Source organism: Mycobacterium sp. 360MFTsu5.1 (assembly GCF_000383495.1).
In the GTDB taxonomy this organism is placed as follows: domain Bacteria; phylum Actinomycetota; class Actinomycetes; order Mycobacteriales; family Mycobacteriaceae; genus Mycobacterium; species Mycobacterium mucogenicum_B.
Map to the genome: position 1 here is coordinate 340064 of NZ_KB911466.1, position 55173 is coordinate 395236.

Annotated in this window: 63 protein-coding genes (2 of these 63 only partly in view); 44 read left to right on the forward strand and 19 right to left on the reverse strand. The window is 67.7% G+C overall.

Features of this window, described 5'->3' with window-relative positions:
- A protein-coding gene (locus H289_RS0113920) for an arylsulfatase (protein WP_020101412.1) crosses the window boundary here: on the forward strand, positions 1–1590 show its 3' portion. 762 nt of this gene lie to the left of the window's left edge; the window shows 1590 of its 2352 coding nt (coding positions 763–2352); its start codon lies off the left edge, out of view; it ends in the stop codon at positions 1588–1590.
- 9 nt (positions 1591–1599) lie between these two features.
- Positions 1600–2325, forward strand: coding sequence for a hypothetical protein (locus tag H289_RS33020; RefSeq protein ID WP_155944132.1), 726 nt, complete (start codon positions 1600–1602; stop codon positions 2323–2325).
- A 9-nt stretch (positions 2326–2334) separates the two neighbouring features.
- Here the strand turns inward: H289_RS33020 and H289_RS0113930 are convergent, their stop codons facing one another.
- Both H289_RS0113930 and H289_RS0113935 read right to left on the reverse strand, forming a co-directional pair.
- A complete protein-coding gene (locus H289_RS0113930; RefSeq protein ID WP_020101415.1) occupies positions 2335–2655 on the reverse strand; it encodes a DMT family transporter in 321 nt (106 codons plus the stop codon).
- Positions 2652–3305 (reverse strand): FMN-dependent NADH-azoreductase, encoded by a 654-nt coding sequence (locus tag H289_RS0113935; protein WP_029105209.1) that lies wholly within the window; start codon positions 3303–3305, stop codon positions 2652–2654. The genes H289_RS0113930 and H289_RS0113935 overlap by 4 nt, the downstream gene beginning before the upstream one ends.
- A 96-nt stretch (positions 3306–3401) precedes the next feature.
- Here H289_RS0113935 and H289_RS0113940 point away from each other — a divergent pair, with 96 nt between their 5' ends.
- The 14 genes from H289_RS0113940 (at position 3402) to rplO (ending at position 10892) form a co-directional block, all read left to right on the forward strand.
- A complete protein-coding gene (locus H289_RS0113940; RefSeq protein WP_051128496.1) occupies positions 3402–4004 on the forward strand; it encodes a TetR/AcrR family transcriptional regulator in 603 nt (200 codons plus the stop codon).
- A gap of 88 nt (positions 4005–4092) precedes the next feature.
- Entirely contained in the window at positions 4093–4218 is a 126-nt protein-coding gene (locus H289_RS33875) for a hypothetical protein (RefSeq protein WP_020101418.1), read from the forward strand.
- Between the two features lie 4 nt (positions 4219–4222).
- Entirely contained in the window at positions 4223–5362 is a 1140-nt protein-coding gene (locus tag H289_RS0113950; protein WP_020101419.1) for a YeiH family protein, read from the forward strand.
- Positions 5363–5599: 237 nt separating this feature from the next.
- Positions 5600–5968 (forward strand): 50S ribosomal protein L14, encoded by a 369-nt coding sequence (rplN, locus tag H289_RS0113955; RefSeq protein ID WP_020101420.1) that lies wholly within the window; start codon positions 5600–5602, stop codon positions 5966–5968.
- Positions 5968–6285, forward strand: coding sequence for a 50S ribosomal protein L24 (gene rplX / locus H289_RS0113960; RefSeq protein WP_020101421.1), 318 nt, complete (start codon positions 5968–5970; stop codon positions 6283–6285). The genes rplN and rplX overlap by 1 nt, the downstream gene beginning before the upstream one ends.
- 1 nt (position 6286) lies before the next feature.
- Entirely contained in the window at positions 6287–6850 is a 564-nt protein-coding gene (gene rplE / locus H289_RS0113965; RefSeq protein WP_020101422.1) for a 50S ribosomal protein L5, read from the forward strand.
- A gap of 2 nt (positions 6851–6852) precedes the next feature.
- Positions 6853–7038, forward strand: coding sequence for a type Z 30S ribosomal protein S14 (locus H289_RS0113970; protein ID WP_005197641.1), 186 nt, complete (start codon positions 6853–6855; stop codon positions 7036–7038).
- 75 nt (positions 7039–7113) lie between these two features.
- The gene (locus H289_RS0113975) at positions 7114–7872 is read left to right on the forward strand and encodes a methyltransferase domain-containing protein (protein WP_020101423.1); all 759 of its coding nucleotides are present in this window, start codon (positions 7114–7116) and stop codon (positions 7870–7872) included.
- Positions 7873–8208: 336 nt separating this feature from the next.
- Positions 8209–8607 (forward strand): 30S ribosomal protein S8, encoded by a 399-nt coding sequence (gene rpsH, locus H289_RS0113980; protein ID WP_020101424.1) that lies wholly within the window; start codon positions 8209–8211, stop codon positions 8605–8607.
- A gap of 12 nt (positions 8608–8619) precedes the next feature.
- Positions 8620–9159: a 50S ribosomal protein L6 gene (rplF, locus tag H289_RS0113985; protein WP_020101425.1), complete on the forward strand. Its 540-nt coding sequence runs from the start codon at positions 8620–8622 to the stop codon at positions 9157–9159.
- Between the two features lie 2 nt (positions 9160–9161).
- Positions 9162–9563 carry a 50S ribosomal protein L18 gene (gene rplR / locus H289_RS0113990; protein WP_020101426.1) on the forward strand — a complete coding sequence of 134 codons (402 nt, stop codon included), beginning with the start codon at positions 9162–9164 and terminating at the stop codon, positions 9561–9563.
- Between the two features lie 34 nt (positions 9564–9597).
- Positions 9598–10266 (forward strand): 30S ribosomal protein S5, encoded by a 669-nt coding sequence (gene rpsE, locus H289_RS0113995; RefSeq protein ID WP_029105211.1) that lies wholly within the window; start codon positions 9598–9600, stop codon positions 10264–10266.
- A 2-nt stretch (positions 10267–10268) separates the two neighbouring features.
- Positions 10269–10448: a 50S ribosomal protein L30 gene (rpmD, locus tag H289_RS0114000; RefSeq protein ID WP_020101428.1), complete on the forward strand. Its 180-nt coding sequence runs from the start codon at positions 10269–10271 to the stop codon at positions 10446–10448.
- The gene (rplO, locus tag H289_RS0114005) at positions 10449–10892 is read left to right on the forward strand and encodes a 50S ribosomal protein L15 (protein WP_020101429.1); all 444 of its coding nucleotides are present in this window, start codon (positions 10449–10451) and stop codon (positions 10890–10892) included.
- A 132-nt stretch (positions 10893–11024) separates the two neighbouring features.
- Here rplO and H289_RS0114010 read toward each other — a convergent pair whose 3' ends face one another.
- On the reverse strand, positions 11025–12251 hold the full coding sequence (locus H289_RS0114010; protein WP_020101430.1) for a serine hydrolase domain-containing protein: 1227 nt from the start codon (positions 12249–12251) through the stop codon (positions 11025–11027).
- A gap of 106 nt (positions 12252–12357) precedes the next feature.
- On the opposite strand from H289_RS0114010, the gene sppA reads away from it, so the two are divergent.
- The 4 genes from sppA (at position 12358) to H289_RS31855 (ending at position 17037) form a co-directional block, all read left to right on the forward strand.
- Positions 12358–14145: a signal peptide peptidase SppA gene (gene sppA / locus H289_RS0114015; protein ID WP_020101431.1), complete on the forward strand. Its 1788-nt coding sequence runs from the start codon at positions 12358–12360 to the stop codon at positions 14143–14145.
- 167 nt (positions 14146–14312) lie between these two features.
- Entirely contained in the window at positions 14313–15167 is an 855-nt protein-coding gene (locus tag H289_RS30505) for a hypothetical protein (RefSeq protein WP_152273456.1), read from the forward strand.
- The gene (locus H289_RS30510) at positions 15164–16036 is read left to right on the forward strand and encodes a hypothetical protein (RefSeq protein WP_138158517.1); all 873 of its coding nucleotides are present in this window, start codon (positions 15164–15166) and stop codon (positions 16034–16036) included. Before H289_RS30505 ends, H289_RS30510 begins: the two co-directional genes overlap by 4 nt.
- Before the next feature lie 35 nt (positions 16037–16071).
- Complete coding sequence (locus H289_RS31855) at positions 16072–17037, forward strand: hypothetical protein (protein ID WP_029105214.1); 966 nt, start codon at positions 16072–16074, stop codon at positions 17035–17037.
- 13 nt (positions 17038–17050) lie between these two features.
- Here the strand turns inward: H289_RS31855 and H289_RS0114035 are convergent, their stop codons facing one another.
- Genes H289_RS0114035 through H289_RS0114050 form a run of 4 tightly spaced genes read right to left on the reverse strand, consistent with a single transcriptional unit; the run spans position 17051 to position 20795 of the window.
- Positions 17051–17998, reverse strand: coding sequence for a class I SAM-dependent methyltransferase (locus tag H289_RS0114035; protein ID WP_020101432.1), 948 nt, complete (start codon positions 17996–17998; stop codon positions 17051–17053).
- Positions 17999–18003: 5 nt separating this feature from the next.
- Complete coding sequence (locus H289_RS0114040; RefSeq protein ID WP_020101433.1) at positions 18004–18915, reverse strand: class I SAM-dependent methyltransferase; 912 nt, start codon at positions 18913–18915, stop codon at positions 18004–18006.
- A gap of 13 nt (positions 18916–18928) precedes the next feature.
- Positions 18929–19831, reverse strand: a complete 903-nt coding sequence (locus H289_RS0114045) for a class I SAM-dependent methyltransferase (protein WP_020101434.1) — start codon at positions 19829–19831, stop codon at positions 18929–18931.
- Between the two features lie 37 nt (positions 19832–19868).
- Positions 19869–20795, reverse strand: a complete 927-nt coding sequence (locus H289_RS0114050; protein ID WP_029105215.1) for a class I SAM-dependent methyltransferase — start codon at positions 20793–20795, stop codon at positions 19869–19871.
- Positions 20796–21122: 327 nt separating this feature from the next.
- On the opposite strand from H289_RS0114050, the gene secY reads away from it, so the two are divergent.
- The 10 genes from secY (at position 21123) to H289_RS0114100 (ending at position 30133) form a co-directional block, all read left to right on the forward strand.
- The gene (gene secY / locus H289_RS0114055; protein ID WP_029105216.1) at positions 21123–22445 is read left to right on the forward strand and encodes a preprotein translocase subunit SecY; all 1323 of its coding nucleotides are present in this window, start codon (positions 21123–21125) and stop codon (positions 22443–22445) included.
- On the forward strand, positions 22442–22987 hold the full coding sequence (locus tag H289_RS0114060; RefSeq protein ID WP_029105217.1) for an adenylate kinase: 546 nt from the start codon (positions 22442–22444) through the stop codon (positions 22985–22987). Before secY ends, H289_RS0114060 begins: the two co-directional genes overlap by 4 nt.
- A gap of 28 nt (positions 22988–23015) precedes the next feature.
- On the forward strand, positions 23016–23819 hold the full coding sequence (map, locus tag H289_RS0114065; RefSeq protein ID WP_029105218.1) for a type I methionyl aminopeptidase: 804 nt from the start codon (positions 23016–23018) through the stop codon (positions 23817–23819).
- A 51-nt stretch (positions 23820–23870) separates the two neighbouring features.
- The gene (locus tag H289_RS0114070; protein WP_020101439.1) at positions 23871–24395 is read left to right on the forward strand and encodes a sigma-70 family RNA polymerase sigma factor; all 525 of its coding nucleotides are present in this window, start codon (positions 23871–23873) and stop codon (positions 24393–24395) included.
- 2 nt (positions 24396–24397) lie between these two features.
- A complete protein-coding gene (locus H289_RS0114075; protein ID WP_090562701.1) occupies positions 24398–25120 on the forward strand; it encodes a zf-HC2 domain-containing protein in 723 nt (240 codons plus the stop codon).
- A 74-nt stretch (positions 25121–25194) separates the two neighbouring features.
- Complete coding sequence (locus H289_RS0114080; RefSeq protein WP_029105220.1) at positions 25195–26910, forward strand: thiamine pyrophosphate-binding protein; 1716 nt, start codon at positions 25195–25197, stop codon at positions 26908–26910.
- On the forward strand, positions 26891–27538 hold the full coding sequence (locus tag H289_RS0114085) for a DUF8713 domain-containing protein (protein ID WP_020101442.1): 648 nt from the start codon (positions 26891–26893) through the stop codon (positions 27536–27538). The genes H289_RS0114080 and H289_RS0114085 overlap by 20 nt, the downstream gene beginning before the upstream one ends.
- Positions 27539–27545: 7 nt before the next feature.
- Positions 27546–28565: a 3-oxoacyl-ACP synthase III family protein gene (locus H289_RS0114090; RefSeq protein ID WP_036420500.1), complete on the forward strand. Its 1020-nt coding sequence runs from the start codon at positions 27546–27548 to the stop codon at positions 28563–28565.
- The gene (locus H289_RS0114095) at positions 28562–29605 is read left to right on the forward strand and encodes a pyridoxal phosphate-dependent aminotransferase (RefSeq protein ID WP_020101444.1); all 1044 of its coding nucleotides are present in this window, start codon (positions 28562–28564) and stop codon (positions 29603–29605) included. The genes H289_RS0114090 and H289_RS0114095 overlap by 4 nt, the downstream gene beginning before the upstream one ends.
- Positions 29606–29644: 39 nt before the next feature.
- Complete coding sequence (locus H289_RS0114100) at positions 29645–30133, forward strand: MarR family winged helix-turn-helix transcriptional regulator (RefSeq protein WP_020101445.1); 489 nt, start codon at positions 29645–29647, stop codon at positions 30131–30133.
- 5 nt (positions 30134–30138) lie between these two features.
- Here H289_RS0114100 and H289_RS0114105 read toward each other — a convergent pair whose 3' ends face one another.
- The 3 genes from H289_RS0114105 to H289_RS0114115 all read right to left on the reverse strand — a co-directional run bounded on the left by H289_RS0114105 (position 30139) and on the right by H289_RS0114115 (position 34452).
- Positions 30139–32463: a putative bifunctional diguanylate cyclase/phosphodiesterase gene (locus H289_RS0114105; RefSeq protein WP_020101446.1), complete on the reverse strand. Its 2325-nt coding sequence runs from the start codon at positions 32461–32463 to the stop codon at positions 30139–30141.
- Between the two features lie 115 nt (positions 32464–32578).
- Positions 32579–33775 carry a GAF domain-containing sensor histidine kinase gene (locus tag H289_RS0114110; protein WP_020101447.1) on the reverse strand — a complete coding sequence of 399 codons (1197 nt, stop codon included), beginning with the start codon at positions 33773–33775 and terminating at the stop codon, positions 32579–32581.
- Positions 33772–34452 (reverse strand): response regulator, encoded by a 681-nt coding sequence (locus tag H289_RS0114115; RefSeq protein ID WP_020101448.1) that lies wholly within the window; start codon positions 34450–34452, stop codon positions 33772–33774. The genes H289_RS0114110 and H289_RS0114115 overlap by 4 nt, the downstream gene beginning before the upstream one ends.
- 176 nt (positions 34453–34628) lie before the next feature.
- On the opposite strand from H289_RS0114115, the gene H289_RS0114120 reads away from it, so the two are divergent.
- Positions 34629–35399: an HAD family hydrolase gene (locus H289_RS0114120; RefSeq protein ID WP_029105222.1), complete on the forward strand. Its 771-nt coding sequence runs from the start codon at positions 34629–34631 to the stop codon at positions 35397–35399.
- Between the two features lie 65 nt (positions 35400–35464).
- On the opposite strand, the gene H289_RS0114125 is transcribed toward H289_RS0114120, so the two are convergent.
- The 4 genes from H289_RS0114125 to H289_RS0114140 form a co-directional block, all read right to left on the reverse strand.
- Complete coding sequence (locus tag H289_RS0114125; RefSeq protein ID WP_036420501.1) at positions 35465–36445, reverse strand: hypothetical protein; 981 nt, start codon at positions 36443–36445, stop codon at positions 35465–35467.
- Between the two features lie 108 nt (positions 36446–36553).
- Positions 36554–37426 carry a 3-hydroxyisobutyrate dehydrogenase gene (gene mmsB / locus H289_RS0114130; protein WP_020101450.1) on the reverse strand — a complete coding sequence of 291 codons (873 nt, stop codon included), beginning with the start codon at positions 37424–37426 and terminating at the stop codon, positions 36554–36556.
- A 76-nt stretch (positions 37427–37502) separates the two neighbouring features.
- Entirely contained in the window at positions 37503–38663 is a 1161-nt protein-coding gene (locus H289_RS0114135; protein WP_029105224.1) for an acyl-CoA dehydrogenase family protein, read from the reverse strand.
- Between the two features lie 15 nt (positions 38664–38678).
- Positions 38679–40199 carry a CoA-acylating methylmalonate-semialdehyde dehydrogenase gene (locus tag H289_RS0114140; protein ID WP_020101452.1) on the reverse strand — a complete coding sequence of 507 codons (1521 nt, stop codon included), beginning with the start codon at positions 40197–40199 and terminating at the stop codon, positions 38679–38681.
- Between the two features lie 272 nt (positions 40200–40471).
- On the opposite strand from H289_RS0114140, the gene H289_RS0114145 reads away from it, so the two are divergent.
- Entirely contained in the window at positions 40472–40798 is a 327-nt protein-coding gene (locus H289_RS0114145) for a hypothetical protein (RefSeq protein ID WP_138158513.1), read from the forward strand.
- 22 nt (positions 40799–40820) lie between these two features.
- Complete coding sequence (locus H289_RS33420) at positions 40821–42146, forward strand: RNA polymerase sigma factor (protein ID WP_020101454.1); 1326 nt, start codon at positions 40821–40823, stop codon at positions 42144–42146.
- Between the two features lie 301 nt (positions 42147–42447).
- Here the strand turns inward: H289_RS33420 and H289_RS33880 are convergent, their stop codons facing one another.
- Positions 42448–43170, reverse strand: coding sequence for a hypothetical protein (locus tag H289_RS33880; protein ID WP_029105225.1), 723 nt, complete (start codon positions 43168–43170; stop codon positions 42448–42450).
- A 153-nt stretch (positions 43171–43323) separates the two neighbouring features.
- Here H289_RS33880 and H289_RS0114165 point away from each other — a divergent pair, with 153 nt between their 5' ends.
- The 3 genes from H289_RS0114165 (at position 43324) to H289_RS0114175 (ending at position 45938) form a co-directional block, all read left to right on the forward strand.
- Positions 43324–43578 carry a hypothetical protein gene (locus H289_RS0114165; RefSeq protein WP_020101455.1) on the forward strand — a complete coding sequence of 85 codons (255 nt, stop codon included), beginning with the start codon at positions 43324–43326 and terminating at the stop codon, positions 43576–43578.
- Positions 43579–43769: 191 nt separating this feature from the next.
- On the forward strand, positions 43770–45236 hold the full coding sequence (locus H289_RS33425) for an RNA polymerase sigma factor (RefSeq protein ID WP_036420503.1): 1467 nt from the start codon (positions 43770–43772) through the stop codon (positions 45234–45236).
- Between the two features lie 117 nt (positions 45237–45353).
- Entirely contained in the window at positions 45354–45938 is a 585-nt protein-coding gene (locus H289_RS0114175; protein ID WP_155944133.1) for a hypothetical protein, read from the forward strand.
- Between the two features lie 8 nt (positions 45939–45946).
- Here the strand turns inward: H289_RS0114175 and H289_RS0114180 are convergent, their stop codons facing one another.
- The 4 genes from H289_RS0114180 to H289_RS0114195 are packed head-to-tail and all read right to left on the reverse strand — an operon-like array spanning position 45947 to position 50887.
- Positions 45947–46795 carry an LLM class F420-dependent oxidoreductase gene (locus tag H289_RS0114180; RefSeq protein ID WP_020101456.1) on the reverse strand — a complete coding sequence of 283 codons (849 nt, stop codon included), beginning with the start codon at positions 46793–46795 and terminating at the stop codon, positions 45947–45949.
- Positions 46796–46810: 15 nt separating this feature from the next.
- A complete protein-coding gene (locus H289_RS0114185; RefSeq protein ID WP_020101457.1) occupies positions 46811–47641 on the reverse strand; it encodes an LLM class F420-dependent oxidoreductase in 831 nt (276 codons plus the stop codon).
- A gap of 57 nt (positions 47642–47698) precedes the next feature.
- Complete coding sequence (locus tag H289_RS0114190) at positions 47699–49174, reverse strand: ATP-binding protein (RefSeq protein WP_020101458.1); 1476 nt, start codon at positions 49172–49174, stop codon at positions 47699–47701.
- Positions 49175–49186: 12 nt separating this feature from the next.
- Positions 49187–50887: an NAD(P)/FAD-dependent oxidoreductase gene (locus H289_RS0114195; RefSeq protein WP_029105227.1), complete on the reverse strand. Its 1701-nt coding sequence runs from the start codon at positions 50885–50887 to the stop codon at positions 49187–49189.
- A 265-nt stretch (positions 50888–51152) separates the two neighbouring features.
- On the opposite strand from H289_RS0114195, the gene infA reads away from it, so the two are divergent.
- From infA to truA, 8 genes are all read left to right on the forward strand, one after another.
- A complete protein-coding gene (gene infA / locus H289_RS0114200) occupies positions 51153–51374 on the forward strand; it encodes a translation initiation factor IF-1 (RefSeq protein WP_003886926.1) in 222 nt (73 codons plus the stop codon).
- 46 nt (positions 51375–51420) lie between these two features.
- Entirely contained in the window at positions 51421–51534 is a 114-nt protein-coding gene (gene rpmJ, locus H289_RS0114205; RefSeq protein ID WP_003879483.1) for a 50S ribosomal protein L36, read from the forward strand.
- Between the two features lie 155 nt (positions 51535–51689).
- Entirely contained in the window at positions 51690–52064 is a 375-nt protein-coding gene (rpsM, locus tag H289_RS0114210) for a 30S ribosomal protein S13 (protein ID WP_020101460.1), read from the forward strand.
- Between the two features lie 4 nt (positions 52065–52068).
- Positions 52069–52485 carry a 30S ribosomal protein S11 gene (gene rpsK / locus H289_RS0114215; protein WP_020101461.1) on the forward strand — a complete coding sequence of 139 codons (417 nt, stop codon included), beginning with the start codon at positions 52069–52071 and terminating at the stop codon, positions 52483–52485.
- A gap of 14 nt (positions 52486–52499) precedes the next feature.
- Positions 52500–53105 (forward strand): 30S ribosomal protein S4, encoded by a 606-nt coding sequence (rpsD, locus tag H289_RS0114220; RefSeq protein WP_020101462.1) that lies wholly within the window; start codon positions 52500–52502, stop codon positions 53103–53105.
- Positions 53106–53189: 84 nt separating this feature from the next.
- Positions 53190–54242: a DNA-directed RNA polymerase subunit alpha gene (locus H289_RS0114225; protein ID WP_020101463.1), complete on the forward strand. Its 1053-nt coding sequence runs from the start codon at positions 53190–53192 to the stop codon at positions 54240–54242.
- A gap of 61 nt (positions 54243–54303) precedes the next feature.
- Entirely contained in the window at positions 54304–54855 is a 552-nt protein-coding gene (gene rplQ, locus H289_RS0114230) for a 50S ribosomal protein L17 (RefSeq protein ID WP_020101464.1), read from the forward strand.
- Positions 54839–55173, forward strand: the beginning of a protein-coding gene (truA, locus tag H289_RS0114235; protein WP_036420507.1) for a tRNA pseudouridine(38-40) synthase TruA. It continues 562 nt past the right edge of the window; the window shows 335 of its 897 coding nt (coding positions 1–335); the start codon lies at positions 54839–54841; its stop codon lies beyond the right edge, outside the window. Before rplQ ends, truA begins: the two co-directional genes overlap by 17 nt.

Below are 55173 nucleotides of genomic sequence, written 5' to 3' on the forward strand. Positions count from 1 at the left end.
GCCTACCGCGACCTGGTGCTGGAGAACCAGAAGCGGCTCGGCATCGTGCCGCCGGACACCGAGCTCTCACCGATGAATCCGTATCTGGACGTCACGGGACCGAACGGGGAGCCATGGCCGCTGCAGGACACGGTGCGGCCCTGGGACGGGCTGAGCGACGAGGAGAAGCGGCTGTTCGCCCGCATGGCCGAGGTGTTCGCCGGATTCCTGTCGTACACCGACGCGCAGATCGGCCGGATTCTCGACTACCTGGAAGAGTCGGGCCAGCTGGACAACACGCTCATCGTGGTCATCTCCGACAACGGTGCCAGCGGCGAGGGCGGCCCGAACGGTTCGGTCAACGAGAACAAGTTCTTCAACGGCTACATCGACACCGTCGAAGAGAGCATGCGGTACTTCGACACGCTGGGTTCGCCGGACACCTACAACCATTACCCGATCGGCTGGGCGATGGCCTTCAACACGCCCTACAAGCTGTTCAAGCGCTACGCCTCGCATGAGGGCGGCATCGCCGACACCGCAATCATCAGCTGGCCCAATGGAATCGCCGCACACGGCGAGGTACGCGACAACTACGTCAACGTCGCCGACATCACCCCGACGGTCTACGAGCTGTTGGGCATCGAACCGCCCACCGAGGTGCGCGGCGTGCCGCAGCGGCCGCTGGAAGGTGTGAGTTTCAAAGCGGCCCTGGCAGACTCGGCGGCCGACACCGGCAAGACGACGCAGTTCTACGCGATGCTCGGCACGCGTGGCATCTGGCACGACGGCTGGTTCGCCAACACGGTGCACGCCGCGACGCCGTCGGGATGGTCGCACTTCGACAAGGACCGCTGGGAGCTGTTCCACATCGAATCCGACCGCAGCCAGTGCCATGACCTCGCCGCGGAGAATCCGGCGAAACTCGCTGAGATGCAGGAACTCTGGTTCTCCGAGGCGGCCAAGTACAACGGCCTGCCGCTGGCCGACCTCAACGTGTTCGAAACGCTGCTGCGTGACCGTCCCTACCTGGCGGGGGATCGGCAGACCTTCACCTATTACCCGGGCACCGCCGAGGTGGGCATCGGCGCCGGCGTCGAGCTTCGGGGCCAGTCGTTCTCCGTGCTGGCGGAGGTCGACGTCGAATCGGCCACTGCCGAGGGGGTGCTGTTCAAGCAGGGCGCCGGTCACGGCGGGCATGTGCTGTTCGTGCAGGATGGCCGGCTGCAGTACGTCTACAACTTCATGGGCGAGGACGAACAATGGGTGTCCGCGCTCGATCCATTGCCCTTGGGGCGGCACGTCTTCGGCGTCCGCTATGACCGCACCGGCACCGTGGAGGGCAGTCACACGCCGCTCGGCACCGTCGAACTGCGGATCGACGACGCGGTGGTGGCCGTCCGTCCAGATGTTCGCGCCCACCCGGGCACGTTCGGGCTGGCCGGTGGCGGCGTCGCGGTCGGGCGCAACGCGGGCCAGCCGGTGTCGAACCGCTACCGGGCCCCGTATCCCTTCGTCGGGGGCACCATCGCCAAAGTCGTCGTCGACATCTCCGGTACGCCGTATCTTGACGTCGAACAGGAGCTGGCCAAGGCGTTCTGCAAGGACTAGGGGACTGCGATGAGCGGAACGATCATGCGGTGCGCCGCCGTGCTGTCGGCGGTGGCGCTGCTGGCGGCCTGCGGCGGCAAGGACGACGAGAAGCCAACCAGTACAAGCAAATCCGGCAGCACCACGACCAGTGCCACCAGTTCGCCGGCGACGTCCGCGACGTCCTCGACTGCGGCGTCGGGGTCGAAGATGCCCGACCTGCCGGTGTACGGAGTGGTCGAAACCACCAAACGTTCGGTCTCGGCGGGCGAGCAGGTCTGCGACCCGCCGAGCCCGCCGACCCAGACCATGACCGCGACCACCGGCGCCCCCAGCGCGCCGACCGTCATCGTCGCGGTGCCCGACGGATTCAGTCAGGCGGCTCCGGCTTCCGGTGACGTCGCGCTCAACTTGACCGGGCCCGACGGCTTGACCGGCACCGTGAAAATCAGCCCGACACCCCTCGATGCCGGGGCCGCGTTCCGGCAGTACGCCGATGCGCGCACCGCGGGCCACGAGTTCAACAGCGTCAGCATCCTGCCCGACGAATTGTGCGGTTACAGCGGGCAGAAGCTGATGGGTGTTCTCGCCGACAAGCCCGGCGGTGGCAGCGACTACGTGGACCGCATCGTCCACGTGTGGACCAACAGCGGGGACTACCTCATCGCGCTGCAGTTGCAGGGACCCGCCGGTTCGAAGGGGCTTGACGCGGCGAAGCCGGTCCTGCTGGGGGACTTCGGTATTCGGCTGGGTTGAGCAGGGTCGTCATTCGGGATTTGTCAAGCGGGCCAACACGATTCCGCCGACGATCATCGACAACGCCACCGCGCGGCCGATATTGAGTGGGTCCTTGTGGACCAGCACCCCGATGGCGATGGCCCCGACGGCGCCGATGCCGGTGAATACCGCATAGGCGGTGCCGACCGGCAAGGTCCGCATCGCCAGCGACAACAAGTACACCGACAAGGCGCCGACCAGTACGCAGACGACCGTCGGCAGCAGGCGGGTGAACCCGTCGGTCGGTTTGATGCTCTGGGACCAGGCGATCTCCACACCGCCGGCCAAAGCGAGGATGAGCCAATTCATTTCGCATACTCCGCGGCCAACGCGCGCGCCGTGTTCAGGGCGGCCGTCAGGGACGCGTCGTGCCCGGTCCGGAACTGGGCGAGCGCGGGATCCACTCGGGAGTTGGCCAGTTCGGCGTTGATGAACACGGTGTCGGTGACGGCGAAATGCCCGGCGAAGAAGTCGCGCAGGAACCTCTCCTGATAGTCGAAGGCCGCCTTGGGTGAGCCCGGCGAGTAGGCGCCACCTCGTGCGGTGGCGACCACGAACCGTCTGGGTGCCAACGACATTCGTGGAAACGTCACCTGGTCCAGCCAGGCCTTCAGAGCGGCCGGAATCGAGTAGTTGTACATCGGCGTGCCGATCAACACGACGTCGGCCGAGCGCAATTCGGCAAGCAGTGGTTCGACGACGGCCCACGCCGCGGTTTGGGCGGGGGTGCGCGCCAGGCCCGCGAGCTCGTCGAGGTCGGTGACGCCGGCGGCAAGTGCCGCATCGCAGATCTCGGTCCAGCCGGCGTCGATGAACGGCACCGGATCGGCCGCCACGTCGCGGTAGCGGTAGGTGCCGGCGGGCGCTGCCGTACGCCAGGCCTGCGCGAACTCGGCGCTGAGCTGCCTGCTGATCGACGGGTTCCGGGCGCTGGCATCCAGGTGAAGCAACGTGGTCATGGCCATCCTCTCAAAAGTGGACACTGTGTCCGGATTGATGATGCAACTAACCGGACGTTGTGTCCACTTATTCCTGGAGTGGGCTATTGTGCGGTGGTGGACATCGGTCAGGACCTGCTCGGCGACGACGCAGGCACTGAGGGCGGCGGCACCGAGCGGGCCGACGCCGCGCGCAACCGCGCCCGGATCCTGGCCGCGGCCGCGGAGGTCTTCGCCGATCGTGATCCGCGCAGCGTCACCATGGAGCACATCGCCACGGCGGCCGGCGTCGGACGCGGCACGCTGTATCGGCGCTACCCCAATACCGCCGCCGTCGCCGTCGCGCTGCTCGACGAGCATGAGCGCGCTCTGCAGCGCCAATTGATCTCCGGAGCGCCCCCGCTCGGGCCGGGAGCCGCGCCGGCAGAACGGCTTTCGGCGTTCTATGCCGCCATGGTCGACCTTCTCGACCGGCATGTGGATCTCGCGCTCGGCGCCGAGATCGGCGGCGCCCGCTATCGCACCGGGGCCTACGGTTTCTGGGCCGCGCACGTCCGCGCCCTGCTGGTGCAGGCCGACGTGGCCGAGCCGGACCCGCTCGTGGACATTATGTTGGCGCCGTTGGCCGCCGAGAACTTCCTCCACCAACGCGAACGCGGCCTGTCCGTCGCGCAGATCAGCGGCGCGCTGACGCGGCTGGCGCACGCGATTCTCGGCTGACCTCCTTCTGGTCAGCGCGAGCAGATCCCTGTGCAGTCGGCGCGGCACCCGCAACGATGAGCCCACATCGGGTGACGGGAGAGGCGTGATGACTGAGACCGAGGTGACGCAGAGCTGGGTGAGCCGCGTCGGGACTGATTGGTGGGCAACAATTTTGGGCCTCGCGGTGACCGCGCTGGCGGTGGCCGGCGTGCTGCCGAAGATCGGCTGGTGACGCGATGACTGTCGATGCGGCTGATACCTCTGATACCTCCGATCACGTCGATTCGGGCGACTACACCGAATCCACGGGCGCCCGGCGGTTCCTCGACTACATCCCGGGCCTACTGCTCCTGGTGGTAGTGGGTCTGGCGGGCAAGTACGCCCAAATCGGTTGGCTGGCGCTGGCCAAGCACCAGCACTGGCACGTGCCCGACATCGAATACGTGCTGTGGGCCATCGTTTTCGGGTTGATCATCACCAATACCGTTGGTCTGCACCGGATTTTCCGTCCGGGCGTCGCCACCTACGAATTCTGGCTCAAGATCGGCATCGTCCTGTTGGGCGCGCGGTTCGTCCTCGGTGACGTCCTCAAGCTCGGCGCCACCAGTCTGGTGCAGATCCTGATCGACATGACCGTCGCCGGCGCCATCATCATCGCCGCGGCCCGGTGGTTCGGCCTGTCCGGCAAGCTCGGCTCGCTGCTGGCCATCGGCACATCGATCTGCGGGGTGTCGGCGATCATCGCGGCCAAGGGCGCCATCCGGGCCCGCAACTCCGATGTCAGCTACGCGATCGCGTCGATCCTGGCGCTCGGTGCCGTCGCGCTGTTCGTGCTGCCGCCCCTGGGGCACGCCATCGGGCTCACCGACCACGAGTTCGGGTTGTGGGCCGGCCTCGCCGTCGACAACACCGCAGAGACCACGGCCACCGGCTACCTCTTCTCCGACGAGGCCGGCAAGACCGCAGTCCTGGTGAAGTCGGTGCGCAACGCGCTGATCGGCTTCGTCGTCCTCGGCTTCGCCATCTACTGGGCTGCCAGGGGAGAGGCCGACGCCGTTGCCTCCGGCGTGCGCGCAAAGGCCGCGTTCGTGTGGCAGAAGTTCCCGAAATTCGTCCTCGGCTTCCTGGCGGTCTCGGCCGTCGTCACCGCCGGGCTGTTGAGCAAGGGACAGATCGCGAACCTGGCCGCGGTGTCCAAGTGGGCCTTCCTGCTGACCTTCGCGGGGGTCGGGCTGTCCACCGACTTCCGGCAGATCGCACGCACCGGCTGGCGCCCGCTCGTCGTCGCGGTGATCGGCCTGGTCGTGGTGGCGACGGTGTCACTTGCGCTGGTGCTGCTGACGTCGCGAGTTCTGGGCTGGGGCATCGGGGGCTGACCGCCGACTGTCCGAGACCGCCGAAATGGTCGCTGCCGACGAACGGCAGCGGCCATTTCGCCGTTTCCGGCCCTGGATGAGCAGCGATTTGGAGCGTTATGGCTGCTCGCCTAGTATGTAGGGGTTGCCCAGGGCAGACCCCGGTCACACGCCGACTCTGCGTGCCCTTGGACAACAAGACCGCGCACGTCCAGGTCGGTATCTGGCGTGCATACAAACCCCAGGTCAGGAGATCGAGTGATTCAGCAGGAATCGCGACTCAAGGTCGCCGACAACACGGGCGCAAAGGAAATCCTTTGCATCCGCGTGCTCGGTGGCTCGTCGCGGCGCTACGCCGGCATCGGCGACATCATCGTGGCGACCGTCAAGGACGCCATCCCGGGCGGCAACGTCAAGCGTGGTGACGTGGTCAAGGCCGTCGTCGTGCGCACCGTCAAGGAGCGCCGCCGGCCGGACGGCAGCTACATCAAGTTCGACGAGAACGCCGCCGTCATCATCAAGAACGACAATGACCCCCGCGGTACCCGCATCTTCGGGCCGGTCGGTCGCGAACTGCGCGAGAAGAAGTTCATGAAGATCGTCTCGCTGGCCCCGGAGGTTTTGTGATGAAGGTGCACAAGGGCGACACCGTGCTGGTCATCGCCGGCAAGGACAAGGGTGCCAAGGGCAAGGTCATCGAGGCCTACCCGACCCGCAACAAGGTGCTCGTTGAGGGCGTCAACCGGATCAAGAAGCACACCGCGCAGTCTCAGAACGAGCGTGGTGCATCGTCGGGTGGCATCGTCACCCAGGAGGCGCCGATCCACGTTTCGAACGTGATGGTGGTCGACTCCGACGGTAACGCGACCCGCATCGGCTACCGCGTCGATGAGGAGAGCGGCAAGAAGGTCCGTATCTCCAAGCGCAATGGCAAGGACATCTGAGATGACCACTGTGGAAAACACTCAGCCCCGGCTGAAGACGCGTTACCGCGAAGAGATCCGCGACGCGCTCAACAACGAATTCAACTACGCCAACGTCATGCAGATCCCTGGCGTGGTCAAGGTTGTCGTCAACATGGGTGTCGGTGACGCCGCCCGCGACGCCAAGCTGATCAACGGCGCGGTCAACGACCTGACGCTGATCACCGGCCAGAAGCCGGAAATCCGCAAGGCCCGCAAGTCCATTGCGCAGTTCAAGCTGCGTGAGGGCATGCCGATCGGCTGCCGCGTCACCCTGCGTGGCGACCGCATGTGGGAATTCCTGGACCGCCTGATCTCCATCGCACTGCCCCGTATCCGCGACTTCCGCGGCCTGTCGGCCAAGCAGTTCGACGGCAGCGGCAACTACACCTTCGGCCTCAACGAGCAGTCGATGTTCCACGAGATCGACGTCGACTCGATCGACCGCCCCCGCGGCATGGACATCACGGTCGTCACCTCGGCCACCACTGACGACGAAGGCCGTGCGTTGCTGCGGGCCCTGGGCTTCCCGTTCAAGGAGAACTGACAATGGCAAAGAAGGCTCTGGTCAACAAGGCCAACAAGAAGCCGAAGTTCGCGGTGCGTGGCTACACCCGCTGCAACAAGTGCGGTCGCCCGCACTCGGTGTTCCGCAAGTTCGGCCTGTGCCGAATCTGCCTGCGGGAGATGGCCCACGCCGGCGAGCTGCCCGGCGTGCAGAAGTCCAGCTGGTGACTCTGCCCGTCTCATGACGCTGTAGAAAGCCGCCCCGGTCCTCGTGACCGGGGCGGCTTTTGCGTTCTGCCCGGGGTGATCGACGTGCGGAGCTTTGACGACCTGCTGCACGAAGCCGAGACAGCCGACGTGACCGGGTGGGGTTTCGGCTGGCTTGCCGGGCGTGCGGTGGAGGAACGGCCACCGTGGAGCTACGTGCAACTGCTGGCGCGGCGGTTCGAGAGTGCCCGGACCGCACTGGATCTCGACACCGGCGGCGGTGAGGTCATCGACGAGATGCGCGTGCTGCCGCCGCGCCTGGTGGTCACCGAGTCCTGGCCGCCGAATGCCCGTGCCGCACGCGAGCGGCTGATGCCGCGCGGCGTCCAGGTCGTCGAGACCGCGGGAACCGGGCGGCTGCCCTTCGGCGACGGCACCTTCGACCTCGTCACGTCGCGTCATCCCGTCGCCCCCAACTGGTCGGAGATCGCCCGGGTGCTGCACCCCGGCGGCCACTACTTCGCGCAGCACGTCGGCCCGGCCTCGGCGTTCGAACTCATCGAGTACTTTCTCGGCCCGCTTCCCGACGAGCGCAGGCAGCGGGACCCGCAAGACGAGGCGGATGCCGCCGCACAGGCAGGCCTCGTCGTCACTGACCTGCGCGAAGCGCGCTGCCGGATGGAGTTCTACGACGTCGGCGCCGTCGTCTGGATTCTGCGTAAATGTCCCTGGTGGGTGCCCGGTTTCTCGGTGGAGCGGTACCGGGAACAACTCGTCGAGCTCGACCGCCGGATGCGCGACGGCACGCCGTTCGTCGCCCACTCGACCCGGCATCTCATCGAGGCACGGCGGTGATTTGTACTGCTTCGAGAGTGGGGGATTACGCGGAAATCCGGCCGGAAAACCGCGCCAACCCCCACGCTCGGCGGAAATCTGCACGGATTTGGCCCTGAGCTGCGCATTGTCTACACTGGGCAGGTTGCCATGGGCGTCTTCGTCCAATGGCCGATCGGTACGTGCCTTCTGAAACTGGATTGCACTACTGATGCACGACCCCTGACCGACCTCGGTCAGATAAGGGAAAACACTTCGTAGCAGGCCCACGATGTGACGTGCCGAGCCACCGCAAGGTGGGACCGACACGGGCGTGATGCATGGGAACCGCAGCGAGAAAGGTTGATCAACGCTGTCATGACAATGACGGATCCGATCGCAGACTTCTTGACACGTCTGCGCAACGCCAACTCGGCGTACCACGACGAGGTGACCCTGCCCCACTCGAAGATCAAGGCGAACATCGCCGAGATCCTCAAGAAGGAGGGTTACATCACCGACTACCGCACCGAGGACGCCCGCGTGGGTAAGAGCCTCGTTGTTTCCCTCAAGTACGGCCCGAGCCGCGAGCGCAGCATCGCCGGCCTCCGCCGGGTGTCGAAGCCCGGTCTGCGGGTGTACGCGAAATCCACCAACCTGCCGCGGGTTCTGGGTGGCCTGGGCGTGGCGATCATCTCCACGTCCTCCGGCCTGCTCACCGACCGCCAGGCAGCTCGACAGGGCGTGGGCGGCGAAGTCCTCGCTTACGTCTGGTAGGGGGCAGAAAACATGTCGCGTATTGGAAAGCAGCCGGTTGCCATTCCGGCAGGTGTCGATGTGACCATCGATGGCCAGAACATCGCTGTGAAGGGCCCCAAGGGCACCCTGGCGCTCGATGTTGCCGAGCCCATCGAGGTGTCGCGCAACGACGAAGGTGCCGTCGTGGTCACCCGTCCGAACGACGAGCGTCGTAACCGCTCGCTGCACGGACTGTCCCGCACGCTGATCGCCAACCTGGTGACCGGTGTGACGCAGGGCTACACCACCAAGATGGAAATCTTCGGCGTCGGTTACCGCGTGCAGGCCAAGGGCTCGAACCTGGAGTTCGCGCTCGGCTACAGCCACCCGGTGCTGATCGAGGCCCCCGAGGGCATCACGTTCGCAGTCGAGACCCCGACGAAGTTCTCGGTGTCCGGCATCGACAAGCAGAAAGTCGGCCAGATCTCGGCAGTCATCCGCCGCCTGCGTCGCCCCGACCCGTACAAGGGCAAGGGCATTCGCTACGAGGGTGAGCAGATCCGCCGCAAGGTCGGAAAGACAGGTAAGTAGCAATGGCCAACACTGAGACTGACAAGCGTAAGCCGTTGGGCCAGAACATCTCTGAGACCCGTCGGGTGGCGCGTCTGCGTCGTCACGCCCGTCTGCGCAAGAAGGTCGCCGGCACCGCCGAGCGTCCGCGTCTGATGGTGAACCGCTCCTCGCGGCACATCCACGTCCAGGTGATCGACGACCTGACCGGCACCACGCTGGCCGCCGCGTCGTCCATCGAGGCCGACGTGCGTGCCGTCGACGGTGACAAGAAGGCCGTCAGCACCCGTGTGGGTCAGCTGATCGCCGAGCGTGCCAAGGCTGCCGGCATCTCCGAGGTCGTTTTCGACCGCGGTGGCTACAGCTACGGCGGCCGGATCGCCGCGCTCGCCGACGCCGCTCGTGAAAGCGGGTTGACGTTCTAATGACTTACTTGAAGATGACCGGAAGGACTGCATGATGGCCGACCAGGCTGGCGCCGGTTCGGCGCAGGACAACCGTGGTGGCCGCGGCGACCGTGACGGCCGTGGCCGTCGCGACGACCGTGGTGGCCGTGGCCGTGGCGATGACCGCGGTGAGAAGAGCAACTACATCGAGCGCGTTGTCACCATCAACCGCGTTTCGAAGGTGGTCAAGGGTGGTCGGCGCTTCAGCTTCACCGCGCTGGTGATCGTCGGTGACGGCCACGGCATGGTGGGCGTCGGCTACGGCAAGGCCAAGGAAGTTCCGGCCGCCATCGCCAAGGGTGTCGAGGAGGCTCGCAAGGGCTTCTTCCGCGTCCCGCTGATCGGTGGCACCATCGTGCACCCGGTTCAGGGCGAGGCCGCTGCCGGTGTCGTGATGCTGCGCCCGGCCAGCCCGGGTACCGGTGTGATCGCCGGTGGTGCGGCTCGCGCGGTGCTGGAATGCGCCGGCGTGCACGACATCCTGGCCAAGTCGCTGGGCAGCGACAACGCGATCAACGTGGTGCACGCCACCGTTGCCGCGCTGAAGCAGCTGCAGCGTCCGGAGGAAGTGGCAGCCCGTCGTGGCCTGCCCATCGAAGATGTTGCGCCGGCCGGCATGCTGCGGGCCCGGCGTGAGGCAGAAGCGCTCGCCGCCTCGGCAGCGCGTGAAGGATCGGCATAATCATGGCTGAACTGAAGATCACCCAGGTGCGTGGCACCGTGGGTGCCCGGTGGAAGCAGCGCGAGAGCCTGCGGACGCTGGGATTGCGCAAGATCCGCCAGTCCGTCGTTCGCGAGGACAACGCGCAGACCCGTGGTCTGCTCGCGGTGGTCAACCACCTCGTCACGGTTGAGGAGGCGTAAATGAGCGTCATCAAGCTGCACGACCTCAAGCCGGCCGCGGGGTCCAAGAAGGCCAAGACCCGCGTCGGTCGTGGTGAGGGCTCCAAGGGTAAGACCGCTGGTCGTGGTACCAAGGGCACCAAGGCCCGCAAGAACGTCCCCGTGACGTTCGAGGGTGGCCAGATGCCGATCCACATGCGTCTGCCGAAGCTCAAGGGCTTCCGCAACCGCTTCCGCACGGAGTACGCGGTGGTGAACGTCGGCGACCTCGCCAAGGCGTTCCCGCAGGGCGGCACCGTCGGTGTGGACGAGCTGGTGGCCGCGGGCCTGGTTCGCAAGAACACCCTGGTCAAGGTGCTCGGCGACGGCAAGCTGGCCGTCAAGGTCGACGTCACCGCCAACAAGTTCAGTGGTAGCGCCCGTGAGGCGATCACCGCTGCTGGTGGTAGCGCGACCGAGCTGTAACTGTTTCGCAAAAAGGGAGTCTCGGCCTTCGGCCGGGGCTCCCTTTTTTGTGTCCGCCGAGACTGAGCTTGTGTGCCAAGTTCGTCGCGGAATTGGCACACAAGCCCAGTTTGGGCGGCCCTGGTCCGGCAGCTAGCTCTGCGACCGGGCGCCCAAGACGTCGCGGAAGAGGGCCTGGCGCACCGAGAGCTCGCGGGGATCGCTGACCAGGTGGAAGCCCAGCCGGTTCATCACGTAGCCGAATCCGACGCCGGTGTCGGGGTCGGCGAAGCCGAACGAGCCACCGAATCCGGGCGTGCCGAACGCCTTTCCGGACGAGCCGAAGGCGAACGTCGGGATGGGCTTGCAGAAGCCCAGCGCGTAGGCGATCTCGGCGCGCATCACCTTGTCCCGCGTACCGCCTGACGGATTGCGGGGTGGCGCGATCAACTCGTCGAAAGTCTCTGGGGTGAAACCTATTTCGCTGCCGCCGGTCGCCGCGGCGCCGTAGAGGCCGGCCAGCGCGCGGGCCGTCCCGGTGCCGTTGGCCGACGGAATCTCGACGCGGCGCACCTTGTCGGTGTTGTAGTCGCCGGCGTAGGGGTCGATGTCGGCGGGGATCGCGGCGGTTCTGGCCAGCAGCCCGCGCGGGTTGAGGCTGCCGATCAGGAACCCGGCTGGCATGACGTCGAGGTGCCGCAGCGACTCGTATCGCTGCCAATGGTGCAGCGTGGCAATCCGGTTGCGGTCGACCGAGTCCGGCAGGCCGATGTACAGGTCGAGACCCGACGGCCCGGTGATCTCCTCGACGAGATAACGGCCGAGCGTACGGCCGTCGGTTCGACGGATCAGCTCGGACTCGTACCAGCCGATGGTGATGGCGTGGTAGCCGTGCCGGGTGCCGGGCTTCCACGCGGGTTTCTGTGCCGCGAGGATGGCGGAGAGCCGCACCGGGTCGGCGATGTCGGACAGCAGGGGATTGGGGGTCAGGACGCACAGCCCGGCCTGGTGCGCCAGCAGCTGGCGAACAGTGACGTCGCCCTTGTCCTGCGCGGCGAACTCGGGCCAGTACGTGCTGACGCGCTCGTCGTAGTCGAAGAGCCCTTTCGACACCGCGTGCGCGACAGCAAGGGCGGCAACACCTTTCGTCGACGAGAACATGTTGACCATGGTGTCGGCCTGCCACGGCGCCCGGCTGATCCCGTCACGGTAGCCGCCCCACATGTCGACGACCTTGCGGCCGTCCCGGTAGACGCACAGCGCGGCGCCGACTTCGCCGCCGGCAGCGAAGTTGGCCCCGAACGCGTCGGCGACCTTGCCGTAGCCGTCGTCGGCATCGCCGTGGACCAGATCGGGAGAGACAGAGACCTTCAGCACCATGGGTCGATCCTCTCCCGCGAGCAGGCGGAAAACTGTCGAATTCGGCGTCGGAATGGACAGGTTTGCGTCTGCTCGGCACTCGCCGGTGAATCGGTACGCTCGGAGCATGTTTGCTTTCCGGCCCAGCCTGCCCGGTCTTCCCGGCCCCGATGAGTTGCGTGCCCTTGTCCGCAAGGTCGACACCGCGCGTCATCACGGCGTGCCCAACGGCTGCGTACTGGAACTCGACCTACAGGCCGTGCCGCCCGAGACCGCCGGCTTCGACCCGATCGCCTTCGTCATGGGCAACGCGCGGCCTCTCTTGCTGCGCGACGCCGTCGCCGCCATCCACCGCGCAGCCGACGACAAGCGGGTGGCCGGACTGATCGCCCGGGTTCAATTGCCCGCTGCCGCAGCGGGTCCGGTGCAGGAGCTGCGTGACGCCATCGCCGCGTTCAGCGCCGTCAAGCCGTCGATCGCCTGGGCCGAGACCTATCCGGGCACCATGTCCTACTACCTGGCGTCGGCGTTCCGGGAAGTGTGGATGCAGCCCTCGGGCACCGTCGGTCTGGTGGGTTTCGCGACCAACGCGCTGTTCCTTCGCGACGCGTTCGACAAGGCCGGCATCGAGGCGCAGTTCGTCGCGCGCGGCGAGTACAAGTCGGCGGCCAACATGTTCACGCAGGACCGCTACACCGAGCCGCACCGCGAGGCCGACGGCCGGCTCATCGAGAGCCTGCACGCCCAGGTGCTGACTGCCATCGCAGAATCTCGCGGCGTCGACGCCGACGAACTCGACGCCCTCGTCGACCGGGCACCGCTGCTCCGCGACGAGGCGGTCGCCGCCAAGCTGGTCGACCGCATCGGTTTCCGCGACGAGGCCTATGCCCGGGTCGGCGAATTGACCAGTGGCGCAGCGCAAGCCGACGGCAAGGACGCGCCGCCGCGGCTGTTCCTGTCCCGGTACGCCAAGGCCACCGCGGGACACACGCTGCCCGAGGTGCCGCCGCTGCCGGGCATCAAGCACAAGCCGACCATCGCCGTCGTCACCATGGCCGGGCCCATCGTCAGTGGACGCGGCGGCCCGAGCGCCTTCCCGCCCGGACCGTCGAGCGTCGGCGGCGACACCATCGCCGCGGCGCTGCGGGAAGCCGCGGCGGATGACGACGTCGCTGCCGTCGTGCTGCGGGTCGACAGTCCGGGAGGCGCCGTCACGGGTTCGGAGACCATCTGGCGCGAGGTGGCGCGGCTGCGCGAGGCGGGCAAGCCGGTCGTCGCGTCGATGGGCGCGGTCGCCGCGTCCGGCGGCTACTACGTGTCCATGGCGGCCGACCACATCGTCGCCAACGCCGGCACCATCACCGGATCCATCGGCGTGGTGACGGGCAAACTCGTCACCAAGGGCTTGAAAGAACGGCTCGGTGTCGGCTCGGATGCCGTGCGTACCAACGAGAATGCTGACGCCTGGTCGGCCAATCAGCCGTTCACCGAGGCCCAGCACGCGCACGTGGTGGCCGAGGCGGATCTCTTCTACACCGACTTCGTAGAGCGCGTCGCCGACGGCCGCAACCTGCCGGTCGAGGCCGTCGAACAGGTGGCCCGCGGCCGCATCTGGACCGGTGCCGACGCGCTGGAACACGGCCTGGTCGACGAACTCGGTGGGCTGCGGACCGCCGTCCGCCGGGCCAAGGTGCTCGCCGGTCTCGATCCCGACGCGACCGCCAAGGTCGTCAACTACCCGGGCTCGTCACTGCTGGATCACGTGCGGCCCAAGGCCTCGTCGCAGCCGGCCGCGGCGTCGTTGCCGGAGGCGGTGGCGGCGCTGCTCGGTCGGTCACTGGTCGGTGCGCTGGGCCAGGCCGAGCGGTCGATGACCGGGGTCAGCGCCCTCTGGCTGGGGGATTACCGCTTTTAGCTCTGATCGAGTCAGTCGGGGCCGTCCCGTCGGCTCTGCCTTCGACGTGGCCACGAAGCCTATTTAGCTGAACTAATCATATGGGGTACGGCGCTACCCCAGAACCCGGCGTGCCCGCCCCGCACAGTGGAACCACACAGTGACTGCCACGCCGGGAGGTAGAGATGATGGGTAAGCGCAACGTGCCGCGAACCGCGGCGTCGATCGGCCGGATCGGCGGACTGGCGGTGGCCCTCGGCGTCGGAATAGGGATTGCCGCGATGCCGTGGTCGGCAGCGGCCGCGCCCGACGGCGGTGGCCCGAACATTTCGGTGAGCCACGACGGTGACGTCAAGGTGGTGAAAGGCACTGCCACAGCGGTGTCCGACGGCCGGGGATCAACGGCCGTCGCGCACGGGTTCGGCAGCTATGCCGAAGCCACCGGCGGTACCAACAACCACGCGCTCGCCAGCGGCGTCGGCAGCACCGCGATCGCCAAGGGCGGCAGCAACAACACGTCTACAGCGACCGGCACCAACAGCACCGCCATCGCCGCGGGCGGCAGCAACAACACCGCGAAAGCGACCGGCACCGACAGTGGCGCGTACGCGGGTTACTACCCGGGGCTCGATGTCCGGCAAGGCTCCAACAACAACAATCTCGCCTCAGCCCAAGGCGATTCGGCCACCGCTGTCGCCGGCGCGGGCGGCAGCTTCAACACCGACAACACCGCCATTGCCTACGGCGACAACAGCGGCGCCGTCTCCGGCTTCGGTGGCAACAGCAACACGCACAACACCGCCGTCGCCTTCGGTGCGGGAACCCACGCCGGCGCCGGCTCAGGCGGGAACCAGAACGACTACAACAGCGCCACTGCCACCGACGGCGCCGGCGCCTTCGCCGGTGGTGCAGGCAACGACAACGACTACAACACGGCCTCGGCCACCGGCGACGGCAGCCTTGCCAATGCCGGCGTGGCCGGAACCGATCTCGACCACTACACCGCCAACGCCAGCGGTGGCGACACCGTCAACAACCCGTGACACCAACAGACGAAGGGGTGAAGAACATGGGCAAGCACAACATGGCGCGGAGCGCGGTGTCGATCGGCCGGGTCGGCGGGCTGGCGGTGGCGCTGGGAGTGGGCGTCGGGATCGTCGCGATGCCGTGGTCGGCGTCGGCGGCGCCCGACGGCAGCGGTCCGAATATCTCGGTGAGCCACGACGGTGACGTCAAGGTCGTGAAGGGCACTGCGACGGCGGTGTCCAGCGGGCGGGGTTCGACGGCGGTGGCCCATGGTTTCGACAGTTACGCCGAAGCCACCGGCACCAACAACCACGCGACCGCAAACGGCTTCGGCAGCACGGCGATTGCCAAGGGCGGCAGTAACAACACGGCCAAAGCGAGCGGTATCGACAGCACGGCGATCGCCGGTGGCGGTACCAACAACACGGCCGTGGCGTCGGGCAACTTCGCTCAGGCTTACGCCGGCTCAAGCCCCGAATACGATGGGCGCCAATCGAACAACACCGGCAATACCGCGATCGCCACCGGTACCCACAGCATCGCGCGGGCCGGGATCGGCGACCACAACGACGGCAACTTCGCGAAAGCCACGGACTCCGGGGTCGCTTCGGCCGGCGTCGGCACCAACAACGATTCCAACACCGCCACCGCGTCCGGGCCGGGCAGCGTGGCCGACTCCGGATTCCTGGTCTCCGGCAACGACAACAACACCGCCACCGCGACCGGCGGGGGCGGCGCCATCGCCGGCAGCTTCGGCAATGACAACGACAACAACTCTGCGAGCGCGGACGGCTTCGGCAGCTACGCATACGCGGGCTATGGGACCGACAACCTGGACGGCTACACCGCCGACGCCACCAACGGACAGAGCGTCCACAACCCGTGACGGTTCGCGTAACTGTAACCAGGGGAGGTCAATTCATGAACAAGCACCGCGTTTCTCCGGAGCGCATCGGCCGGGTCGGCGGACTGGCGGTGGCGCTGGGAGTCGGAGTGGGGATGGCCGCGATGCCGTGGTCGGCCGCTGCGGCACCCGACGGCAGCGGCCCGAACATCTCGGTGTCGCACGACGGGGACGTCAAGGTCGTGAAGGGCACCGCGACAGCCGTGTCCGACGGACAGGGCTCGACGGCGGTGGCCCACGGTTTCGGCAGCTACGCCGAAGCCACCGGCGGCACCAACAACCACGCGATCGCGAGCGGCACCCGCAGCGTCGCGATCGCCAAGGACGGCGACAACAACACCGCCAAGGCCACCGGCATGGGGAGCCACGCGATCGCCGCCTTCGGCTCCGGCAATACCGCCACAGCGACGGGTACAAACAGCTACGCCGCCGCGGTCTACGGCGACAACAACACCGCAACGGCGACGGGGATAAACGCCGGCGCCACCGCGGGTTTCGGCGATGGCAACGCCGCGAAAGCCACCGGTACGAACGCCTATGCTGCCGCCGGCGACAAGGATGACGTCCGTGGTCCCGGCAACAACAACAACACCGCGAAGGCGATCGGCGACAACAGCACGGCCTTGGCAGGTACCTATGGCAGCGGAAGCGACGGAAACGTCGCCATCGCCTACGGCCCCGACACGACGGCAATCGCAGGCAGTGACGGCAACAACAACGATTCGAACAGCGCCGTTGCGTTCGGTCCGGGCAGCCAGGCCATGGCCGCCAGGTACGGCAGCGACAGCTCGAGCAACAGCGCCACAGCCACTGACGGCGCTTCTGCCCTCGCCGGTACGGGCGGCGATGACAGCGACGCCAACACCGCCGCCGCGACAGGTGCCGGCAGCATCGCCGCCGCAGGCACGACCACAACGGATGAGATCAACCTCGACGGCTACACGGCCAACGCGAGCGGGGGCGACGTCGTCCACAATCCGTGACGACGTCGCCGGTTCAGCCGAGAGTGCCGCTGATGTAGATGATTTCGCGCATCGGGTCGTCGTCGCCGAGGACCGTTGCCGTCAGGCCGTGCCGGGCATGCAGATCCACCCGGCCGATGCCAGCGGTCTGCCAGCCCTTGGCCGCCAGATAGTCTGCGGCGGAGTGCCTTTCGCCGTGGTAGACCAGCGACGGCATATCCATGTTCAAGCCGAGCTGCTGGAATCCCGCGGCGGCCTCGCGCGCCTTGTCGGCGTCGAAAGCCTTGAGGCCCGGCACGAATTCGGTGGCCACGGCGCTGCCGGGGGCACTGAGCTCGTGAATGTTGTCGAACAGCTTGTCCTGGGCCTCCGGCGGCAGGTAGATGAGCAGACCTTCGGCCAACCACGCCGTCGGCCGGCTCGGGTCGAAGCCCGCCGCACGCAACGCCGCCGGCCAATCCTCACGCAGATCGATCGGGACGGTCCGGCGTTCGGCCGTGGGTTCGGCGCCGAGGCCGGCCAGGGTCCGGGTCTTGAACTCGATGACCTCGGGCTGGTCGATCTCGTAGACCACCGTGCTCTCGGGCCACGCCAGCCGGTAGGCGCGCGCGTCCAGCCCGGAGGCCAGGATCACCGCCTGCCGGATTTCCGAGGACGCGGCGACCCCGGCCGAATCGCCGCCTACAGCGGCCATGAAGTAGTCGTCGAAAAACCTTGTGCGCACGGCCATTTCGTCGATGTTGGCGCGCGCCCGCGCCGCCGCATCCGGGGCGACGGCGTCGAGGACGGCCAGGTCCAGTTCGCCGTCGACCATCTTGGTGAACGCCTCGATCCCGACGGCACGCACCAGCGGCGCCGCGAACGGATCGTCGATCAAACCGTGTTCGTGGGTGCTCGCGATCGCCCGCCCCGTCGCGACCAGCGTGGCCGTCGCGCCCACGCTCGAGGCCAGGTCCCAGCTGTCTCCGTGTGTCCGGGCCATCGCGGTCAGGCCTTCCGGTTCAGGACTGCGCGGACGTATTTCAGCTGGGTCCAGGCCCGGGACAGTTCGTCGTCCGGGTACTGGAAACCGTTGTCGGCGTGCGCCTCTTCGACCGACCGCGCGGTGACGTCCCAGCCGAGGCTCGTCAGGTAATCGGTGACATGGTTGCGGTCGCCCTCGTAGATGAGGTCGGCCATCTCGATGTTCGAACCGAGGGCCTTCATCCGGTCGCGCATCTGCTGCATGCGCTCGTCGTCGAACGCGGAGCTCAGATCGCCGACCTGCTCGGTGGCCACGAAGCTGCCGGGCGCCGACAGTGCGGTGATGTTGTCGAACAACCGGTCCTGGGCCTCCGGCGGCAGGTAGATGAGCAGCCCTTCGGCGATCCACGCGGTGGGCGCCTCGGGGTCGAAACCGTTGTCCCGCAGCGCCTGCATCCAGTCGTCGCGCAGGTCGACGGCGACGGTGCGCCGGGTCGCGGTGGGGGAGGCGCCGAGGCTCGCGAGCGTCGTCGACTTGAACTCGATGACCTCGGGCTGGTCCACCTCGAAGACGACGGTGCCGTCTGGCCACGGCAGCCGGTAGGCGCGCGCGTCCAGACCGGCGGCCAGGATCACGGCCTGCCGTACGCCGGTGGCAGCCGCGTCGAGGAACAGCTGGTCGAACCAGCGGGTGCGGACCGTCATCCCTTCGGCCGCGCGTCGCGGGGTGAAGGCCGGGTTCACGTCGCTCAGGTCGATCTCGCCGTCGAGCGCCTTGGTGAAGAAGTCCAGCCCGACGGCCCGCACCAGCGGCTCGGCGTACGGGTCGTCGATCAGCTGCTCGCGGTGGGCGATGGCACGCTGCCCCGCGACCATGGTCGCGGTGGCCCCGACGCTCGAGGCCAGGTCCCAGGAATCTCCGTCAGTTCGTGTCATGTGGGTCCAACTCCTAGTTCTTGATGGCCGTCACGGACAGTGAATTACGCAGTGCCGCCGTGTCTTCGGTCTCGGCGAGGGGACGGCCGTACTCGGCGAAAACTTCAAGGCGAGGGCGGGCCGTGGTATTCCAGCCACTGACATCCAGGTGCTCGACCACCGAGGTGCGCTCGCCCTGGTACCAGAGATCGGTCAGGTTGAGGTCGAGGCCCGCGCCGCGCCACCGCTCGCTCATGGCCGCGCCGCGCTCACGCATGCCGGCGCCGTGGTCGGTGTGGAATTCGGTGGCCAGGCGAGTGCCCGGCGCCGACAGCGCGGTGATGTTGTCGAACAGCTTGTCCTGCGCCTCGGGCGGCAGATAGATCAGCAGCCCCTCGGCGATCCAGGCCGTCGGCGCCGCGGGATCGAATCCGGCGGCGCGCAGCGCGGCCGGCCAGTCCTCGCGCAGATCGATCGCGACGGTGCGGCGTTCGCAGGTCGGTGTGGCGCCGATCTGCGCCATGGTCCCGGTCTTGGCGGCGATCACCTCGGGCTGGTCGATCTCGTAGACGACGGTGCCGGCCGGCCAGTCCAGCCGGTAGGCCCGCGAGTCGAGGCCCGCCGCCAGGATGACGGCCTGCCGGATGCCGGCAGCGGTGGCGGAAGTGAAGAAGTCGTCGAAGAACTTCGTCCGGACCGCCATCAGGTTGGTCATCATGGCGGCGGCCGTCCCGACCTCACCGGTGAGATCGATCTGCCCGTCGAGCAGCTTGATGAAGAACTCCACCCCGACGGCCCGCACCAGCGGGTCGGCGTACGGATCGCGGATGAGCGGCTCCGCTTCCTTCGTCGCCAGGGCGCGGGCCGTCGCCACCATCGTGGCGGTGGCGCCCACGCTCGAGGCCAGATCCCAGGTGTCGCTGTCGGTGCGGGTCATCGGGTAGGTCCTGTCCGTCGGTAGGGATAGATGAGGATCAGCGCACTGCGGTGACGTAGTTGACCTCGCCCATGGAGGGCTGGCCGTTCGGGTCGGCCTCGACGGCCGGCAGGCCGTTGCGGACCAGCAGTTCGTTGGAGGTGACGGCGGTGGTCTGCCAGCCGTGACCCTGCAGGTAGGTGTCCACGTCGGCGCGGTCGCCGAGGTAGACCAGATCGCTGAAGTCGAGATCGAAGCCTTGATCGCGCCAGTGCTCCGATGCGGCCTTCATGCGCTCGCGCACGGCGTCCTCATCGAGGTCCGGCGTGGCCGGCACGCCTTCGGCGCCCATGCGGCTACCCGGTGCGGACAGTTCGGAAATCTGGTCGAGCAACCGGTCCTGCGCTTCGGGCGGCAGGTAGCCGAACAGTCCCTCGGCGATCCACGCGGTGGGCTTGGTGGGGTCCAGACCGGCGGCGCGAAGTGCGGCCGGCCAGTCCTCACGCAGGTCGATCGCCACCGTGCGCCGTTCGGTGGTCGGTGCCGCGTCCAGATCCGACAGGGTCTTGGACTTGAACTCGATGACGTCGGGCTGGTCGATCTCGTAGACGACGGTGCCCGCCGGCCACACCAGGCGGTAGGCGCGCGAGTCGAGGCCCGCCGCCAGGATGACGGCCTGCCGGATACCGGCCTTGCCGGCGTCCCGGAAGAAGTCGTCGAAGAATCGGGTGCGCGCCGCCATGCCGTTGGTCAGCTGCGCCATGGTCGGGCCGTAGCCGGCGCTGGACTGGTCGGGATCGGCGGCGCCGTCGACCAGCTTGGTGAAGAACTCGACCCCGACGGCGCGGACCAGGGGAGCGGCGAACGGGTCGTCGATGATCGGGTCTTCGGAATTGGTGGCGAGAGCGCGGGCCGCGGCGACCAGAGTCGCGGTCGCTCCTACGCTCGATGCCAGGTCCCACGTGTCGTTGTCAGTGCGTGCCATCGCGTCGTTCCTGTCGTCGGTCACCCGGTGAACGGGTCGGTAGTTAGCTCATGTAACAACCTGTCGGCGACTGTACGCGCCGTTCCTGAACGCGGCAGAAATGCCGGGTGGCGGCACGTTTCGAGGTGTCCGGGCTGGGTAGGAAGGGTCCGGCGCCGAGCGGATGCAGGTCGCGGGGTCGGCAACTGTTATTCTCGGAGACTGATTTGACGGCGCGTCCAGGCAGGTCGGGTACCTGCTGTGGTCGCGCACGGAATTAACCAAACGCTGGACCTGACCAGCCCCATCAGCACGCCGCGGCCCGAGCTCGGCTGCGCAGGAGGAAGAGTGCTTTCGGCTTTTATCTCGTCCCTGCGGACGGCCGATCTGCGACGCAAGATCCTCTTCACGCTGGGTGTAGTCGTCCTGTATCGGGCCGGTGCCGCATTGCCGTCCCCCGGGGTGAACTATCCGAACGTGCAGAAGTGCATCGAGCAGGTCAGCGGCGGTGACGCTGCGCAGGTCTACTCGCTGATCAACCTGTTCTCCGGCGGTGCGCTGCTCCACCTGTCGGTGCTGGCGGTCGGCGTCATGCCCTACATCACCGCGAGCATCATCGTGCAGCTGCTGGTCGTGGTCATCCCGCGCTTCGAACAGCTGCAGAAGGAAGGCCAGGCCGGTCAGGCCAAGATGACGCAGTACACGCGTTATCTCGCGATCGCGCTGGCAGTTCTGCAGGGCACCTCGATCGTCGCGATGGCCGCCAGCGGCAATCTGCTGCAGGGCTGCACCCTGAACATCATCCAGGACCAGAGCATCTTCACCCTCGTCGTGATCGTGCTGGTCATGACCGCGGGCGCCGCCCTGGTCATGTGGATGGGCGAGCTCGTCACCGAGCGCGGCATCGGCAACGGCATGTCGCTGATGATCTTCGCCGGCATCGCCGCCCGCATCCCGTCCGAAGGCCAGTCGATCCTGGAGAGCCGCGGCGGCGTCGTGTTCGCCTCCGTCGTGGCCGCGACGCTGATCATCATCGTCGGTGTCGTCTTCGTCGAGCAGGGACAGCGCCGTATCCCGGTGCAGTACGCCAAGCGCATGGTGGGCCGCCGGATGTACGGCGGTACCTCGACCTACCTGCCCCTGAAGGTCAACCAGGCCGGCGTCATCCCCGTCATCTTCGCGTCGTCGCTGATCTACATCCCGCACCTGATCACCCAGCTGGTCACCGCCGGTGATCCGAACGCGTCCAACGGCTGGTGGTCCAAGGCGGTCGCCAAGTACCTGACCAACCCGGCCGACCCGGTCTACATCGCGATCTACTTCGGTCTGATCATCTTCTTCACGTACTTCTATGTGTCCATCACGTTCAACCCCGATGAGCGGGCGGACGAGATGAAGAAGTTCGGTGGCTTCATCCCGGGCATCCGGCCGGGCAAGCCGACGGCGGACTACCTGAGGTACGTCCTGAGCCGCATCACGCTGCCGGGCTCGATTTACCTCGGTTTGATCGCGGTGTTGCCTAATCTGTTCCTGCAGAGCGGCGGCAGCAGCGCCCAGAACCTGCCATTCGGCGGTACGGCCGTGCTGATCATGATCGGCGTGGGTCTGGACACGGTGAAGCAGATCGAGAGCCAGCTGATGCAGCGCAACTACGAAGGGTTCCTCAAATGAGAATGGTTCTGCTGGGACCGCCGGGAGCAGGCAAGGGCACTCAGGCCGAGAAGCTGGCCGAGAAGTTCGGCATCCCGCAGATCTCCACGGGTGATCTGTTTCGTAGCAACATCAGCAAGGGCACCCCGCTCGGTGTCGAGGCCAAGAAGTACCTCGATGCCGGCGACCTGGTCCCGGCCGAGCTGACCAACGCGCTGGTCGACGACCGTCTCGACGCCGACGACACCGCCGCCGGGTTCATCCTCGACGGCTTCCCCCGCTCGGTCGAGCAGGCCGTCGCGCTGAAGGACATGCTGGCCAAGCGCAACCTCAAGCTGGACGCGGTGCTGGAGTTCCGCGTGTCGGAGTCCGAGCTGCTGACCCGGTTGAAGAGCCGCGGCCGCGCCGACGACACCGAAGAGGTCATCCTCAACCGCATGAAGGTGTACCGGGACGAGACCGCCCCGCTGCTGGACTACTACCGGGACGAGCTCGTCTCGGTCGACGCTGTCGGCAGCCTGGACGAGGTCTTCGCCCGCGCCCTGCAGGCGCTCGGCAGCTGAATCGCCGATCCGGCTGAAGTAGGCATCGATGATTGGTCTACCCCGACGCGGCCGCAAGGTCGTCCCCCAGCGGACACCCGGCGAACTGGACGCGATGGCCGCTGCCGGTTCGCTGGTGGCGGCCGCGCTGAAAGCGGTTCGTGAAGCCGCCGCGCCCGGGGTGTCCACTCTCGAGCTCGACCAGATCGCCGAGTCCGTCATCCGCGATGGTGGCGGCATCCCGTCGTTCCTGGGCTATCACGGCTTCCCGGCGACCATCTGCGCGTCGGTAAACGACCGCGTGGTGCACGGCATTCCGACCGCCGACGAGGTGCTCGTCAGCGGTGACCTGGTCTCGATCGATTGCGGCGCCATCCTGGACAACTGGCACGGCGACTCGGCCGTGACGTTCGGTGTCGGCCCGCTGATCGACGCCGACCAGAAGCTGTCCGACGCCACCCGTGAGTCCATGGAGGCCGGCATCGCCGCCATGGTCCCCGGTAACCGGCTGACCGACGTCTCGCATGCCATCGAGCGGGGGACCCACGCGGCGTCCGCCCGCTACGACCGCAAGTTCGGCATCGTCGCAGGCTACGGCGGGCACGGCATCGGTCAAGAGATGCACATGGACCCGTTCCTGCCGAACGAGGGATCACCTGGCCGGGGCCCGTTCCTCGAGCCCGGCTCGGTGCTGGCCATCGAGCCGATGCTGACGCTGGGCACCTCGAAGACTGTCATTCTCGAAGACGAATGGACAGTCGTCACCAAGGACGGCTCGCGTGCCGCACACTGGGAACACACCGTTGCTGTCACCGAGGACGGACCCCGAATCTTGACGCTGCTTCGCGACTGATCCGGTGAACCGGATCGCCCCTGATCTCGTGTCAATGACGGAGGTTGGTGCATGAGCGATCCGGAGGCCGCCATGATGCGGGTGCTTTACGACGAGCACGCAGGCGCCCTTTGGCGCTATGCCCTGCGTCTGACACAGGACTCGGCGCGTGCCGAGGACGTGGTGCAGGAGACGTTGCTGCGGGCGTGGCGCCACCCCGATGTCGTATCCGACGCCAACCAGTCCCCGCGGGCCTGGCTCTACACCGTCGCCCGCAACCTCATCATCGATGAGCAGCGCAGCGCCCGGCGCCGGCACGAGACGACGTCGTCGGAGGTGGTGGAGGCAGAGGACCGGACGGACCCGGCCGCCACCGACGAGGCGGACACCGCACTGGATCGGATGCTGCTCGGGGGTGCCCTGAGCCAGCTCTCCGTCGACCATCGCGCCGTGATCGAGCGCGCGTACTACCGGCAGTTGAGCGTCGCGCAGATTGCGGCGGAGCTTCAGATCGCCGAGGGCACAGTGAAATCGAGACTGCATTACGCGGTCCGGGCGCTGCGCCTGAATCTGCAGGAAATGGGGGTGACTCGGTGAGCATGCACATTGTCGAGTCCATCGGACCCTTTGACGGCGACCGGTACGCAACCTGGGACGCCGCCTACGTGCTGGGTTCGCTGTCGAGTGCGGAACGCCGCGAGTACGAAGCGCATCTGCAGACCTGCTCCCGGTGCCGGGACGCGGTCGGTGAGCTGAGCGGCATGCCGGCCCTGCTGGGCCTGCTGGATTTGGCGGACGTGCAGGAGATCGGTGCCGAGCAGCCGGAACCGCCGTTGCGGCCCGAGGTGCTCGATTCGGTACTGGCCAAGGTGCGGTGGCGCCGGCGCCGGACCCGCTGGGTGACGACGGCGGTGGCCGGCCTGGCCGCGGCGGTGCTGGCAGTCGGTGCGGTGGCGGTCGTCCGGCCCGACTTCTTCGGCGGTGGCCAGAGCCAGGAGCAGGTGGCGCAGCTGCCCATGCAGCACGTGGCACCCACTCCGTTCAACGCCACCATCGCGCTGAGCAGCTTCGGCTGGGGTACGCGGATCGACATGGCCTGCAGCTACGGCGACTGGTCCAGCGGACCCGCCGCTCCTCCGACCAACCTGGGTATGGTCGTGGTGGGCCGCGACGGCAGCCGTAACCAGATCGCCACGTGGTTCGGCATGTCTGGTGCCACCGCGTTGCCGAGTGGTAACACGCCGATGCAGGTTTCGGAAATTGCTGCGGTACAACTGGTTTCCGCCGACAACGGCAAGGTGCTGCTGGAGCGCAATCTCTAGATTTTTTCGGTGGCGTTGAACCATTCGCCCATCCGCCTCGTGTCTGTGGTTAGACGAGCGGAAGCAGGTGGCAGATGGTCGGCAGGCATCGGGTGGTGGACCACATCATCACGCAACTTGCGGCGTCCGGCATCGAGTATTTCTTCGGAGTCGACGGGGCCAATATCGAGGACCTGTTCGACGCGGCGTTCCTGTCCGACGACATCACCGCGATCCTGGCCAAGCACGAGTTCTCCGCGGCCACCATGGCCGACGGCTACAGCCGGGCGGTGTCCCGGATCGGTGTGGTGGCCGCGACGTCCGGCGGCGGATCACTGAACCTCGTTGCGGGACTGGGTGAATCGCTGGCCAGCCGGGTGCCGGTACTGGCCCTGGTGGGGCAGGCGCCGACCGGTATGGACGGCCGTGGCAGCTTTCAGGACACCAGTGGACGTTCCGGATCGCTGGACGCGGTGGCGTTGTTCTCGGCGGTGTCGGTGTACTGCCGTCGCGTGACGGAACCGCAGGACATCGTGCCGGCGCTGGCGGAGGCGCTGACTGCGGCGGCCGGTGGCGGCCCGGCGGTACTGCTGCTGCCGAAGGACGTCCAGCAGGCGATGATCGATGTGGTCAATCCGGTTGCTGCTGTGCAGGATTCGTTGCTGACTGACCCGGGTCCCATCGCCGAGGTGCTGCGCCGGGCGCTGGGGCCGGTCACGATCATCGCCGGCGAGCAGGTGGCCCGCGACGACGCCCGCCGTGAGCTCGAGGAATTGCGCTCGGTGCTGCGGGCCTGGGTCGCCACGGTGCCCGACGGCAAGGACGTCAGCGGCTCACCCGGGCTGGGACAGTCGTCGTGGCTGGGCGTCACCGGCGTGATGGGCCATCCGCGGGTCGTCGACGCGATCTCCCGCAGCGCGGTGTGCCTGGTGATCGGGACGCGCCTGGCGGTGACGGCGCGCGCCGGCCTCGACAGCGCGCTGGCCGGGGTGCAGACGGTCTCGCTCGGCGCGGAACGTCCGTATGTGCCGAGCACGCACGTGAATTCGACCAACCTGCGGGCATCGCTGACGGCGCTGACCCGATCGTTGACCGGCACCGGCCGGCCCCACGGGCTACGGGTCCTCGACCCGCTGCCGCACACCGAACTTCAGCCACCACCGCACGACGGCCCCGGCATCCGGTACCGCGACACCGTCGCCCTGCTCGACGAACTGCTGCCCGACGGCGCCGACATTGTCGTCGACGCCGGCAACACCGGTGCCTCGACGGTGCACGGGCTGCCGGTGCGCCGGGCCGGCCGCTTCGTGGTGGCGCTCGGCATGGGCGGCATGGGGTACAGCTTCGGCGCCGGCATCGGCATGTGCTTCGCCCGCGCGAAAACCGCTGGGCCGCAGTACCGTACCGTGGTGGTGGCCGGCGACGGCTCGTTCTTCATGCACGGCATGGAGCTGCACACGGCGTTGGAGTACCGGCTCCCGATCACCTTCGTGTTGTTCAACAACAACGCCCACGCCATGTGCGTCACCCGCGAGCAGTTGTTCTACGGCGACCGCTACAGCTACAACCGCTTCACCCCGGCCCGGCTGGGCGCCGGCCTGGCCGCGATGTTCCCCGGCCTGCACGCGACGGACGTCACCGAGCTGCCGCAGCTGGCCGGTGCGCTGAGCGAAGCGCTCGGCCGGCACGGGCCATCGGTCGTCAGCGTCGAATGCTCCGCCGACGAAATCCCCACGTTCGCACCATTTCTCGAGACCGCCACACAACAGACGCAGAAAGAGAGCTCCCAGCATGTCGCTGCCCGCGCTTGAAGACATCGCCCTACCCATCGACGGCGTGACCCGCATCGAGAACGCGCCGCGGGAGAAGGCCACGCCCATCATCATGGAGATGATGCGGTCGGTATACCCGCACGACGTCGTCTTCGGTGACTACTGCACCGTCAACGACTACATCGACTGCCCGCCGGAGGAACTGTTCGAGTATCTGGCGGACACCCGCAGCCTCGAGGAGTGGACCTACAGTCTGCGCGGATTCACCGAGACCGAGGAACCGGGCCTCTGGCTGGCCTACGACCGGCTGGGCTCGGAGACCGAAATCTACACGCGCACAGTGGCGAACCGCGAGGCGATGACCGTCGACTACCACTGCGCCTGGGACCAGGGCCGGCACCTCTGGATGATCTACCTGATGCGCGTCGTCGACGCCCAGGTCGTGCTCAACAAGCCGGGTTCGGTGGTGCTGTGGACCAACTGCCACCACCCGTTCTACGACAACAACCCCTACCCGGAGACCGCGCCCGCACAGCGACCCGTGTGGGTCGGGGACTTCTGGGACATGTTCGGGGCGGGCCACCGCCTGGAACTGGACAACCTCAAGGCGATTGCCGAATACCGGCACCGCAACGGTCTGCCGATCACCCCGGCCTGGATGAAGTGAGTCACGCATGAGCCAACCAGTTGTGAGCCTGCTCGACGTTTCGACCTATCTTCCGGGCGAGCCGATCAGCGCCGACTACTACGCGCAGTTCGCCGATTCCGACGACCTGCGGGACAACCTGATGTTCCGGGCGCCGAAGTTCCGCCACCACGTGGCACCCGACGAGACGGCCATCGACATGGTCGAACGCGCGGCGGCGGGCCTCGTCGACCGGCACGGCTCCGACGCCCTCGCCGACGTCGACATCCTGATCACCCACACCCAGTTGCCCGACATGCCGTTCTACGGCGGCGGTGGCGGTATGGCCAATCGGCTTGGCATGAAGCCGAACTGGGTGATCGACCTGCACAACGGCGGGTGCGCGGCCTTCATCCTGGGCCTCAAGCTGGCCAAGCAGTTGATCGCCTCCGGGGAGGGGCGTACCGCGTTGGTGGCGGTGGCGCAGAACGCGGCGGGCCAGGTCTTCGACCAGGTCACCATCCGGCCCAAGGCGCAGGCGTCGGTACCCGGTGATGGTGCCGCGGTGGGACTCGTTGCAGCCTCTGATATTTCGCCGATTCTCGACGTCGAATGCCGCACCTACGGCGAATACGCCGGTGACATGACGATGTCGGTCGACCCGCCGCGCAAATGGTGGCAGGCCGGGCCCGGCGAGGGCTGCATCGGCTTCACCGAGAGCAAGATCACCAAGGTGCTGGCCCGGGGCAATCGTCAGGTGCCCGAGGTGGCGTACGCGGTGTGCGACCGGATCGGGCTGGCGCCCAAGGACATCGGCCTGCTGGTCACCAATCAGCCGAACCGCGTGTTCCTGCGGAACTGGCGCGAGGCCCTGGAACTGCCCGAGTCGAAGCACCGCGACACGTTCGACGAGTGCGGCAACCTGTTCGCCGCCGGCGTGCCCGTCAACCTGGACCGGGCGATCACCGACGGACAGGTCGGCAAGGACGACGTGGTGATGATGGCGGCCTTCGCGCACGCCGGTGACTTCGCCGGTGCGGCCGCCGTGCGCTGGGGCGGACAGCGATGACGCCCACGTGCGCGTTGGCCGATGCGGTCGGTTCCCTGCCCGCCGCGGACGACCCGCTGGCGTTGGCGCTCAACGAGAATCCGTTCCCGCCACTGCCGGCGGTGCGGGCCGCGCTCACCGCGTCGATCGGTGTGGTGAACCGGTATCCGGAGTTCCTGCCGCAGCGGCTGCGGTCGCTGATCGCCGGGCACGTCGGCGTCGACGACGACCAGGTGCTCGTCGGTGCGGGCGCCACGGGCGTCATCCTGCAGGTGCTGCAGGCCGTCACGCACCCCGGCGATGTGCTGGTGACGGCGTCGCCGACTTTCGACGGCTACCCGATCTTCGCGCAGATGGCGCGACTGCGGTCGGTGACCGTGCCGCTCGACCGGCACGGTCACCACGACCTCGACGCCATGGCGGCGGCCGCGGCGCGAGCACGCGTGGTGGTGATCTGCCGTCCGCACAACCCGACCGGGACGGTCGAGTCGGCCGCCGACCTGTACCGGTTCCTGGACCGGGTGCCGTCGGGCACCGTCGTCCTGCTGGACGAGGCGTACGTCGAGTTCCTGGCCCCCGAGCTGTGCCTGGACATCCCGTCGCTCGTGGTGCGGTATCCCAATCTGGTTGTGGTGCGCACCTTTTCGAAGGCCTACGGACTGGCCGGCCTGCGCATCGGCTACGGCGTGTGTGCGCCGTCGCTCGCCCGCGACCTGTGGGGTATGCAGCTGCCGTTCGGGATCGGGATCACCGGCCTGGTGGCCGTCGCCGCGTCCTACGACGCGGAAGATCAACTGCGGCAACGTATCCGGATGATCGCCTCGGAAGGGGCGTTTCTACGGGCGCGGCTGCGCTCGATGGGTGTGTACTGCACCGACAGTCACGCCAACTTCGTCTATCTGCCGAGCGGGGCGCGGGCCTGGGAGTTCGGCGACGACGGCCCGCGGGTGCGCAGCTACGCCGACGGCGGTGTCCGCATCACCGTCGGGGACCGCAGGTCGTCGCGCGCGGTGCTGGCGGCCATCCGTAAGGCGGTGGACGGGACGGGCGTCGGGGCCTGACTGCATCGGCCGAGGGGTCCGGTGCGGTATGAATGAGCGGTGAGCAGCGACCCCATCGCCCGGGCCCGGGCCAACTGGGAGCGGGCCGGCTGGGGCGACGTCGCCGACGGCATGGTCGCGGTGACGTCGGTGATGCGGGCCCACCAGATTCTGCTGGCGCGCGTGGAGACTGCGCTGCGGCCCTATGACCTGAGCTTTTCCCGCTACGAACTGCTGCGGCTGCTGGCGTTCAGCGGTAGTGGCGCGCTGCCGATCACCAAGGCGTCCGACCGGCTGCAGGTGCACGTCACGAGCGTCACCCATGCCATCCGGCGGCTCGAGGCCGACGGTCTCGTCGAGCGGGTGCCGCACCCCACCGACGGGCGGACCACCCTGGTGCGGCTGACCGAGGTGGGCCGCTCGACGGTCGAGGACGCCACGGTGACCCTCAACAAGGAGGTGTTCGCCGACGTCGGGATGTCCGACGAGCAGTCCGCGGCGCTGGTCGATGCGATCGAGACCCTGCGCCGCACCGCCGGCGACTTCTGACCGGCTCAGCGCCGCAGCGGATTCCGCGATTCGATCAGGGGCCGCAGCGATTCGGCGAACATCGGTTTGGCGAAGTAGTAGCCCTGGCCGATATCGCACCCGTACGCCGAGAGCTGCTCGGCGGTCGCGGCGTCTTCGACTCCTTCGGCGACGCTCGCGATGTTCAGGGCGTGGGTCAGGTTGATCACCGATCGAACGATGGCGGCGGCGCGGGGATTGTGCGTCATCGGCAGCACGAACTCGCGGTCGAGTTTGAGTTCATCGACCGGCAGGTCGCGCAGGTAACTCATGGTCGAGTAGCCGGACCCGAAGTCGTCGATCGACACCCGCAGACCCGACTTCCGGAGCCGATCGATCACCACCTCCGTCCGGCTCATGTTCGACAGCAGCATCTGCTCGGTGATCTCCACGGTGAGGGCGCTTGGCGGCAGTGAGTGCTGGGCGAGGATGGCCCCGATGCGATCGGCCAGATCGACGTCGGTCAGCGACGGCGCGAAGAGGTTGATGGCGACCGGCACATTGCGATATCCCGTCCCGAACCAGGTCGAGGCGTCCAGGACCGCTTGCTTGAGCACCGTGTCGGTAACCGAGCCGATCAGGCCGTTACGCCGGATCAACGGCAGAAACTCGGACGGGGTCAGCAGGCCGAGCTCGGGATGGGGCCAGCGGAGCAACGCCTCCACGCCGACGATTTCGCCGGTGGCCAGCAGCACTTTGGGCTGATACACGAGTTTCAACTCGGAGTCGCCGATGGCGCGACGCAGTTGCCCGAGCAGTTGCACACCGGCTTGGGCGGGCGGCTGGATCCGACCGCTGTCGCTCCACCGCTGCGGCAGGTCCAGCCGCGAGACCTGGCGCATGTCCGCGGAGAAGGTCTGTACGCCGCCGATGCCGGTCCGCTTGGCGGCGTACAGCGCGATGTCGGCCTGCTGCATCAGATCGTCAGCGGTGACGTCTGGTTCGTCGGCGGGGGTGATCGCCAACCCGACACTCGGGTGGATGAAGACCTTCTCGCTGTTGAGCGAGAACGGTGCGTCGAACGCCTCGATGATCCGCTCGGCAATGGTGGTGGCCGTATTCGGTGCCGACCGGATGAGAACGGCGAATTCGTCGCCGCCGAGCCGGGCCACGGTGTGCTCGGCCGGCACCGTGTTCTTGAGCCGACTCGCGACGTCGATCAACAGCTCGTCGCCGCTCGGGTGCCCGAGGTTGTCGTTCACCATCTTGAAGTCGTCGAGGTCGAGTGCGAGCACGGCGATGGGAACCCGGTCGTCGCCACGTGACCGGATGGCCGCATCGAGGTGGTCGTTGAACATCAGCCGGTTGCCCAGCCCCGTCAATGGATCGCGCCTGGTCTGGTCGGCAAGGTCGAACAACAGCCGCCGATTCTGGATCAGCACGATCAGCTGCCGGACCAGTGCCGTCATCACGAGCACCGACGCGGCGACCAGTACCGGCTTGTCGTTGGTCACCGGCCAGAGGTCGATGAGCCCGACGACCACTGCGGCCACCATCGGCGAATAGGGGAGCCAGAGCAATGGATCGGCCAGGGCCTGCCGTTTCCGCCCCGTTGGCGACGGCGGTTTGCGCGCATCGATCAGCCCGCCGGCGCTGAACAGCACCAAGCCCGCGGCCCAGCCGACGACAGCCACCGGACTGGTCGAATTCGATTGGGCCAGAACGTATATCCAGATGCTGTCGGCCACTGCGACGACGATCAGCCCCGTGCACACCAGGACGATGGCCTGGCGTTTGCCCGGTACCGTCGAACTGACCGTCAACACCGCCACCGTGATCATGACGACGTCCGAGATCGGGAACGCGACCGACACCGCGGTCGCCAGCCAGCTGGAATGCGTGGATGCGAACAGGTCCTCCAGGATCAGCACCCAGCACACGAGGAACAGCGCGGAGGCGACGATGACGCCGTCCAGCACGGGGCGCAGTGCCGACATGCGGTCGGGCCGCACCTTCCCGGCGGACGCGACCACCACAGAGCAGGGCAGCAGCAGGAACGCGGCATCGGCCACCGACGGAAACGCGGGCGGCGAACCGAGCACGGCGTGGTGATAGAGCAGGATCAGGTTGCCGGCGACCCAGCCCGCCATGCCGATCGCGAGTGCCAGCCAGGCGCGCTGTCGCCGGCCTCGGTTGGCCCGGTAGGCGGCCACCGCGGCGAGGCAGGCAAGGCTGCTGAAGACCGTCAGTCCGATGTCGTTGGTGAAACGTGCCGCCAACGTGCCATGGTCACCGAAGATCACCAGATAGGCGAATGCAGCGAAGATGACTGCAGCAGCACCGATGACCGCATTTGTGTTGCCTGTGCGCACCTACACCCCCATGTCAACCACGATGGTTCGGTATTTTTCGGGCGTTGTCAAAATTTGCCGAATCAGCTGCGAGACACATGACGGATGAGTTCTAGCAACCGTCAGGCCATTGTCATCAAGTCGTCGATGGCAGCGGGATGGTGGCGGTGACGATGGTGCCGGAGCCGGGCCGGGACCGGATGTTCAGCCGGCCGCCGACGATCTCGGCGCGCTCGGCCATCGACAACAACCCGTAGCCACCCGTCTCGTCGGCGCCCAGCGGGCGCTCGAAGGTGTCGAAACCGATGCCGTTGTCGATGATCTCGAGCCGGGCGTGCTCCGCGTCGGCCGTGAACTTCAGCAGCGCATTGCTGGCGTGGGCGTGCTTCACGACGTTCTGCAGGCACTCCTGCGCGATGCGGTACAGCGCCAGCTCGATGTGGTCGGGCAAGCGGACATCGGTCAGCTCCACGTCGACGTCGAGCTGACCGATGGAGCGCGCGAGGCTGGCCAGCCCGCCGGCCAGCCCCAGATCGTCGAGGACCGGCGGGCGCAGGTTCCCGATGGCGGCGCGGGCCTCGCCGAGCGTCAGGTCCACCAACTCCCGGGCCAGCGTCAGCTGCTCGGCCGCGACGGCGGTGTCGGTCCCGACCGCCCGGCTCGCCGCGTCGAGCCGGTACGACAGCGTCACCAGCCGCTGCGAGATGCCATCGTGGATATCGCCGGCCAGCCGGCGGCGCTCGATCTCCTGGGCCTCGATGACCTGCTCGACGAAGTTCTCGTGGGCACGTTCGCGGGCGACGAGCTGGCGGTGCAGCCGGGCCTGGTGCATGGCCCCGGCGATGAGCCGGCCGATGACCAGCAGCAGCTCCACGTCGCGGGCGGTGAATTCCCGGCGCTCGACGGTGTGCACGTTGAGCACGCCGACCAGCCCGCCCGGGTCGGTCTCCATCGGCACCGACACCATGGACGCGAAGTCACTGCCGCGCAGCGATTCGAACGGCCGGTAGCGCGGGTCGGATTCCTTGTCGTGGCTGATCACGACGGGCTCGCGGTTGCTGGCCACCCACCCGGAGACGCCCTCGCCCAGCGGCAGCCGGATTTTGCCGACCTCCTGGTCGAACGGCGGGGTGGCGCCCGTCAACGTCAGCGAGCGTTCGGTGTCGTCGAGCACGTGGACGAAGCAGACGTCGGTGCCGGTGGCCGCGGTGATCATCCGGGCGGCCGCCGCGGCCAGCGGCTCGACGCCGGGTCCGCTCGAGGCGGCCTGGATCAGCTCGCGCAGCAGGGCCAGCTCGCGGTCGGCGGTCAGCACCTCGTTGCGCGGCGTCATCGGTAGATGCCCTCCCGCAGCGCGGTGGCCACGGCGCCGGCCCGGTCACTGACGTCGAGCTTGCGGTAGATGGACCGCAGGTGACTCTTGACGGTCTCCTCGCCGATCACCAGCCGGGTCGCGATACCGCGGTTGGACAGGCCGTCGACGACGAACGACAGGATTTCGCTTTCGCGCTGCGTGAGGCCCTGCCGGGCGCCGGGCCAGAACTCGTCGCGCTGCATGCGGGCGGCGGTATCGGCGGCCCGGGCGGCCATACTCGGGTCGATGGCCGTCGCCCCGCCGTGCACCAACTCGAGCTGACGGACCAGGTCGTCGCTGCTGATGCTCTTGAGCAGATAGCCCGCCGCTCCGACCCGCAGCGCCTGGTACAGGTACTGCTCGTCGTCGTACACCGACAGCATGACCACCTTGCGGTCCGGGGCACGTTCGCGCAGTTCACGGCACAGGTCCAGGCCGCTGGCGCCCTGCATCCGCACGTCGCACAGAACGATGTCGGGCTGCAGCTCGTCGACCACCGCGGCCGCGCGTTCGGCCCCGACGGCCTGGCCGACCACCCGCACCCGGTCGCTGAACGCGGCCAGCATGGCCTTGAGCCCCTCGATGACCATTTCGTGGTCGTCGACCAGGATCAGCCGTACCGGCGCAGCGGCGCCGGCTTCGGGCTCGGCGGTCATGCGCGATCCGCCTTCGGCTTCTCGCTGGTGCTCATGGCATCACCTTAGAGCGGCGATTCCGCGCTGGTCGGGAGGACCGGCTGTGGACCATCGGGAATGTTCATCCCGAATCTCGCCCGTCCAATCCCCCGTTGGGGGGAGGCCCCACACATGTGACGTGGGACACCCTTGTACTCATGTCGGTGAGTTGTGTGGAGCGCACGTTCTGGTGGGATGTGGCGCGCCCGGCCCATGCCGTGATCGACCCGCTACGTGCGGTGATCTTCGACCTGGACGGTGCGCTGGCCGATGTCGAGCGCGACGCACACCGCGTGGCGTTCAACGCCGCCTTCGCTGAACACGGACTGGATATCTCCTGGTCGGTGGCCGAATACGGCCGGCTGGTCCGCATCGCCGACGAACAGCGCCGCGTCGCCTCGGCATTGCGCCGGCGCGGATACGGGCGGGTCAGCAACGAGATCGCGGCCCACGTGTACCGCACCAAGACCGACCTGTTCGAGATGTCGGTCCTCGACGGTGACGTGAGCCCGCGCGACGGCCTCGACGACCTGGCGGCCGGATTGTTCGGCGCCGGGGTGGCGGTGGCTGTGGTCAGCACGGGCAGCCGGTCGTGGGTGGAGCCGCTGGTCCGTCAGCTCCTCGGTGACGGCATTGCCGAGACCATCGTGACGCCCGACGATCTGCCGCGGCCGACGCGGGAACCGGATCTGCACGGCCACGCCCTGTGGGAGTTGGGGCTGGCACCGGAGAGCGCGCTGGCGGTGGCGGGTGGAGTCCGTGGTTTCCGCGCGGCCCGCGCCGCCAAGCTGGCGACGCTGGTGGTCACCACCGGTTACTCGGCCGGCCACGAATTCCCCGGGGCGGTCCAGGTGCGCGCAGAGTACGACGGCCTGCTGGCCGCCGGGTGCGAGCGCCTGCACAAGAACTGGTGGTCAGCCCAGGGCTGACCACCAGTTCTTCACATCTTTTCAATTGTGGAGGCGGGGCGCCGAGCCCCGCCTCTTTCAACGGCTCAGAACCACGGAAGGCTGACCTTCGGCAGGCCGATCTTCGGGAAGATCCGCGGGTGCGGCGGGAAGCCGATCTGCGGGTGCGGGATGTCCGACATGTCCGGCAGGCCGACCTTCGGGGCCTTCGGCAGACCGATCTCCGGGTGAGGCAGGTCTTCGGGCTTGGGCAGCTTGGGGGTGCCCAGCTTGGTGAAGTCCGGCATCTCCGGCAGGCCGGCGGACGGGAGCTTCGGCAGCCCGATGCCGGGCAGCTTCGGTGCGGCCAGCGCGCCGAGCGAGCCGATGGCCGGTGCGCCGATGGCCGGCAGGCCGCCGAGGCTGGGAGCAGCCACGGCCGGTGCCGCGAGTGCCGGAGCCGCGATCGCCGGGGCGGCGGCCGCCGAGGAGACCTTGGCGATGTCGCCGACGGCGGACAGGGTGCCGAACGTGGCGGCGGTCGCAGCCGGAGCTGCGGCCGCGGCGACCGGGGTCCCCAGCGTCGCGCCCGCGGGCACGGCGGCTGCGGCACCGTTCAAGAGCAGCGCCCCGAGGCCGGTGACCAGACCACCGAGACCGGCGTCGAGCACCAGGCTGGGCAGGCTCAGGCCGGGCAGGCCGAGGGACAGCGGCACGGCGACGGTGGCCTCCGGCGGCTGCATGCTCGACAGGTTGATCGGCGGGAAGCCACCCAGGCTCCAGTCGTCACCCCACTCGAGGCCGTTGTCGTTGTTGCGCGCCGTCTTGCCGGTGTGGCCGGCGGTCGAACTCGAGGTCGAGTTGGAGACGGTCTTGCTGCCGGCCGTACCGAGGTCACTCGACGGCGTCGTGGCAGATTCGTTGTTCTTGCTGGCCTGCTGCGTTTGCGTCGGCTGCGCCGGGTCGGTGCCCGGGTTGCTCGGGCTCGACGGGCCGGGCGATGCGAAGGCGACGCCCGCCCCGAAAAACGCCACAGCAATCGCGGTAGCCGAGGCGGTGGCCCCCTTGGCGGAATATTTGAAAGTCATGCGGCGCGAATCCTCCCTGTGCGACCCACGCATCCTATGCCCTAATGCGCGCGATGTCACAGTTAACTAACGAATACCACTGTGACGTGCGGTGATGGTGATGCGACCTCATTGACGCAAGAGATTGATTACCGCGCTGAAGTCGAGATCGGCATGCTCGGCGGCAAACTTTGCGTAGATGTCCGCGGCGTGGCTACCGAGGGGTGCCGACGACCCCGTCGAGCGCACCGCAGCCATCGCCAGACCGAGGTCCTTGTTCATCAGGGCGGTGGCGAAACCGGGCTGGAATCCGTTGTTGGCCGGGGAGCTGGGGACCGGTCCGGGGACGGGACAGTTCACCTGCACGGCCCAGCAGTTGCCGGTGGCGCCGGTGATCACGTCGAACAGCGACTGCTTGTCGAGGCCGAGGTGCTCGGCGAGCACGAACGCCTCACCGATCGCGATCTGCTGGACGGCGAGCACCATGTTGTTGCACACCTTGGCGGCCTGGCCGGCGCCCGAGTCGCCGCAGTGGATGATCTTGCCGGCCATCGGCTCGAGCACCGCGCGTCCGCGTTCGAAGGCCTCGGGCTCGCCGCCGACCATGAACGCCAGCGTGCCGGCCGTCGCGCCCTTCACGCCGCCCGACACCGGGGCATCCAGCTGCGCGAAGCCGTGCTCGCCGGCCAGGCGGTGCACCTCGCGGGCGTCGTCGACCGAGATGGTGGACGAATCGATGAACAGCGCGCCGGGGGCCGCGGCGGGCAGGACGTCGGCGTAGCAGCTCTTCACCAGGTCGCCGTTGGGCAGCATGGTGATGACGACGTCGGCGCCGGCCACCGCCTCGGGGCCGCTGTCGAAGGTCGTCGCGCCGTGGTCGCGCGCTGCCTGCGCCGCGGCCGGGACGGGGTCGAAGCCGTGCACGGTGTGCCCGGCCGCGATGAGGTTCGCCGCCATCGGGCCGCCCATGTGGCCCAGGCCCAGGAATGCAATCGTCGCCATCAGTCTGTCCTCCCTAGTTCTCCGCGATTTGTGCACGATTTCTCGCGCTCACCGCGGATTTTCGTGCACAAATCGCTCAATTACGTGCGGCAGCCGAAGCTGCCCGGCCGATGACCACGCGCATGATCTCGTTCGTCCCCTCCAGGATGCGGTGCACCCGGAGGTCCCGGACGATCTTTTCCAGTCCGTACTCGCGCAGGTAGCCGTAGCCGCCGTGCAACTGCAGCGCCTGATCGGCCACCGTGTAGCAGGCCTCGGTCACATGGAGCTTGGCCATGGCGCACAGTTCGACCTTGCGCGGATTGTTGGTGTCGAGCGCGGTTGCCGCCCGCCACAACATGTTTCGCGAGGTCTCGAGCGAGGTGGCCATCTCGGCGAGGGTGAACCGGATGGTCGGCTCGTCGATCAGTGCCCCGCCGAACGCCTCGCGCGAGGCCAGGTAGCCCAGCGCCTTGTCGTAGGCGGCCTGCGCGCCGCCCAGGGAGCAGGCGGCGATGTTGATGCGGCCACCGTTGAGGCCGTTCATCGCGATGGAGAAGCCGGTGCCCTCGCCGTCCGAGCCGCCGAGCATGGCCTCGGCGGGCACCCGCACGCCTTCCAGGATCACCTGGGCGGTGGGCTGGGCATGCCAGCCCATCTTCTCCTCGTTGGCGCCGAAACTCAGTCCCGGCGTGTCCTTTTCGACGATGAAGGCCGAGATGCCACGTGGTCCGTCGGCCCCGGTGCGGGCCATCACGACGTAGACGTCCGAGACGCCCGCGCCCGAGATGAACTGCTTGACGCCGTCGAGCACGTAGTGGTCGCCATCACGAACGGCCTTGGTGCGCAAGGCCGCGGCGTCGCTGCCGGCACCCGGCTCGGTGAGGCAGTAACTGGCGATGGCCTCCATCGAAGCCAGCTTCGGCAGCCAGGTCTTGCGCTGCTCCGGCGTGCCGTAGCTGTCCACCATCCACGCGCACATGTTGTGAATCGACAGGAACGCCGCGATCGTCGGATCGGCGGTGGCCAGCTGCTCGAAGATGCGCACGCCGTCCAGCCGGCGGAGCCCACTGCCGCCCACGTCGTCGTTGCAGTAGATGGCCGCCATGCCCAGCTCGGCCGCTTCCCGCAGGACGTCGGTGGGGAAGTGATCATCGGCATCCCACGCCAAAGCATTTGGGGCCAGCCGTTTTTCGGCGAACGCGGCCGCCGTCTCGGCGATCACGCGTTCGTCGTCGTCCAGTCCGAAAAGGTCGATGCTCAACGCCGGCCCTTACTTGAAGGTCGGGATCGAGAACTCGGCCCCGTCCTTGATGCCCGACGGCCAGCGCTCGGTGACGGTCTTGACCTTGGTGTAGAACTGGATCGATGCCGTGCCGTACTGGTTGAGGTCGCCGAAGCCGGACCGCTTCCAGCCGCCAAAGCTGTGGTAGGACACCGGAACTGGGATCGGCACGTTGACGCCGACCATGCCGACCTGCACGCGCGAGACGAAATCGCGGGCGGTGTCGCCGTCGCGGGTGAACACCGCGACGCCGTTGCCGTACTCGTGCTCCGACGGCAGGCGCAGTGCCTCCTCGTAGTCGTGGGCGCGGACGATCACCAGGACCGGGCCGAAGATCTCGTCGGTGTAGATCGACATGTCGGGGGTGACGTGGTCGAACAGGGTGGGGCCGAGGAAGAAGCCACCGGACAGGTCGGCATCGTCGAACGTGAGGTCGTCGCTGGCGCGTTCGCGGCCGTCGACCACGAGCTCGGCACCGGCGTCGACGCCCTGGGCGATGTAGCCCCGCACCCGTTCGAGGGCCGCACCGGTGACCAGTGGGCCGTAGTCGGCCTTCGGGTCCAGGCTGTGCCCGACGCGCAGCTGGTTGACGCGCTCGACGAGCTTGTTGCGCAAGCGATTTGCGGTCTCTTCACCGACCGGGACGGCAACGCTGATCGCCATGCACCGCTCACCGGCGCTGCCGTAGCCGGCGCCGATCAGTGCGTCGACGGCCTGGTCCAGGTCGGCGTCGGGCATCACGACCATGTGGTTCTTGGCGCCGCCGAAGCACTGCGCCCGCTTGCCGTTGGCGGCGGCGTTCGAGTAGATGTACTGCGCGATGTCGGTGCTGCCGACGAAGCCGACGGCCTTGATATCCGGGTGCTGCAGGATGGCGTCGACGGCCTCCTTGTCACCGTTGACCACCTGCAGGACACCGGCCGGCAGGCCCGCCTCGATGAACAGCTCGGCGAGGCGCAGCGGCACCGAGGGGTCGCGCTCGGACGGCTTGATGATGATGGCGTTGCCGCAGGCCAGCGCGGGCCCGGCCTTCCACAGCGGGATCATGGCGGGGAAGTTGAACGGCGTGATGCCGGCGACGACGCCGAGCGGCTGGCGCATCGAGTAGACGTCGATGCCGGCGCCGGCGCCTTCGGTGAACTCACCCTTCATCAGGTGCGGGATGCCGACGGCGAACTCGATGACCTCGACGCCGCGCTGAATGTCGCCGAGGGAGTCCTCGAAGGTCTTGCCGTGTTCCAGCGAGAGCAGGCGGGCCAACTCGTCCTTGTTCTGGTTCACCAGGTCGATGAACTTCATCAGCACGCGCGAGCGGCGCTGCGGGTTCCACGACGCCCATTCCCGTTGCGCGACAACGGCACCCGCCACGGCGGCGTCGACGTCGGCGGCTGACGCCAGGAGCACCTGGGCCTGGGTCTGGCCGGTGCTGGGGTTGAGCACGTCGGCGGTGCGGGTCGATTCGCCGGTGGTGCGCCGGCCGTTGATGAAGTGCGGAATCTGGGTGGTCATGACATCCGTCCAAGGTGTGCAGAGTTCGGGTTCTCGGCTCGAGGCGAGATACTTGCATATCCTAGTAATTCGGAACCGGTGTTGGCAAGGGGTTTGCTGACGGGGTTCCGCGTGCGGTTGCCGCCGCGGTTGCTCAGCGGGATTTCGGAAATGCCGGACTTCTTTGCCGATGCGTAGACCAAACTCGGAAAAACTTGTCAGGATTGATGCGGCGAGATGCTCCTACATGCAAGCGAGGCCAACCGGGCCGAGCCGAGGAAAGGCGGAGCACAATGGCTACCAAGCTGAAAAAGTTCGTTGCTGGAATTGCTGCGGCAGTGGCGGTCCCGGTAGCTCTGACAGGCGCGGGCACCGCGCACGCGAACCCCTTGGGCGTGAATCCGGTGCCGCACTACGGCGGCATCTGGATCGGCTGGAGCGGCGGCAGCGGAGGCACCTGGTGCACCTACACCTCCGACTGGTTCACCACGAGGGCCTACCAGAACTCCGCCGGAGAGGCGGGCTTCTTCGTCCCGGGCATTCCGCTGAACCGGTTCTGGGACATCAACGTCAACTGCGACAACGGCGACACCGGCTCCTACCCGGCCTACTACTACTGATGATCAGGGGAGAACCCTGCCGATGAGCGCGCTTATCGATTGGGACGAAGCACCCGACGAGGAACTTGCCCGCGCGGCCGCCTCGGGCGACCGCGCGGCGTTCGCCGCGATCTACGACCGCTACGCGGACCGGCTCAACGACTTCGTCGTGCGCATGGTCCGTGACAGTGACGCCGCTGCCGACTGTGTGCACGAGGCGTTCTGTACCGCGGCGACCGGGCTGTCGAAACTCCGTCAGCCCGAGAAGCTGCGCCCGTGGTTGTACGCGGTGTCGCGCTCGCAGGCCCTGCGGCACATTCAGCGCCGCAAGCTCGAACAACCGGCTGACGACGAATACCTCGACAGTGCATCGGCCGAGGCCGGTCCAGATGCGCTCGCCGAGCGGGACGACCTGGCCCAATTGATCCGGGAGGCCTGCGGCGGTCTCTCGGACCGCGACCGTGAGGTCATCGAACTGAGCTACCGCCACGGCCTCGACGGACCGGAACTCGGCAAGGCACTCGGCGTCAGCCCGGCGACCGCCAACACCCTGACCCATCGGGCCCGGGAGATGGTCGGCCGCTCGCTCGGTGCGCTGCTGGTGGCCCGGCAGACGCGCCAGGATCCGGCGCGCTGCCCGGAGCTGGCCGCCGTGCTCGATGGTTGGGACGGCACGATGACGGTGCTGATGCGTAAGCGCATCGCCCGGCACATCGAATCGTGCCCTGAATGTGAATCCGAACGGCGCCGCCGGGTGAGTCCGGCCGCGCTGCTCGGCGCCATGCCCTTCATCCCGGCCCCGAGGGAACTCCGGGATACGACGCTGGCCGACATTCAGTTGGTCTGCCGGACAACCGATTTGGTCGACGACGCCGATGCGGGGACCGGCGCGGGTGCCGGTACCTCGCCGGTGCAGGAACGGCGCCGCCGGCTCGTCCTGCCGATCAGCCTGGCCGCCTGCGCGCTGGTGCTGCTGGTGACAGGCCTGGTCGGGACGTTGGCCGGGCCGGGCCGCCACGGCCGCGAACCGGTCGACAGCGGCATCACGGCTCCGCTGGAAACGCCTGCGACGACGCCGCTTTCCGCTCCGCCGAGCACGCCGCGCAGCGCGCCGCCGCCGCCGAGTGAGCCGGGGACGCCGGCGCCCGGCGTCTCGACCAAATCTGTCCCGCCGGTGGTGGCGCCGAGTCAGCAGCCGGAGCAGGAAGTGCCGGCCGCCGAACCGATGCCGGCACCGCACCCGGCGCCGCCGGATCGCACGGCCAGCCGGCCCGGACCGGTGACTCGGCCGCCGATGTCGGTTGCGCCGCCCTCGTTCGAAGCCCCGCCGCCTCCCACCGGTGATCCGGGTTCCGGTGGCCGGAGATAGACCTGCTGCGCGCAGAATCGTTGACCCTGACGTGAGGGCGTAATCCACTCGAGCAACCGCGCCCTGAATTCAGGGTCAGCGTGGTGGCGTCGCGCAGAGTTGTTGATCCTGACGTGAGGGCGTAGGCCACTCGAACGATCGCGCCCTGAATTCAGGGTCAGCGTGGTGGCGTCGCGCAGAGTCGTTGACTCTGACGTGACGGCGTAGGCCACTCGAACGATCGCGCCGTCAATACAGGGTCAACGCGAAAAAGCCCGCCGCGGTGGGGATACCACCGTGGCGGGCTTCCGTCTGCAGGATGTCAGCCGGCATCCAGAGGCAGATTCGGGTTGACCGGAGCGGTCTTGCCGGGGCTCGGAATGGCGAGCGGGCCCTTCAATACCGGCCCATCGGGCTTGGGAGCGGGTGCCGGCTCCTTCGGCGGCGCGACCGGCGGCGCCGGCAGGTTGATGACGATGGGCGGGAACGTGGGCAGTGGTTGCGCGGGCGGTTCCGGGATCGCCTCTGGTGCGGGAGCCGGTGGCACGACCTCGGGGGCGGGACCGGCCGCCGGCGCCGCGGTGACGACGACGGGTGCTGCCGGTCGCTGGGGCGCGGCCGCCGGCACGTGGTCGGGAATCACCGGCGCCGCCGGCGCCGCCTGCGGGGCAGAGGGCGCGGGCAGCGCCGCCGGCGGCTGCACCAGAACGGCCGGCGCGGCCGCGGGCACGGCAGTCGAACCACCGGCCGGTGCCACCGAGGCGCCGGCGTCGAGTGAACTGATCGCGGTGAAGGCCACGGCGGCCGACGCCACGATGACGCTGGCCGCGCCGCCCAAGGCAAGTGCGACGCGGCGCCGGGCCCAGCGGCCGTCGTCGGTGCCGACGGCGACGGTGACGTCGTCCTCCGGCGCATCGGGCAGGGCGAGTTGGTCGCTGTACGCGAGCCGGGGGAAGGTCACCGAACGCGGGCCGGCGTCCACGGCGTCGGCTGCGATGGTGTTGTCGGTGTCGGGGTCCCACGGGGTGGGTGAATGGTTGCTCATGCTGGTATGAGCACTGCCGGCAGCAGAGTCTGACAAGTTTTTCGTGCCGATTCGGATTCCTCCGAAAAAAGTGTCCCCGGTGTCCGGGGGTCGCGCTCCTACCTATGACAGAGCCCGCACGGGGCGCCTGCGACACCAACCAAGGAGCACGAAATGAGCAACAACAACCCTGCCAAGCGGCAGTCTCTCGCGAAGCGAGCCGCCGCGGCCGCGCTGCTGTCCGGCAGCATGGCCCTGGCCGGCATGGGCCTGACGGCGGGCACCGCCCAAGCCCAGCCGTCCATCCCCGCACCACAGACCTGGGGCCACGACTACTGCTCGTGGGCCTGGTGGGACTGGGAGCACTGCCACTACTACTGGCACTGGTACGACTGGGACTGGAAGCACCACGAGCACGACAAGCACTGACCGGGCCGTGGTGGCACACCGCCCACGCGGATTCGAGACGCAGCCGGGTCTGGCGTTGAACCGGGTCCGGTCTGCTCTCGTTCTCCTCATTGAAGCCAACGCCGATGCTTGTTGATTCGGCAAACCATCATGCCTTCGCCGGATTAGCATCAGTGCATACCGGCGATCGATCCGGTACGGGAGCCCGTCTCATGACCGCAGTGCCAGATTGGGACATTGTCAGCGACGCCGACTTGGTCGGCGCCGCCCTTTCCGGACACCGCATGGCATTTGCCGGTATTTATGACCGCTATGCCGACCGGCTCCACGACTTCTGCGTCGGCATGGTCCGGGACCGCGATGCTGCCGCGGACTGCGTCCAGGACGTGTTCTGCACTGCCGCAACAGCTTTGGACAAGCTGCGGGAACCCGACAAGCTGCGTCCCTGGCTGTACGCGATCGCCCGGAACGAGGCGTTGCGCCGCATCCGGCAGCGGCGCCGCGAAGAACCGTCAGAAGAGCTGCCCGACGAGGCGTCCGGGGACGCCGGACCCGACACCCTGGCAGCCCGCAACGAACTGGCCAAACTGGTCGCCGAGGCCGCCGGCGGATTGTCCGACCGGGACCGCGCGGTACTGGAGCTGGGCTATCGCCACGGACTGGAGGGGCCCGAACTCGCCGAGGCCCTCGGCGTAAGTGCCGCCAGTGCCAAGAAGATCATGCAGCGGTTGCGCGACACCATGGAGCGCTCGCTGGGCGCGCTGCTCGTCGCCCGCCGCGGGCAGAGTGGCAACAGCTGCGCAGAGCTGGGCGCGATCCTCGCCGGGTGGGACGGAACCTTCACCATCCTGATGCGCAAGCGGATCGCCCGGCACATCGAAAGCTGCCCGACGTGCGATCAGGACCGGCGCCGCATGGTCAACCCGGTCGCGCTGCTCGGCGGCGCCCCGCTGTTCATCCCCGCCCCGACCTGGCTGCGGGACCGCACGCTGAATCGGATTCAGCTGACGTCGGCCTCCACCGATCTCGGCAGCGCACCCACCCAAGCGCAGAGTGCGCTGCCGGATGCGCCGACCGAACAGTTCGCCGCGGTCGACGTCCTCGATGCGGAACCTGCCGCCACGACGCCCAACGGCCGCGTGATGCTGACGATGTCGCTGCTGATCGGCATTCCGCTGATCGTGCTGGCGCTGACCATCGCCTGGCGGTACGAAACCAACGCGCCCGTCGCCCCGAAAGGCGTCACCACCTCTGTCACCGCGCCGCCCAGCACCACCCCCGAAAATCCGGTGACCACCACGGTCGCGCCTCCGCCGCCGCCCAGCCCGACCGCTGTCGTCACCGCTCCGCCCGAGCCGACGACGGCCGCGCCGCCCCGGGCGGTGCCGCCGCCGCAGCAGTCGCCGGTGCCGGTACCGCTACCGCCGGCCGCGCCCGTCGTCACACCTCAGCCGTCGCCGCGACCGTTGCCGCCGCACCACCCGCGGCCACCCGTGGTATCTGAACAGCCGTCGCCCAGTCAGGCGCCGCCCATCATCACCGAGCCGCTTCCGTCGCCGACCCCGACGACACCGGCCGGCACACCCAAGCCGCCCCGGCCGCGGCCGGGGCCCCAGGGCCCTGTGGGCCCCATCGAGCCGGCACCGGTGACGACGACGCAGCCGCCGGTCATCTACTAGCCGATTCCGAACTGCGAAGAAGCAGCCCGCCAAAAGTTGTCCCGCCGTGGGTGCCGCGCGACTCCTACCTGTGAGAGCCACCCATCCGGGACAGCAAGAACGACACAGGAGCACACCATGTCCACTGCCATGACCGCCACACTGCCGAACCTGGAGTACTCGTCTGACCCGGCCAGCGGAACCCTCCATGGGATGCCGACGATGCCGTTCGGAGCGCTGGCCTGGTCACTGACCGAACCGGAAGAAGCCGAAGAACCTCTGGCGCCGAACCTGATTCCCGCCGCACCGCTCGCGGCGACGCGGACACCGAAAACCATGCGGGTCGCGCTCGTCGCGATGGTGTTCGGCGGGGTCACCGTCGCCGCCGCGGTCGGTGCGATCCTGCTCGGCGACAACGACGAGCCGTCGACACCCCTGGCCGTCGTCGACCACACCCGGTCAACTCCGTATGTCGCTCCGGCCCCGATGCCGACCGCCAACCATGTGGCGACTCCGGCACCGGCGCCGGTCCCCAGTGTGGTCAGCGCGCCCGTCGTCATCCCGCCGAAGGCCATCGCGCCTGCGCAGCCGGTGGTCGTGCAGCCTGCCGCCGAGACGCCGAAGCCGACGCAGCAACGGCCGCACTGGAACTGGCCGCGCCGCATCTGGCAGCACCACGACAAGCAGGACAGCCCGCAGGACGGTCAAGACCAAAAGCGCTGAGCGCCAGGCTATCCGCGCAAGCCCAGCGGACCAGCCAGCGCAGTGAGCGTCGGCACCAGCTTGTCCCAGCCGCCGAGCACCTGGACCGTCACGTGATCGGCGCCGGCGTCGAGGTGCTCGGTGAGCCGTGCGGCGACGGCGTCGGGCGTGCCGTGGGCGACGACCGCGTCGATCAACGCATCGCTGCCCGGCTTGGCGATGTCGTCCTCGGAGAAGCCGAGTCGGCGCCAATTGTTCAGGTAATTGGTGAGATTCAGATAGAAGTCGACGGTCTGTCGACCGATGGCCCGTGCCTCCGCGGTGGCCTCGGCCGAACCGTCGGTCAGCACCACCTTGTGCTCGGGCGCCAGGAACGCGTCCGGCCCGATGACCTTGCGCGCCTCGGCCGTGTGCTCGGGGGTGGTGAGGTACGGGTGCGCGCCGGCACTGCGATCAGCCGCCAGCCGCAACACCTTCGGGCCGAGGGCCGCCACCACGCGGCGCGCCACCGGAACTCCCGCGGCGTCCAGCTCGTCCAGGTACTCGACGAGGACGTCGTACGGCTTGCGGTACTCCTTGGTGTGCTCGGGATGGCCGATGCCGACGCCCAGCACGAACCGTCCCGGGTACGCGGCCTCGATCCGGTGATACGACTCGGCGACCTGCGCGGCGGGCGCCGTCCACACGTTGACGATGCCGGTGGCCAGCTGCAGCTTCTCCGTCGCGGCCAGGATCGGTTCGACGAACGCCAGGTCACCGGCGGGGGAGCCGCCCGGCCATATCGCGCCGTATCCCAGCTTCTCGATCTCGGCGGCCTGCTCGGGGGTCGGGGCGCCGAACGTCCACACCCCGACGCGGCCCAGGTCCAGCTTGCTCATGGTCGATCCCTCCAATTACCGCAGGCCCAGTGGGCCGGCGAGTTCGGTCAGTGCGGGCACCAATTTGTCCGGCGACGTCAGCACCTGAACCGGTACGTGGTCGGCGCCGGCGTCGAGGTGCTGCTTCAGCCGTGCGGCGATCGCGTCGACGGTGCCGTAGGCGACCACCGCGTCGACCAGCCGGTCGCTGCCAGGCTTGGCGATGTCAGAGTCAGTGAACCCTAACCGCTTCCAGCTGTTGAGGTAATTGTTCAGATTGAGGTAAAGCTCCAGGGCCTGGCGGCCGACGGCTCGGGCCTTATCCGCGTCGGTCGTCAGAATCGCTTTGTGCTCGGGCGCCAGGAACGCGTCCGGCCCGATCAGCTCACGCGCTTGGGCGGTGTGCTCCGGGGTGGTCAGGTAGGGATGGGCGCCGGCGCTGCGCCGGGCCGAGAGCTTCAGCACCTGTGGGCCGAGCGCGGCCACCGCCCGGTGTTCCTTCGGCACGCCATACTCGTCGAGCTTGTCGAGATACTCGTTCAGCGCGTCGAGCGGCTTCTTGTACTCGGTGATGACTTCGCGGTGCCCGACGCCGATGCCGAGGAGGAACCGGCCCGGATAGGCGGTGTTGATGCGGTGGAACGACTCGGCCACCGGTCCGGCGGCCGCCGTCCAGATGTTGACGATGCCGGTCGCGACCTTCAGCCGCTCCGTCGCGCCGAGCAGTGGCTCGACCCAGTCCAGTTCCGCGGGCGGGGATCCCCCGACCCAGATCGCGCCGTAGCCCAGCGCTTCGATTTCTGCTGCCTGTTGCGGCGTTGCGCCGCGCCCGAATACGCCGTAGCGCCCAAGGTCTGGTTTGGTCACCTTTGCGGCAACTCTGGGGCGCGGGCGGCTATTCCGTTCGGCGCGCGGTGAGTTGAACTATCCCGCTGCCACGGCCGGGAACTCTTCCGGCGCCGGCGCGTGCACGGGCAACGTGACGATGAACGTGGTGTCGCCCGGTTTGGATTCGACGTAGATGTTGCCGTGGTGCTTCTCGCAGATGATGCGCCACGCCAGGTCGAGCCCCAGTCCGGTGCCCTCGCCGAAGGGCTTGGTCGTGAAGAACGGGGTGAAGATGCGCTCGATGACGTCGGGCGGAATGCCCGGGCCGTTGTCGTTGATCTCGATCCGGACGGTGTCGTCGCTGACGCGCTTGGTGCGGATCGTCAGCACGCCGCAGCCCTTCATGGCCTGCAGTGCGTTGTCGATGATGTTCGTCCACACCTGGTTCAGATCGGCTGGGTAGCACTGCAATTCGGGCAGTGCCGGGTCGTATTCCTTGACCACCTTGACGCACGTGGTGCCGTCCTTGCCGATGCGGTCACCGAACATCATCAGGGTGCTGCGCAACAACTCATGTACGTTGGCGTTCTGGTATGGGGCACGGTCCATCTGGGAGTACTGCTTGGCGCCGGCCAGCAGCGTCGAAATCCGTTTGCTCGCTTCGGAAATCTCACACATCAGCAGCTCGGTGTCGATGGTGTACTTCAGCCAGCCCAGCGCGCCCTGCAGCGTCGCGGACGCATCGGCGCATCCGAGCGACGACGAAATGCCTTCCAGCCAAGCAACATCCAGGCCGGCGTCGACGAACGTGGGGGCGTAGTCCCAGGCGGATGCGATGTCGTGGTCCTCGAGCCATTCGCCGATCGCGTCTTCGCGATCGGAGGCCTCGATGGCCGACAGCTCCTGCGTCCTGGCCTTGGCCACCTGCTCGGCGATGCCTTCCTGAATGCCGACCAGTACTCGCAGCGACTGCGGGCTGACCTGACCGTCGGCCAGCATGGCCAGCTTGTGCCGCATCTTGCCGATGCGGTCGTGCAGGTCGGCGACGGCGCGCGCGGTCGCGGCGGCCGGGTTGTTCAGCTGATGGGTCAGGCCGGCCGACAGCTGGCCCAGGGCGAGGAGCTTCTCGCGCTGGCCGACGATCTGCCGCCCGCGGCGGCCGCCGACCTTGTGGCCCTCCAGCAGGTGCACCGCCATCGGGAATTCCTTGCGCATGAAGTCGGCGTAGGCGTTGGCGTCCAGGACGAAGAACCGCGACGGCTTGGTCACCCGCACCGACGCCTCGTAGACCGGCTGCTCGTCGGGGATGTACGCGGACCAGGCGCCGCAGTACACGCCGCGCATCGAGGTGCGGTTGGTCTCGATGTCGATGCCGCCCGACTTCATCGACATCACCAGCTCGCCGTCGAGCATGACGTAGAAGCAGGTGGCCGGTTCGCCTTCGGTGCAGACGGGGCCGGGCTCGAACGTCGCGATGTGACCGTTGGCGCACAGCGTGTCCAGCTGCTCGTCGGTCAACGCCTCGAAAAGGAACAGCGTTTTCAGTTCACTTCGCGCGCACGTTTCGCCCATACCGGTCTCCTCCTACGTCTCGGCCAGATACCGGTGCACCAGCATCACTGCCATCGAGCCTTCGCCAACCGCGGCTGCGACCCGTTTGGCCGATTCAGCGCGGACATCTCCTGCAACAAACACACCGGGCACACTTGTTTCCAAGTGGTGCGGCGGCCGGTCCAGGTTCCAGCCGCAGACATCCTTGAGATCCGGGCCGGTGAGGATGAAGCCGTGGTCGTCGCGGGCGATGCCGGCGTTCTCCAGCCACTGGGTGCGCGGGGTGGCGCCGATGAAACAGCACAGGCGCGTCGACTCGACGTGCTCGCGCTCGCCGGTGGCGTTGTTGACGAGCCACAGCCCGGTCAGGTGCCCGTCCTCGCCGCAGGTGTCGACCACCTCGGTGCAGGTCCGGACGCTGATGTTCGGGGTGTTCTCGATCTGCTGGATCAGGTAGTAGGACATCGACGCCTCGAGCGACTTGCCGCGTACCAGCAGCGTCACCGACTTGGCCTGCTGCGACATGAACATCGCGGCCTGGCCGGCGGAGTTCGCGCCGCCGACGATGTAGACGTCCTCGCCCGCGCATTCGGATGCCTGCGACACCGAGGCGCCGTAGAAGACGCCGTTGCCGACATAGCTGTTGCCGACGCTGTCGGGGTCCTCCCAGCACCCGGCGACCTGCAGATGCCGGTAGTCGACGCCGGTGGCCAGGATGACCGACCGTGCGGTGATGCTCCGGCCGTCGTCGAAGGTCAGCGTCTTGCTGGCCAGCGACGAGACGTCCAGCTCGACGACCTCACGGGTGGTGATGACCTCGGCCGCGAAGCGCTCGGCCTGCCGCCGCGCCGAGGTGGTGAGCTCGGCGCCGGAGATTCCGGTCTCGAAGCCCAGGTAGTTCTCGATGCGCGAGCTGCGGCCCGCCTGTCCGCCGGTGGTGGTGCGCTCGATCAGCACCGTGCGCAGCCCCTCGGACGCGCCGTACACCGCGGCCGCCAGACCGGCCGGTCCGCCGCCGATGACGGCCAGGTCGTACATCTCCAGCGACGGGGTGGTGGCCAGGCCGAGCATCGCAGCCAGCTGGGCATCGGTCGGCTGGACCAGCGTCTCGCCCTGCTCGGAGATCACCACCGGCAGCTCCAGCCCGTCGAGGCCGGCGGCAGTCAGCAGCTGCTTGCCCTTGGGCTCGTCCGACGCGTATGCCCGGTAGTAGTGCTGGTTGCGGGCCAGGAACTGGCGGACCTCCCACGAGCGGGGATTCCACCGGTGGCCGATCACCTTGGTGTGCGGGACGGCGCGGTCGCCGACCTCGTGCCAGGCCTCCAGCAGGCCGTCGATGATCGGATACAGCTTCTCCTCGGGCGGGTCCCAGGGCTTGAGCAGATAGTGGTCCAGGTCGACCAGGTTGATGGCGTTGATCGCGGCGTGGGTGTCCGCGTACGCGGTCAGCAGCACGCGGCGGGCCAGCGGAAACACGTCCATGGCCAGTTCCAGGAAGTCGATGCCGTTCATCTCCGGCATCTGGTAGTCGGCGATGAACATCGCCACGGTGTCGCCCCGTAGCTGCAGCTCGTTGATCGCTACCAGCGCGTCCTGTCCGGATTCGGCGCGTACGATCCGGTAACGCTCGCCATAGTGTTTGCGCAGGTCGCGGGCGACGGCCCGGGACACTGCGGGATCGTCGTCCACGGTGAGAATCACCGGATTGCGAGCCGGGGAAGCGGGTCCAGTCATCGTTGTTCATTATGCGCCCTGACTTGCGAAGACGATGCGCCCACCTAGGGTCTGCCGGGGTGCCTCGCGGATTTTGGTACCTGGGGTCCGAGCGGGTATCGTGGACCAACGGTGCAGCTTCTGCGCCGGCTCTTTGCGTGCTCTGTTTTGAAGTTCCCCGGAATTTCCTGGCATTAAGTCCACGTTCTTGTAGCCGGGGTGGGCTCTGCGCCGAGCACGGGCGTATGAGATACGAAACCGAAGAACCAGAGGATTACCAAAGAGTATGGCCAAGAAAGACGGCGCCATCGAGGTCGAGGGTCGCGTGATCGAGCCCCTGCCCAATGCGATGTTCCGCATTGAGCTGGAGAACGGTCACAAGGTGCTCGCCCATATCAGCGGCAAGATGCGGCAGCACTACATCCGCATCCTGCCGGAGGACCGTGTCGTAGTGGAGCTCTCTCCGTACGACCTGTCCCGTGGCCGCATCGTGTACCGCTACAAGTAACGCCCGAGCACCACCAATTCAGAACCGAGAAAAGGATCGCTAAGTCGTGAAGGTGAACCCGAGCGTCAAGCCGATCTGCGACAAGTGCAGGGTGATCCGCCGCCACGGCCGGGTCATGGTGATCTGCTCTGACCCGCGGCACAAGCAGCGGCAGGGCTGAGCATCAGCTCAAGCAGCACCCAAAACTGAATGCAGACCTCCCAGTACCACTGAGGGCATACGGCTCTCAACCACGTCCGGCACGGAGGCCGGACCCCGAAAAAGACGGGGAACGGACTGGGATCAGACCTCCGCAACGAAAAGGAACACTGCCTGATGGCACGCCTCATGGGCGTTGATCTCCCGCGTGACAAGCGCATGGAGATCGCGCTGACCTACATCTACGGCATCGGCCGTACCCGCAGCCAGGAAATCCTGTCTGCCACCGGCATTGACCGGGACCTGCGCACCAAGGACCTCACCGACGACCAGGTGACCCAGCTGCGCGACTACATCGAAGGCAACCTCAAGGTCGAGGGTGACCTGCGCCGCGAGGTGCAGGCCGACATCCGTCGCAAGATCGAGATCGGTTGCTACCAGGGCCTGCGCCACCGTCGTGGCCTGCCCGTGCGTGGCCAGCGCACCAAGACCAACGCGCGTACCCGCAAGGGCCCGAAGCGCACCATCGCCGGCAAGAAGAAGGCCAGGTAAGTAAATGGCACCCACCAAGAAAGCCGGCGCTGCTTCGAAGCGCGGCAAGCCCACTCGTCGCCGGGAAAAGAAGAACGTCCCGCACGGCGCCGCTCACATCAAGAGCACGTTCAACAACACCATCGTCTCGATCACCGATCCCCAGGGCAACGTCATCGCCTGGGCCTCGTCGGGTCACGTCGGCTTCAAGGGTTCGCGCAAGAGCACCCCGTTCGCCGCGCAGCTCGCCGCCGAGAACGCTGCCCGCAAGGCGCAGGAGCACGGTGTCAAGAAGGTCGACGTCTTCGTGAAGGGCCCGGGTTCGGGCCGCGAGACCGCGATCCGTTCGCTGCAGGCCGCCGGCCTCGAGGTTGGCGCGATTTCCGACGTCACCCCGCAGCCGCACAACGGCTGCCGTCCGCCCAAGCGGCGCCGGGTCTAGGGAGGATTTGAAAAATGGCTCGTTATACCGGACCCGCCACACGCAAGTCGCGCCGCCTCGGCGTCGACCTCGTCGGTGACGATCAGTCGTTCGAAAAGCGCCCCTACCCGCCCGGCCAGCACGGCCGCGCGCGGATCAAGGAGAGCGAATACCGCACCCAGCTGCAGGAGAAGCAGAAGGCTCGCTTCACCTACGGCGTCATGGAGAAGCAGTTCCGCAAGTACTACGAGGAAGCCAACCGCAAGGCTGGCAAGACCGGTGAGAACCTGCTGCAGATCCTCGAAAGCCGTCTGGACAACGTCGTGTACCGCGCCGGCCTGGCCCGTACCCGCCGCATGGCCCGTCAGCTGGTCAGCCACGGTCACTTCACCGTCAACGGTGTCAAGGTGAACATCCCGAGCTACCGGGTGTCGCAGTACGACATCATCGACATCAAGCCGAAGTCGCTGAACACCCTGCCGTTCCAGATCGCTCGCGAGGTCGCCGGTGACCGTCCGGTCCCGTCGTGGCTGCAGGTCGTCGGCGAGCGTCAGCGCATCCTCGTGCACCAGCTGCCCGAGCGCGCCCAGATCGTCGTGCCGCTCACCGAGCAGCTGATCGTCGAGTTCTACTCGAAGTAATTCGAGTCCTGGTGGCCCGCCCAATCCCGGGCGGGCACCAACCAACCGGCATCAAATAGCGGGTGCCGAGAAGGAGATAGAAAAATGCTGATCTCTCAGCGACCCACCCTGTCCGAGGACGTGCTGGCCGAGAACCGGTCGCGGTTCACCATCGAGCCGCTGGAGCCGGGCTTCGGTTACACCCTCGGCAACTCGCTGCGGCGCACGCTGCTGTCGTCCATCCCGGGCGCAGCGGTCACCAGCATCCGCATCGACGGTGTCCTGCACGAGTTCACCACCGTCCCCGGGGTCAAGGAAGACGTCACCGACATCATCCTGAACCTCAAGGGCCTGGTCGTCTCCTCGGAAGAGGACGAGCCGGTCACCATGTACCTGCGCAAGCAGGGCCCGGGTGCCGTCACCGCCGGTGACATCGTGCCCCCGGCCGGTGTGACGGTCCACAACCCGGACATGCACATCGCCACCCTGAACGACAAGGGCAAGCTGGAGGTCGAGCTCGTCGTCGAGCGCGGCCGCGGTTACGTCCCGGCCGTGCAGAACAAGGCTTCGGGTGCCGAGATCGGCCGTATTCCGGTCGACTCGATCTACTCGCCGGTGCTGAAGGTCACCTACAAGGTGGAGGCCACCCGCGTCGAGCAGCGCACCGACTTCGACAAGCTGATCCTGGATGTCGAGACCAAGAACTCGATCGCCCCGCGCGACGCCCTGGCTTCGGCCGGCAAGACGCTGGTCGAGCTGTTCGGTCTGGCCCGTGAGCTCAACGTCGAGGCCGAAGGCATCGAGATCGGCCCGTCGCCGGCCGAGGCAGACCACATCGCCTCGTTCGCGCTGCCGATCGACGACCTGGAGCTGACCGTGCGGTCGTACAACTGCCTCAAGCGCGAGGGTGTGCACACCGTCGGCGAGCTGGTCTCGCGTACCGAGTCGGACCTGCTGGACATCCGTAACTTCGGCCAGAAGTCCATCGACGAGGTCAAGATCAAGCTGCACCAGCTCGGTCTGTCGCTCAAGGACAGCCCCGCCACGTTCGACCCGTCGCAGGTCGCCGGCTACGACGTGGCCACCGGCACCTGGAACAGCGATGCCAGCTATGACCTGGACGCCGACCAGGACTACGCCGAAACCGAACAGCTGTAATAAGAAATTCCGTCCCGGCCCTACCTGATACGGGGGCCGGCCCCAATTAGGAGAAGTAGCAATGCCCAAACCCACTAAGGGTGCTCGCCTCGGCGGGTCGTCGTCGCACCAGAAGGCGATCCTGGCCAACCTGGCCACCTCGCTGTTCGAGCACGGCCGCATCAAGACCACTGATGCCAAGGCCCGGGCGTTGCGTCCGTACGCCGAGAAGCTCATCACCCACGCCAAGAAGGGCGCGCTGCACAACCGGCGCGAGGTGATGAAGAAGATCCGCGACAAGGACGTGGTGCACACCCTGTTCGCCGAGATCGCACCGCATTTCGCGGACCGCGAGGGCGGCTACACCCGCATCATCAAGGTCGAGAACCGCAAGGGCGACAACGCCCCCATGGCCGTGATCGAGCTGGTCCGGGAGAAGACCGTCGTCTCCGAGGCCGACCGCGCCCGTCGCGCGGCCGCCGCTCAGGCGAAGGCTGCCGAAGCCGAGGCTCCCGCTGAGGAAGCCGCTGTCGAGGCTCCGGTTGCCGAGGTCGAGGCTGCTGACGAGGGCATCGCCGACGCTCAGACCGCTGAGGCCGAGGCTGAGGCGACCGAGGATGAGGCCAAGTCCTAATCACGCTGTGAACGACGTGCCCGCCATCGAATCCGATGGCGGGCACGTTCGTTTACGGCTGGATATCTCGTACGACGGCACCGAATTCGCCGGTTGGGCACCGCAGGCCGGGCAGCGCACGGTCGCCGGTGTCATCGAAGAGACGTTGTCGACGGTGTTCCGTGAGCCGGTGCGCCTGGTCACCGCGGGGCGGACCGATACCGGCGTGCATGCCACCGGGCAGGTCGCACACGTCGACGTGCCTTCTGCCGCACTGAGTTTCGCCTATCCGCGCTCGCCGCGGCCGGGGGACCCCGAGTTCCTGCCGCTGGTGCGCCG

Coding starts and splice junctions, on each gene's coding strand:
- H289_RS33020 (WP_155944132.1), top strand. CDS start 1,600: ATGAGCGGAACGATCATGCGGTGCGCCGCCGTGCTGTCGGCGGTGGCG.
- H289_RS0113930 (WP_020101415.1), bottom strand. CDS start 2,655: ATGAATTGGCTCATCCTCGCTTTGGCCGGCGGTGTGGAGATCGCCTGG.
- H289_RS0113935 (WP_029105209.1), bottom strand. CDS start 3,305: ATGACCACGTTGCTTCACCTGGATGCCAGCGCCCGGAACCCGTCGATC.
- H289_RS33875 (WP_020101418.1), top strand. CDS start 4,093: ATGACTGAGACCGAGGTGACGCAGAGCTGGGTGAGCCGCGTCGGGACT.
- H289_RS0113950 (WP_020101419.1), top strand. CDS start 4,223: ATGACTGTCGATGCGGCTGATACCTCTGATACCTCCGATCACGTCGAT.
- rplX (WP_020101421.1), top strand. CDS start 5,968: ATGAAGGTGCACAAGGGCGACACCGTGCTGGTCATCGCCGGCAAGGAC.
- rplE (WP_020101422.1), top strand. CDS start 6,287: ATGACCACTGTGGAAAACACTCAGCCCCGGCTGAAGACGCGTTACCGC.
- H289_RS0113970 (WP_005197641.1), top strand. CDS start 6,853: ATGGCAAAGAAGGCTCTGGTCAACAAGGCCAACAAGAAGCCGAAGTTC.
- rpsH (WP_020101424.1), top strand. CDS start 8,209: ATGACAATGACGGATCCGATCGCAGACTTCTTGACACGTCTGCGCAAC.
- rplF (WP_020101425.1), top strand. CDS start 8,620: ATGTCGCGTATTGGAAAGCAGCCGGTTGCCATTCCGGCAGGTGTCGAT.
- rplR (WP_020101426.1), top strand. CDS start 9,162: ATGGCCAACACTGAGACTGACAAGCGTAAGCCGTTGGGCCAGAACATC.
- rpsE (WP_029105211.1), top strand. CDS start 9,598: ATGGCCGACCAGGCTGGCGCCGGTTCGGCGCAGGACAACCGTGGTGGC.
- rpmD (WP_020101428.1), top strand. CDS start 10,269: ATGGCTGAACTGAAGATCACCCAGGTGCGTGGCACCGTGGGTGCCCGG.
- rplO (WP_020101429.1), top strand. CDS start 10,449: ATGAGCGTCATCAAGCTGCACGACCTCAAGCCGGCCGCGGGGTCCAAG.
- H289_RS0114010 (WP_020101430.1), bottom strand. CDS start 12,251: ATGGTGCTGAAGGTCTCTGTCTCTCCCGATCTGGTCCACGGCGATGCC.
- sppA (WP_020101431.1), top strand. CDS start 12,358: ATGTTTGCTTTCCGGCCCAGCCTGCCCGGTCTTCCCGGCCCCGATGAG.
- H289_RS30505 (WP_152273456.1), top strand. CDS start 14,313: ATGGGTAAGCGCAACGTGCCGCGAACCGCGGCGTCGATCGGCCGGATC.
- H289_RS31855 (WP_029105214.1), top strand. CDS start 16,072: ATGAACAAGCACCGCGTTTCTCCGGAGCGCATCGGCCGGGTCGGCGGA.
- H289_RS0114035 (WP_020101432.1), bottom strand. CDS start 17,998: ATGGCCCGGACACACGGAGACAGCTGGGACCTGGCCTCGAGCGTGGGC.
- H289_RS0114040 (WP_020101433.1), bottom strand. CDS start 18,915: ATGACACGAACTGACGGAGATTCCTGGGACCTGGCCTCGAGCGTCGGG.
- H289_RS0114045 (WP_020101434.1), bottom strand. CDS start 19,831: ATGACCCGCACCGACAGCGACACCTGGGATCTGGCCTCGAGCGTGGGC.
- H289_RS0114050 (WP_029105215.1), bottom strand. CDS start 20,795: ATGGCACGCACTGACAACGACACGTGGGACCTGGCATCGAGCGTAGGA.
- H289_RS0114060 (WP_029105217.1), top strand. CDS start 22,442: ATGAGAATGGTTCTGCTGGGACCGCCGGGAGCAGGCAAGGGCACTCAG.
- map (WP_029105218.1), top strand. CDS start 23,016: ATGATTGGTCTACCCCGACGCGGCCGCAAGGTCGTCCCCCAGCGGACA.
- H289_RS0114070 (WP_020101439.1), top strand. CDS start 23,871: ATGAGCGATCCGGAGGCCGCCATGATGCGGGTGCTTTACGACGAGCAC.
- H289_RS0114075 (WP_090562701.1), top strand. CDS start 24,398: ATGCACATTGTCGAGTCCATCGGACCCTTTGACGGCGACCGGTACGCA.
- H289_RS0114080 (WP_029105220.1), top strand. CDS start 25,195: ATGGTCGGCAGGCATCGGGTGGTGGACCACATCATCACGCAACTTGCG.
- H289_RS0114085 (WP_020101442.1), top strand. CDS start 26,891: ATGTCGCTGCCCGCGCTTGAAGACATCGCCCTACCCATCGACGGCGTG.
- H289_RS0114090 (WP_036420500.1), top strand. CDS start 27,546: ATGAGCCAACCAGTTGTGAGCCTGCTCGACGTTTCGACCTATCTTCCG.
- H289_RS0114095 (WP_020101444.1), top strand. CDS start 28,562: ATGACGCCCACGTGCGCGTTGGCCGATGCGGTCGGTTCCCTGCCCGCC.
- H289_RS0114110 (WP_020101447.1), bottom strand. CDS start 33,775: ATGACGCCGCGCAACGAGGTGCTGACCGCCGACCGCGAGCTGGCCCTG.
- H289_RS0114115 (WP_020101448.1), bottom strand. CDS start 34,452: ATGACCGCCGAGCCCGAAGCCGGCGCCGCTGCGCCGGTACGGCTGATC.
- H289_RS0114120 (WP_029105222.1), top strand. CDS start 34,629: ATGTCGGTGAGTTGTGTGGAGCGCACGTTCTGGTGGGATGTGGCGCGC.
- H289_RS0114125 (WP_036420501.1), bottom strand. CDS start 36,445: ATGACTTTCAAATATTCCGCCAAGGGGGCCACCGCCTCGGCTACCGCG.
- mmsB (WP_020101450.1), bottom strand. CDS start 37,426: ATGGCGACGATTGCATTCCTGGGCCTGGGCCACATGGGCGGCCCGATG.
- H289_RS0114140 (WP_020101452.1), bottom strand. CDS start 40,199: ATGACCACCCAGATTCCGCACTTCATCAACGGCCGGCGCACCACCGGC.
- H289_RS0114145 (WP_138158513.1), top strand. CDS start 40,472: ATGGCTACCAAGCTGAAAAAGTTCGTTGCTGGAATTGCTGCGGCAGTG.
- H289_RS33420 (WP_020101454.1), top strand. CDS start 40,821: ATGAGCGCGCTTATCGATTGGGACGAAGCACCCGACGAGGAACTTGCC.
- H289_RS33880 (WP_029105225.1), bottom strand. CDS start 43,170: ATGAGCAACCATTCACCCACCCCGTGGGACCCCGACACCGACAACACC.
- H289_RS0114165 (WP_020101455.1), top strand. CDS start 43,324: ATGAGCAACAACAACCCTGCCAAGCGGCAGTCTCTCGCGAAGCGAGCC.
- H289_RS33425 (WP_036420503.1), top strand. CDS start 43,770: ATGACCGCAGTGCCAGATTGGGACATTGTCAGCGACGCCGACTTGGTC.
- H289_RS0114175 (WP_155944133.1), top strand. CDS start 45,354: ATGTCCACTGCCATGACCGCCACACTGCCGAACCTGGAGTACTCGTCT.
- H289_RS0114180 (WP_020101456.1), bottom strand. CDS start 46,795: ATGAGCAAGCTGGACCTGGGCCGCGTCGGGGTGTGGACGTTCGGCGCC.
- H289_RS0114190 (WP_020101458.1), bottom strand. CDS start 49,174: ATGGGCGAAACGTGCGCGCGAAGTGAACTGAAAACGCTGTTCCTTTTC.
- H289_RS0114195 (WP_029105227.1), bottom strand. CDS start 50,887: ATGACTGGACCCGCTTCCCCGGCTCGCAATCCGGTGATTCTCACCGTG.
- infA (WP_003886926.1), top strand. CDS start 51,153: ATGGCCAAGAAAGACGGCGCCATCGAGGTCGAGGGTCGCGTGATCGAG.
- rpsM (WP_020101460.1), top strand. CDS start 51,690: ATGGCACGCCTCATGGGCGTTGATCTCCCGCGTGACAAGCGCATGGAG.
- rpsK (WP_020101461.1), top strand. CDS start 52,069: ATGGCACCCACCAAGAAAGCCGGCGCTGCTTCGAAGCGCGGCAAGCCC.
- rpsD (WP_020101462.1), top strand. CDS start 52,500: ATGGCTCGTTATACCGGACCCGCCACACGCAAGTCGCGCCGCCTCGGC.
- H289_RS0114225 (WP_020101463.1), top strand. CDS start 53,190: ATGCTGATCTCTCAGCGACCCACCCTGTCCGAGGACGTGCTGGCCGAG.
- rplQ (WP_020101464.1), top strand. CDS start 54,304: ATGCCCAAACCCACTAAGGGTGCTCGCCTCGGCGGGTCGTCGTCGCAC.